Origin of the sequence: Streptomyces viridiviolaceus (assembly GCF_014650995.1) — a bacterium.
In the GTDB taxonomy this organism is placed as follows: domain Bacteria; phylum Actinomycetota; class Actinomycetes; order Streptomycetales; family Streptomycetaceae; genus Streptomyces; species Streptomyces viridiviolaceus.
In genome coordinates this window covers 1-57,671 of the sequence record NZ_BMWA01000008.1, presented here as the reverse complement: position 1 = coordinate 57,671, position 57,671 = coordinate 1, and the positions used below count along the sequence as shown (strand labels likewise).

Sequence of the window (57,671 nt, the reverse complement as noted above, 5' to 3'; positions counted from 1 at the left end):
CAGCGTCCGCGCCCGTCGGTGAGGACGACGTCCTCACCGGGCCGCAGCCGCTTCACGGAGACCGCGTGCCGCCCCTCCGGGCCGTCGAGGACGTACTGGCCGCCCGGGAGGTCGTCGAGGGAGTCCACCACGAACACCGGTGCCGTCATCGGCCCGCACCTCCCGTCGTGTAGCCCGACAACGCTGTCCCGGCGGCGGCGAGTTCGGCCACCAGCACCTCCACCAGCTGACCGGCGGGCAGTTCCCGGGCCATCCGGTGGCCCTGCCCCGCCCACAGCGCCAGGCCCTGTGCGTCGCCCGCCTTCGCCGCCGCCTTCCGCAGCGGCGCGGTGAGGTGGTGGACCTCCGGGTAGGCGGCGGGCGCGTACGGGCCGTGCTCGCGCAGGAAGCGGTTGACCAGGCCCCGGGCCGGGCGTCCGGAGAAGGCGCGGGTCAGTTCGGTCCGGACGAACAGGGGGTTGGTCAGCGCCTGCTTGTGCACCGCGTGCGCCCCGGACTCGGGGGTGGCGAGGAACGCGGTGCCGAGCTGGGCCGCGCTCGCGCCGGCCGCGAGCACCCCGGCGATCTGACCGCCGCGCATGATGCCGCCGGCGGCGACGACGGGCAGGCTCACCGCCTCGCGCACCTGGGCCACCAGCGTCAGCAGCCCGGTCCCGGCACCGTCCGTCTCCGGATCGTCCCGGTGTGTGCCCTGGTGTCCGCCGGCCTCCACGCCCTGCGCGATCACCGCGTCGGCACCGGACCGTTCGACGGCCCGGGCCTCCTCCGGAGTGGTGGCGGTGACCAGGACGAAGGTGCCGGCGCGGTGCAGGGAGTCGACGACCTCGCGGCTCGGGACGCCGAAGTGGAACGACACCACCGGCACGGGGTCGTCCAGCAGCAGCGCGAGCTTGGCCTCGTAGCCGTCGTCACGGCCGCAGTCGGGGTCGCCGAGCTCCGTCTCGTACCAGGCGGCCTCGCCGGCCAGCTGGTGGGCGTAGACGCCGACGGCGGCAGGGTCGGCCGTCTCCGGCTGCGGCATGAAGAGGTTGACGCCGAAGGGGCGGTTCGTCAGCCCCCTGAGCTGCTTGATCTCCTGGTACATCCCGTCCGCGGTCTTGTACCCGGCGGCCAGGAACCCCAGCCCGCCGGCCTCGCAGACGGCGGCGGCGAGCTGCGGCACGGAGACGCCGCCCGCCATGGGAGCCTGCACGATCGGCCTGGGGAAGAGATCGGTCAGCGCGGAGGACATGACGGCATGTTGTCACGTCCTCCGAACAAGTCCGAATCCGGGCTTCCGTCGGCATACGCCAGGAGCATCCGCTCCGCGACGGGCCCGTCAGCGACCGTCGAACGGGTCCCGGGGGGTGCCCACCGGTGCCCGTCACCGACCGTTGAACGCATCCTCCGGCGGCGAGGACAATGCCTGCCGCCCGGGGGCGCGCCCCCGGACACCCGGAAGACCCCGCGGCCGTCCCGCACCGGCAGGCCGACGCGAGGCACGGATCACCCGGTCACCGACCGTTGAACGCGTCCTTCAGCCGCGAGAACAGCCCCTGCTGCCCGGGCTGGAACTGGCCCTGCGGCCGTTCCTCGCCGCGCATCTTGGCCAGCTCCCGCAGCAGGCGTTCCTGCTCGGGGTCGAGCTTGGTGGGGGTCGTCACCTCGACGTGGACGATGAGGTCGCCCCGGCCGCCGCCGCGCAGGTGGGTGACGCCCCGGCCGTGCAGCGGGATCGACTGGCCCGACTGGGTGCCCGGGCGGATGTCGACCTCCTCCATGCCGTCGAGGGTCTCCAGCGGCACCTTGGTGCCGAGGGCCGCCGCCGTCATCGGGATGGTGACCGTGCAGTGCAGGTCGTCGCCGCGACGCTGGAAGGTCGGGTGCGGCAGCTCGTGGATCTCGACGTACAGGTCGCCGGCGGGGCCGCCGCCGGGGCCGACCTCGCCCTCGCCCGCGAGCTGGATCCGCGTGCCGTTGTCGACACCGGCCGGGATCTTCACGGTCAGCGTGCGGCGGGAGCGGATCCGGCCGTCGCCCGCGCACTCCGGGCACGGGGTCGGGACCACGGTGCCGAAGCCCTGGCACTGCGGGCAGGGGCGGGAGGTCATGACCTGACCCAGGAAGGACCGGGTGACCTGGGAGACCTCGCCGCGGCCGCGGCACATGTCACAGGTCTGGGCCGACGTGCCCGGGGCCGCGCCCTCGCCGTTGCAGGTGTTGCAGACGACCGCCGTGTCGACCTGGATGTCCTTGGTCGTGCCGAACGCGGCCTCGTCCAGCTCGACCTCGATGCGGATCATCGCGTCCTGGCCGCGGCGCGTGCGCGAGCGCGGCCCGCGCTGCGACGCCGTGCCGAAGAACGCGTCCATGATGTCCGAGAAGTTCCCGAAGCCGCCCGCGCCGAAGCCGCCCGCGCCGCCGCCGGCCTGGGACAGCGGGTCGCCGCCGAGGTCGTAGACCTGCTTCTTCTGCGGGTCCGACAGCACCTCGTAGGCGGCGTTGATCTCCTTGAACCGCTCCTGCGTCTTCGGATCGGGATTGACGTCCGGGTGCAGCTCGCGTGCGAGCCGCCGGAAAGCCTTCTTGATCTCGTCCTGGGACGCGTCGCGGCGCACGCCGAGTACGGCGTAGTAGTCCGTGGCCACCTACGACTCCGCCAGGATCTGTCCGACGTACCGTGCCACTGCGCGTACCGCTCCCATCGTTCCCGGGTAGTCCATGCGGGTCGGTCCGACCACGCCGAGCTTGGCAACCGCCTCGCCGCCCGAACCGTAGCCCACCGACACGACGGACGTGGAGTTGAGTCCTTCATGGGCGTTCTCATGACCGATACGGACGGTCACGCCCGGATCCTTCGCCTCGCCGAGCAGCTTGAGGAGCACGACCTGCTCCTCCAGCGCCTCCAGGACGGGCCGGATCGTGAGGGGGAAGTCGTGCCCGAAGCGGGTCAGATTGGCGGTGCCGCCGATCATCAGCCGCTCCTCGTTCTCCTCGACCAGCGTCTCCAGGAGAGTGGAGAGCACCGTCGAGACCGTACCGCGGTCCTCGGCCTCGAACGCCTCCGGCAGATCCTCCACCAGGCTCGGCACGTCCGTGAACCGGCGGCCCGCGACCCGGCTGTTGAGCCGCGCGCGCAGGTCCGCGAGGGACGCCTCGCCGAAGGGCGCCGGGCAGTCGACCATCCGCTGCTCGACCCGCCCGGTGTCCGTGATCAGCACGAGCATCAGGCGCGCGGGCGCCAGGGAGAGCAGCTCCACGTGCCGCACGGTCGAGCGGGTCAGCGAGGGGTACTGCACGACGGCGACCTGCCGGGTCAGCTGCGCGAGCAGCCGCACGGTCCGGGCCACCACGTCGTCGAGGTCGACGGCGCCCTCGAGGAAGTTCTGGATGGCGCGCCGCTCGGGCGCGGTCATCGGCTTGACGCCCGCCAGCTTGTCGACGAAGAGCCGGTAGCCCTTGTCGGTCGGGATGCGCCCCGCGCTGGTGTGCGGCTGGGCGATGAACCCCTCCTCCTCCAGGGCCGCCATGTCGTTGCGCACGGTGGCCGGGGAGACGCCGAGGTTGTGCCGCTCGGTGAGGGCCTTGGAGCCCACGGGCTCCTCGGTGCCGACGTAGTCCTGGACGATGGCGCGCAGCACTTGGAGCCTGCGTTCACTGAGCATCGCGCACACCTCCAGAAGTCGTCCGCCCGGTGTTCTCCCTGGCACTCTGCGTGTGCGAGTGCCAGACTTCCCCGGCCCAGTGTACGGCCGTGGGGTACGCACCGGGCAAGGCCGGGCCCGCGCTGCCGCGCCCGGGGGTGTCCCACCGTTAGCGTCGCCGTCATGACGGTGACTTGGGAAGACCTGGGATGGGAGAGGGTGGCGGCCGGAGTGGGACGGTGCCGGCTGCCGGTGTGGGACTGCACCGCGGGGCTGGTGGTGGGCGGCGGCGCGGCGCTGGTGATCGACGCCGGGTCGAGCCTCGGCGAGGGCGCGCGGTTGCGTACGCGGGCGCAGGAACTCGCCGGTCACCGTGTGACGCATCTCGCGCTCACCCACCCCCACTTCGACCACGTCCTCGGCGCGGGGGCCTTCGCCGGCGCCGAGGTGTTCGGCGCGGTGGGCGTGGACGCGGTGCTGACGCGGGGCCGGGAGGAGCTGCGGGCGGACGCGGTGGCCCATGGCCTGGACGCGCGCCGGGCGGAGGAGGCGGTGGACGCCCTGGCGCCCGTCCGTCACCAGGTGTGCGGCGAGTGGACGCTGGACCTGGGCGGCGGCCGGCAGGTCCTGCTGGCCAACGTGGGCCCCGGACACACCGGCCACGACCTGGCCGTGCTGGTGCCCGGCGAGCCGGAGGTCGTCTTCTGCGGCGACCTGGTCGAGGAGTCCGGTGAGCCGCAGGCGGGACCCGACGCCGTGCCGTCCCACTGGCCCGCCGCGCTCGACCGGCTGCTCGACCTGGGCGGCGAGGACGCGCTGTACGTGCCCGGTCACGGCGCGGTGGTGGACGCGGCGTTCGTCCGGGCGCAGCGCGACGCCCTGGCGGTCCGTTTCGGCGTGTCGCGCTGATCACCGCGTACCAAATCCTCGTATCGTCGTCAGAATGCGCCAGTACTCCGCCGACCTGACCCCTCCGTGGAAGAAGCCGCGGCCGGTGCCCGAGGTTCCGGCCGAGCCCGGCCTGGTGGTGGAGGAGCCCGGCACCGGTTTCTGCGGCGCGGTGATCGGCTGCGAGGCGGGCACGGTGACCCTGGAGGACCGCTTCGGCAAGCGCCGGGTGTTCCCGCTCCAGCCGCGCGGCTTCCTGCTGGAGGGCCGCGAGGTGACGCTCGTGAGGTCAGCCTCGGGCCCGGTACGGCCCGCCCGGACGGCGTCCGGTTCCGTCGCCGTCCCCGGCGCACGCGCGCGCGTGGCGCGGGCCGGCCGCATCTACGTCGAGGGCCGGCACGACGCCGAGCTGGTCGAGCGGGTCTGGGGCGACGACCTGCGCATCGAGGGCGTGGTGGTGGAGTACCTGGAGGGCGTGGACGACCTGCCGGCCGTCGTCGAGGAGTTCGGCCCCGGCCCGGACGCCCGCCTCGGCGTCCTGGTGGACCACCTGGTGCCGGGCACGAAGGAGTGGCGGATCGCCGAGTCGGTGACCAGCGAACACGCGCTGGTGGTGGGCCATCCCTTCATCGACATCTGGGAGGCGGTGAAACCGGCGTCGCTGGGCATCGCCGGCTGGCCTCGGGTGCCGCGCGGGCAGGACTGGAAGACGGGGGTGTGCCGGGCGCTGGGCTGGCCGGAGAACACGGGGGCCGCCTGGCAGCAGATCCTGTCGCGGGTGCGGTCGTACAAGGACCTGGAGCCGGCGTTGCTGGGCCGCGTGGAGGAACTGATCGACTTCGTGACGGCACCGGCGTAGCCCGCACCGGCCCGCGGGCATTCGTGCCTGCGTTGCCGCGCTGCGGTCGTGCCCGCGTAGCTGCGGGCAGTCGTGCCTCCCCCAGTGCTGAACGGCCTGGGATGTACCCCCAGGGGCGGCACGGCGGCACCCAGCAAGCGCCGGACCGCGCGCCCCCGGCTCAGCCCCGACGCCGGGCCAACGCCTCAGTCCACCAGGTCCCGCACCACCGCATCCGCCAGCAACCGCCCGCGCAGCGTCAGCACCGCACGCCCCTCCTCGTACGGGCCCTCCTGCAGCAGCCCGTCCGACAGCGCCCGCCGCGACGCCGCGAGCCCCTGCTCACGCAGCAGCGGCAAAGGAACCCCTTCCCGCAGTCGCAGCTCCAGCAGGATGCGCTCCACCCGCCGGTCCTCGTCCGTCAGGACCTCCCGTCCCGCGCCCGGCGACCGCCCCGCCGCCAGCGCAGACGCGTACGCGCCCGGGTGCTTCACGTTCCACCAGCGCACCCCGCCCACGTGGCTGTGGGCGCCGGGTCCCGCGCCCCACCAGTCGGCGCCGCGCCAGTACAGCTCGTTGTGCAGGCAGCGGCCGGCGTCCGAGGTGGCCCAGTTCGACACCTCGTACCAGTCGAAGCCCGCCGCGGACAGTGTCTCCTCGGCGATCAGGTACCGGTCGGCGTGGACGTCGTCGTCGGTCATCGGGACCTCGCCGCGCCGGATGCGCCGGGCCAGCTGGGTGCCCTCCTCCACGATCAGGGCGTAGGCGGAGACGTGGTCCGGTCCGGCGCCGATCGCGGCGTCCAGGGAGGCCCGCCAGTCGTCGTCGGACTCGCCGGGTGTGCCGTAGATCAGGTCGAGGTTGACGTGCTCGAAGCCGGCCGCGCGGGCCTCCGCCACGCAGGCCTCCGGGCGTCCCGGCGTGTGGGTGCGGTCCAGCACCTTCAGCACGTGCTGCTTGGCGCTCTGCATGCCGAAGGAGATCCGGTTGAAGCCGCCCTCCCGCAGGGTGGCGAGGTAGGCCGGGTCCACCGACTCGGGGTTGGCCTCCGTCGTCACCTCCGCGTCCGCCGCGAGGCCGAACTCGTCGCGGATCGCGCGCAGCATCCGCACGAGGTCGCCGGCGGCCAGCAGCGTGGGCGTACCGCCGCCGACGAAGACCGTGCGGACCTCGCGGGGGTCGTCGCCGAGCACCTTGCGGGCCAGGCGGATCTCGTCGGTCAGGGTCTCGGCGTAGTTGTCGCGGGAGGCGAGCACGCCGCCGGTGCCGCGCAGCTCGGTGGCGGTGTAGGTGTTGAAGTCGCAGTAGCCGCAGCGGGTCGCGCAGTACGGGACGTGCAGATAGAAGCCGAGGGGGCGGCCTGCGGCCCCGGCCAGCGCGGACGCGGGCAGGGCGCCGTCGGCGGGGACGGGTTCGCCGTCGGGGAGTGCGGAGGGCATGCGTTCCATTGTCCCGCACCCGCCTCGTACCCCCGGCCGTCACTCCGCCTGGAGCACCAGCAGCGCCAGATCGTCCTCCGGCGGGCGGGCGCCGAACTCGTGCACCAGCCGCCTGATGCGCTCGGCGATCAGCTCCGCGTCCAGCCCCGCGCACCCGGCGAGCGCCGCGGCCAGCCCGTCCCCGTCGTCGAACTGACGGGAGCCGGAGCGCCGCTCGGTGACGCCGTCCGTGACGCACAGCAGCGTGTCGCCGGACCGCATCTCGAACGTCTCGCTGGTGTACGTCGCGTCCTCGACGACCCCGAGCAGGGTCTGGGGCTGCGCGACCGTGCGGACCGTCCCGTCGGGCCCGAGGAGCAGCGGCAGCGGATGTCCGGCGGAGGCGAGGGTGCAGCGGACCGCGCCGTCGACCGGGACCAGCTCGCCGTACAGCAGGGACAGGAAGCGGGTCTGCGGTCCGTCACCGTGCGCGACGGCGCTGCCCCCGGCGGCCACCAGCGCGCGGGCGGCGGCGTCCGCGGCCTCGGTCGCGTCGTCCAGGAGGAGCTGGTTGAGGCGGTCGAGGACGTCCGGGACGCCGTACTCCTCGCGGGCCAGCAGCCGCAGCCAGGGCCGGGCGAGCCCGATGACGACGGCGGCCTCGGGACCCTTGCCCTGGACGTCGCCGACGGCGAAGCACCAGCGGCCGTCGCCGGCCGGGAAGAGGTCGTAGAAGTCGCCGCTCGGGCCGCCCTTGTCGCGCGGCTCGTGGACGAGGGCGCTGCGCACCCCGGGGATCTCGGCGACCGCGCCGGGCAGCAGGCCGCGCTGGAGGACGGCGCTGATGGTGGCCTGCCGGGCGTACTGGCGGGCGGCGCCGATGGCGAGCGCCACCCGGCGGCTGAGGTCCTCGACGAGACCGGTGATCTCGTCGGGGAAGCGGGCGCCGGACCGCCCGATGACCAGGGTGCCCAGCGGCCGGCCGCCCGCGACCAGACGGTAGGCGAGCGCCGAGCCGTGCGTCCCCCGCGGACCGAGCGCCCCGCCCGGCCAGGGGTGGTCGACGGGTCCGGAGTTCCACGGGTCGTGCGGGCGCGGCGGGTCCTTCTCCAGGGCGCGGCGCAGGTCCTCGATGCGGCTCTCACTGGCGTGCCAGACCCGGGCGAGCCGCGACCCCACCGCCGTGCCGGGGTCGTCGCTCCAGGCGCCGCGGCCAAGTGACTCGTCCTCCAGCCACACCGCGCACCAGTCGGCCAGGCGCGGCACGATCAGCTGCCCGGTGAGGGAGGCGACCAGGTCCTCGTCGAGCTGCCCGGCGAGCAGGTCGGAGGCCTCGGCGAGGAAGGAGAGGGCACCGCGGCCCAGCCACTCCCGGTCGCGGACGCCCCGCCAGTCGGACCAGTCCGGCCAGTCCCGCAGGTCCTCCGGTGCGTCCGGCCCGTCCGGCTCCTGGAGGCCCTCGGGGGCGGGCGGAACGGCCGGGCGGTCGTCCGGGGCAACCGCTGGCCCCGTGCGGTCCCCGGGGGCGGGCGGAACGGCCGGGCGGTTGTCCTGGGCAACCGGTGGGCCGAGGTGGTCCCCGGGGGCGGCCGGCACGGGCGAACCGTCCCCCTTGCCCTCCCGGCCCCGGCGGCGGCGCCCGCTGCGCCGGCCCCGCTCGGCCCGGGTGTCCCCGGGCGGTTCCGGGGCCAGGATCTCGGCGACCCGCAGGTCCCGCTCCAGGGCGCGCTCCTCGGCGTACGTCTCGATCTGCTCGGCGACCTCGCCGCCCTCGGCCGGCAACCGCGCCCAGACCGTCTTGGTGCCCGTGCGGTAGGTGATGCCCCAGGCCTCGGAGAGTGTGGCGACGAGCCGCAGCCCGCGCCCGTACTCGGGCGTCTCGTACGGCGTCTCCGAGTCGGCGCCGCGCGGTGCGCGCGACGGGTGGTGGTCGGCGACCTCGATGACGAGCGCGCCGGTCTCCTCCAGCCGGCAGACCACCTCGACCTCGGTGCCGGCGTGGACGACGGCGTTGGTGACCAGCTCGCTGACCGCCACCTGGGCGTCGTCGGTGAGGCGGTCGGTCAGGTGCTCGGTGCCGGGCAGTCCGAGGCCGGCCCAGTCGGCGACGGCCTCCCGCACCAGCGCGCGGGCGGCGCCCGGAGCGAGAGAGCTGCCGGGCAGCACCGCATGCGCCCGCGCGCACTCCCGCGCAGGCTCATCCGAGGCGTGCGCAGGCACCCCACTGGCACGGGAGACGGTCTCCCGTTGCGTCGGAATGGCCCCCATGGAAGCTCCCCGGGCAGTTCGTGCGCATACGCGCAGTCGTTTGCCGACAGAGTGACAGACCGACCGCGCCCATAAGCACGGAGTTACCGAAGTGGGCCGCGATGAGTGAGAACCGTGCTACACGGATGCCCGATGACGGACCGGAAGACGGACGGATCCGATCGCCCGGCCCGCGCGTCCGGCCCGCGCGTTCCGCTCGCCGCGAGGGCCGGTGCCCGGGCCGGCGGCCTCACGGGCGCGCCGGCGGGCCGGGCGCGTCCGAGCCCGGCCCGCCGGCGCTGTGCACGTGGGGTGAGGAACCGCGGTCGCCGACGGCGAGGGGCTCCTCCTGCCTGCGCCGGCTTCCTACGCCTCGCGCGTCCCCTCGTACATCTCGTCGATCAGGTGCTTGTACTCCCGCTCCACGACGGGCCGCTTCAGCTTCAGGCTCGGCGTGATCTCCCCGTGCTCGACGTCGAGGTCCCGCGGCAGCAGCCGGAACTTCTTGACCGTCTGCCAGCGCTGCAGGCCCTCGTTGAGCTGCTTGACGTAGCCGTCGATCAGCTCGACCGTCGCGGGTGCCGCGACGACCTCCGCGTACGGCTTGCCCTGCAGTCCGTTCTCCTTCGCCCACTCCAGGATGGCGGCCTCGTCCAGGGCGATGAGCGCGGTGCAGAAGTTCCGGTCGGCGCCGTGCACCAGGATGTTGGAGACGTACGGGCACACCGCCTTGAACTGGCCCTCGACCTCGGCCGGCGCGATGTACTTGCCGCCGGAGGTCTTGATGAGGTCCTTCTTGCGGTCGGTGATGCGCAGGTAGCCGTCGGGCGAGAGCTCGCCGATGTCGCCGGTGTGGAACCAGCCGTCCGGCTCCAGGACCTCGGCGGTCTTCTCGGGCAGCTTGTGGTAGCCCTGCATGATGCCGGGGCCGCGCAGCAGGATCTCGCCGTCGTCCGCGATGCGCACCTCGGTGCCGGGCAGCGGCTTGCCGACGGTGCCGGTGCGGTACGCCTCGCCGGGGTTCACGAAGGACGCGGCGGAGGACTCGGTGAGGCCGTAGCCCTCCAGGATGTGGATGCCGGCGCCGGCGAAGAAGTACCCGATCTCCGGCGCGAGGGCGGCCGAGCCGGACACGCACGCCCGCAGCTGTCCGCCGAACGCCTCGCGGATCTTCGCGTACACGAGGGCGTCGGCGACCTTGTGCTTGGTGGACAGCCCGAAGGGCGCGGTGCGCGTGCCGGTGCGCTTGAAGTTGTCCTGGGTGACCTTGGCGTACTCCCGGGCGACCTCCGCCGCCCACTGGAAGATCTTGTACTTGGCCGCGCCGCCGGCCCGGGCCTTGGCGGCGACGCCGTTGTAGACCTTCTCGAAGATGCGGGGTACGGCCGCCATGTAGGTCGGCTGGACGACCGGAAGGTTCTCGATGATCTTGTCGACGCGGCCGTCGACGGCGGTGACGTGACCGGCCTCGATCTGGCCGGAGGTCAGCACCTTGCCGAAGACGTGCGCGAGCGGCAGCCAGAGGTACTGCACGTCGTCGCCGGTGACGAGGCCGGTCGCGGCGATCGCCTTGGCCATGTACGACCAGTTGTCGTGCGGCAGGCGGACACCCTTGGGCCGGCCGGTGGTGCCGGAGGTGTAGATGAGGGTGGCGAGCTGGTCCTTGGTGATCGCACCGACCCGCTCCTTGATCAGCTGCGGGTCCTTCTCCAGACGGGCGGCGCCGCGGCTCTCGAGCTCCTGGAGGGTCAGCACCCAGTCCTCGCCGGTGTCGGCGCCGGTGGCGTCGATCACCACGACGTGGGTCAGGTCGGGCAGCTCGCCGCGCTTCTCCCTCGCCTTGGCCAGCTGGGCGGCGTCCTCCGCGATGAGCACCCTGCTCTCGGAGTCGGACAGGATGTACGCCGACTCGTCGGCGTTGGTCTGCGGATAGACCGTGGTCGTCGCCGCGCCGGCGCACATGATGCCGAGGTCGGCCAGGATCCACTCCATCCGGGTGGAGGAGGCCAGCGCCACCCGCTGCTCGGGCTGCACTCCGAGTTCGATCAGACCCGCCGCGATCGCGTAGACCCGCTCGGCGGCCTGCGCCCAGCTCAGCGACTTCCAGTCGTCCGGGCCCTCGCCGGAAGCCGGCGGCACGGGGTAGCGGTACGCCTCCGCGTCCGGCGTGGCCGCCACGCGCTCCAGGAAGAGTCCCGCCACGGAGGGCGGACGGTTCTCGATCAGTGTCTGTGTGTCGCTCACGACATCCTCCGGGCCCGCGACGGTGCGGCTGGCTCAGGTGCGGCTGGGTTCACTCTCGGGCGATTGTTTAACTCACGAGTAACTATCGAGCAGGCATCAGAGTAAAGGGCGACCGGCCTGCGCGTAAGACTCCGCGCCCTGTCACTTCCTACGAAGGGAGACCGGGTGCACACGAAGGGACCCGCCGCACTTTTGTACGACGGGCCCCTTGGTGTCCGCTTTGCCGCGTGTGGGCGGGACAGTGCGCGATTACTTCTTGCCCTTGCCCGAACCCGCGCTGTCATCACTGGAGAGAACGGCGATGAAGGCCTCCTGCGGAACCTCCACGGAACCCACCATCTTCATCCGCTTCTTGCCTTCCTTCTGCTTCTCCAGCAGCTTCCGCTTACGGGAGATGTCACCGCCGTAGCACTTGGCGAGGACGTCCTTGCGGATGGCGCGGATGGTCTCGCGGGCGATCACCCGGGAACCGATGGCGGCCTGGACCGGCACCTCGAAGGCCTGCCTCGGGATGAGCTCCTTCAGCTTGGCGACGAGCCGGACGCCGTACGCGTACGCCTGGTCCTTGTGGGTGATCGCCGAGAAGGCGTCCACCTTGTCGCCGTGCAGCAGGATGTCGACCTTGACCAGGCTGGAGGTCTGCTCGCCGGTGGGCTCGTAGTCCAGCGAGGCGTAGCCGCGGGTCTTGGACTTCAGCTGGTCGAAGAAGTCGAAGACGATCTCCGCGAGCGGGAGGGTGTAGCGGATCTCCACCCGGTCCTCGGAGAGGTAGTCCATGCCGAGCAGGGTGCCGCGCCGGGTCTGGCACAGCTCCATGATCGAGCCGATGAACTCGGTCGGCGCGAGGATCGTGGCGCGCACGACCGGCTCGTAGACCTCGTTGATCTTGCCCTCGGGGAACTCGCTCGGGTTGGTGACGGTGTGCTCGGAGCCGTCCTCCATGACCACGCGGTAGACCACGTTGGGCGCGGTGGCGATCAGGTCGAGCCCGAACTCACGCTCCAGCCGCTCACGGATCACGTCGAGGTGCAGCAGGCCGAGGAAGCCGACGCGGAAACCGAAGCCGAGGGCGGCGGAGGTCTCCGGCTCGTAGACCAGCGCGGCGTCGTTGAGCTGGAGCTTGTCCAGCGCCTCGCGCAGTTCGGGGTAGTCCGAGCCGTCCAGCGGATACAGCCCGGAGAACACCATGGGCTTGGGGTCCTTGTACCCGCCGAGCGCCTCCTCGGCGCCCTTCTGCTGGCTGGTGACGGTGTCACCGACCTTGGACTGGCGGACGTCCTTCACACCGGTGATGAGGTATCCCACCTCGCCGACGCCGAGACCGTCGGCGGGCAGCATCTCCGGCGAGTTGGTGCCGATCTCCAGCAGCTCGTGCGTGGCGCCGGTGGACATCATCCGGATGCGCTCGCGCTTGTTCAGCTGACCGTCGATGACACGGACGTACGTCACGACACCGCGGTAGGAGTCGTAGACCGAGTCGAAGATCATCGCGCGGGCGGGCGCGTCCTTGACGCCGACCGGGGCCGGGATCTCGGCGACGACCTTGTCGAGCAGGTCCTCGACGCCGAGGCCGGTCTTCGCGGAGACCTTGAGCACGTCGTCCGGCTCGCAGCCGACCAGGTTGGCCAGTTCCTCGGCGAACTTCTCGGGCTGCGCGGCCGGCAGGTCGATCTTGTTCAGCACGGGGATGATCGTGAGGTCGTTCTCCATCGCCAGGTAGAGGTTGGCGAGGGTCTGCGCCTCGATGCCCTGGGCGGCGTCGACGAGGAGGATGGTCCCCTCGCACGCGGCGAGCGACCGCGAGACCTCGTAGGTGAAGTCGACGTGCCCCGGGGTGTCGATCATGTTGAGGATGTGCGTGTTGCCCTTGTCGTGGGTGGGGGCCCACGGCAATCGCACCGCCTGGGACTTGATCGTGATGCCGCGCTCGCGCTCGATGTCCATGCGGTCGAGGTACTGGGCGCGCATCTGCCGCTGCTCGACCACACCGGTCAGCTGGAGCATCCGGTCGGCGAGCGTGGACTTGCCGTGGTCGATGTGCGCGATGATGCAGAAGTTGCGGATCAGAGCCGGGTCGGTACGGCTCGGCTCGGGCACATGGCTAGGGGTCGCGGGCACGCAGGGTCCTGATTCTTGAGGCGTCCGCAGTGTCTGCGGTCTCGGGTCGGATCGTCACGTAGCTTCCATGGTCCCACGGGCGGGGACCTGGGACGGGTTTGGGCCACTGAATGGGCCGCTGGTAGTGTGGGGGGCTGTGTCTCATGCCCTCTCAGCGCGAGGCACGTCTTCAAGAAATCATCGGTACGGGTCCCGTGCGGTCCTGTGCCAGAACCTGAAAAGGCTCATTCGTGGCGAACATCAAGTCCCAGATCAAGCGGATCAAGACCAACGAGAAGGCTCGGCTGCGCAACAAGGCCGTCAAGTCCTCCCTGAAGACCGCGATCCGCAAGGCTCGTGAGGCCGCTGCCGCGGGCGACGTCGAGAAGGCCACCGAGTACCAGCGCGCTGCCGCGCGTCAGCTCGACAAGGCCGTCTCCAAGGGCGTCATCCACAAGAACCAGGCCGCCAACAAGAAGTCGGCGCTGGCTCAGAAGGTCGCCGCCCTCAAGGGCTGAACCCTTTATCTGGTCTGACCGCCGGAAGGACCCAGGGCGGGCCCTCTCTCATCCGCTCCCGACCGGCACCCGAGGATCCGCGCGCGGCCTGCGTTCGCCACGCGGGCGCGGATCCAGCAGCTTCATCCGTGGGTCCCGCCGTCCCGCCCTTTCCCGGGGTCGGGCGGCGGGACCTTCGGCTTGTCGCGACCTGGTGCGCGGAACCGGCGGGGTGCGGTTCTCCTACGACCAGAAGCCGTTGCTCGCTTCCATGTCCTCCACGCACTCGTCGAGGTCCGTGACCTTGTCCCCGACGATCCGGAAGACGATGCATCCGGTCTGGTCCAGACGCATGCCGTTCCGCTCGGCGGTGAACCGGCTCACGCCGACCGCGTGACCCCGGCCGTCGACGGCGATGCTGCTCAGCTCGACGCGGAACGTGCCGTTCGTCTCCTCGGCGAGCCGCCCGTACATCGCGATGATCGCGTCCTGGCCCTTGTAGTCGCCCGACAGCGGATGACTGCCGGGCACATGGTGCGTGGCGTCCTTCGCCATCAGCTCCCGCAGGGCGTTCATGTCCCCGCGCGAGAAGGCCTCGTAGCCCTTGCGGACGAGCGCTGCGTGCGGGTGCTCGACCATGCCGATCGCCACCTTTCTGCCGTGTGGGCGATGTCGGCTGACACTTCCGATTCTCCTCCCCCGCACGGCCACGGCGAACGGCCCACCGGCCCCGCCAGGGGCACTCAGACGCCGTCCGGTCGCGCACGCACCGGACACCGTGGGCCCGCCGAACGGGCGGACGGCGGGAGTGCGCCGGACAGCCCCTGGCCCGCCCCTAGCCCCGTCCCCTCGACCGCGCTGCCCTGGCGATGGTCACGACCGCCTTCTCCAGGGCGTACTCGGGATCGTCGCCCCCGCCCTTCACTCCGGCGTCCGCCTCGGCGACCGCCCGCAGGGCCACGGAGACACCGTCGGGTGTCCAGCCGCGCATCTGCTGCCGCACGCGGTCGATCTTCCAGGGCGGCATGCCGAGCTCACGGGCGAGGTCGGCGGGACGGCCACCGCGCGCGGACGACAGCTTGCCGATCGCCCGCACGCCCTGCGCCAGCGCGCTGGTGATCATCACCGGCGCCACCCCGGTCGCCAACGACCAGCGCAGCGCCTCCAGCGCCTCCGCCGCCCGCCCCTCGACCGCCCGGTCGGCGACCGTGAAGCTGGATGCCTCGGCACGTCCCGTGTAGTACCGCCCGACGACCGCCTCGTCGATCGTCCCCTCGACGTCCGCGACCAGCTGGGACACCGCCGACGCCAGCTCCCGCAGGTCGCTGCCGATCGCGTCGACCAGTGCCTGGCACGCCTCCGGCGTGGCCGACCGCCCGGTGGTGCGGAACTCCGCCCGGACGAAGGCCAGCCGGTCGGCGGGCTTGGTCATCTTCGGGCAGGCCACCTCCCGCGCCCCCGCCTTGCGTGCGGCGTCCAGCAGGCCCTTGCCCTTGGCTCCGCCCGCGTGCAGGAGCACGAGGGTGATCTCCTCGGCGGGCGCTCCGACGTAGGCCTTCACGTCCTTGACCGTGTCGGCGGACAGGTCCTGCGCATTGCGTACGACCACGACTTTGCGCTCCGCGAAGAGCGACGGGCTGGTGAGCTCGGCGAGCGTGCCGGGCTGCAGCTGGTCCGGGGTGAGGTCGCGTACGTCCGTGTCGGCGTCGGCGGCCTTCGCGGCGGCCACCACTTCCTGCACGGCACGGTCGAGCAGGAGGTCCTCCTGGCCCACGGCGAGGGTCACCGGGGCGAGAGGGTCGTCGTTCGCAGTCTTCCTGGCCATCGCGACAAGCATCGCACGCGCCACTGACAACGCGTCCCGCCCGCGCGGAGCGCGCACGCGGCCGCACGGGGCGCTCCCCCGCCACCGCGGGCACGACGGCTACGGCTCCTCGCGCCAGCCGTCCCACTCCGCCGCGAACTCGTCCAGCTCGCCCGGGTCCAGCCGTTCTCCCTCGTCCCGCAGGACGACGAGCCACTGGGCGTCCTCGGCGTCGTCCTCGCCGGCCAGGGCGTCCCGGACGAGCCGCGGCTCCTCGTCGACGCCGAACCGCTCGCCCAGCGCCTGAGCCACCTCTTCCGCGGCCTCGCGGTCGGGCAGCACCAGCACATGTCTCACGTCACTCACGGGAGCCATTGTCGGACACCGCGCGGGAAGCGGACCGCCAGGTCAGCCCTTGGGCACGATCTGCACGTCGAGGCCGATCCGGATACTCGGTCCGACCACCGCGATACCGCGGGCCAGCATGGTCTGCCAGCTCACCGTGAAGTCGTCGCGGTGGAGTTCGGTGGTGGCCCGGCAGGCCGCCCGCACCTCGCCCTCCATGCCGTTGCCGAGTCCGAGGTACTCGGTGTCGAGCGTGACCGTGCGCGTCACACCGTGCAGCGACAGCGCCCCGGTGACGGCCCAGCGGTTGCCGCCGCGGTGCACGAACCGGTCGCTGTAGAACTCCAGGGTCGGGAATCGCTGCACGTCCAGGAAGTCCGCCGACCGCAGGTGGTCGTCGCGCATCCTCACGTTGGTGTCGATGGACGCCGCGTCGATCACCACGTGCATCGCGGACCGTTCCATCTCGTCGGCGATCCGCACCGCCCCCGCGAAGGAGTTGAAGCGGCCGTGGATCCGGGCCAGTCCGATGTGCCGCGCGGTGAAGGCGATCGAGGAGTGCGCCGGCTCGATCTCCCAGTCGCCCGGGGCGGGCAGCTCCGGCGGCTGGGCCACCTGCAAGGTCACGTCGCCGAGCGAGGCGAGCGAGTTCTCGGTGACGGTGGCCGCCGCCCGGTAGGGCGTGTACCCCTCGGCGGACACCGCGAGCCGGTACTCGCCCGCCGGCACCGTGGCCACGAAGGACCCGAAGGGGTCCGTCCCGCCGCCGACCACCTTGCGCCCCATGGTGTCGCTGATCGCGAACTCCGCGTTCCTCACCGGCTCGTTGACCGGATCGAGCACCCGGCAGCTCAGCACTCCCGCGTCCGGCGGCGTCTGCACCGCCGCCAGAGGACCCGTCCGTTGCATCCGCTTCGTTCGGCTTTCCAGCCAGCGGCCGATCATCTACGACACCCTCTGCCCGACGTGAGAACACCCATTACCGGTGATGCATTCGATCACCGTTGGGGCTTTCGAGGCAACACGGGCCCACATCACGGGAATCCGGCACATGTGCTGGGACTACGCATGAGTAGCACCCTGTGGCCCGAATTGACCGAACGCGTCGGGATTACGCACGGCCGGTGCACGGTCCAGGCCGATGCCGAAGCGGTCCCGGTACACCGCGAGCACCTCCTCGTCCGTCGCCAGCTCGCGCACCTCCCGCTCCCCGTCCACGGTCGTCAGCGTGAGTCTGCGGCCGCTGAGGGTGATCCGTCCTCCCTCATCGGTGAGGCGTGAACAGACCAGCGACTGCAGGAAGTGGGACCGGGGGGAGGTGCTGTGCCACCACGCCCCGGCCACGAAGTCGCCGAGCACCCGCGGGCGCAGCTCCACCCGGTACACGGGCTTCCCGTCGCGCAGTACGTCCAGGTCCGCGGCCCGTGCCGAGTCGTGTCCGCCGCGTACCCCGGCCGCGTCCGGACCCGCCTCGACGATCCGGAACGCGCCCCCGCGGTCCTCCTGCTCGCCCCGTTCCCCGAATGCCAGCGGCAGGTGGCTGTGCGCCCCGAAGCCCACGTCGGCCAGCCAGTCGCCCCCGTCCACCGTCCGCACCAGCAGCGCCATGTGGTCGTACGGGATGCCGAGCCGGCCCCCGTCGCCGTACACCCGGGCCGCGAGGAGCGTGACCTCGTAGCCCAGAGCCGTGAGCAACGCTCCGAAGGCGCCGTTGAGTTCGTAGCAGAACCCGCCCCGTCGCGCGCCCACCACCTTGTCCAGCAGCCGCGTCTCCTCCAGCACGATCTCCTCGCCCAGATGGACGGACAGGTTCTCGAACGGGACGGTCCGCAGATGGCGCAGGTGCAGCTCGCGCAGGACGTCGACGGTGGGCCACGCCGGGTACTCGGCTCCCAGACGGCGGAGATAGGCATCAACCTGTGCGGGTTTCATGGGCTCAGTCTCCCGCCACCCGCAGCTCCTCGCCCGTACCCGCGACCGCCAGGGCCCCGTCCCGGTCCGTCCGCAGCACCGCCGCGCCGTGGGCGTGCAGCGCCGCGAGCGTGCCGGGCGCGGGATGCCCGTACGGGTTGTCCTCGCCGCAGGAGATCAGCGCCAGCCGCGGAGCCGCCCTCCGCAGCAGTCCGGGGTCCTGGTGGGCGGAGCCGTGGTGGGCCACTTTGAGCACGTCCACCCCTGCCAGCTCCGCTGCCGCCGGGGATCTCGCCAGCTCCCGCTGGGCCGGTGGTTCGAGGTCCCCGAGCAGCAGCAGGCGCAGCCCGGCCGTGCGGACCAGCAGGGTGACGCTGGCGTCGTTGGCCCCTTCCCCGCCCGGCACCGGACCCGGCCACCGGCTCCGCGGCGGACCGGCCGGCGGCCACACCACCTGCCAGGACAGCGCACCGGCCCGCCGCTGTTCGCCGGCGAGGGCGTGCCGCACGGGGATGTGCCGTGCCGCCGCCAGGGCGCGCACCGACTCCGCCTGGTCCACCGGCTCCTGGAGCCCGGTCGTCTCGATCGCACCCACCGAACGTCCCCTCAGCACCCCCGGCAGTCCCGCCACGTGGTCGGCGTGGAAATGGGTCAGTACGACGAGGGGGACGCGGGTGATGCCGAGGTCGCGCAGACAGCGGTCGACGAGCGTCGGATCGGGTCCGGCGTCCACGACCACGCCCGTACCCGGGCCGGCCGCGAGCACCATGGCGTCGCCCTGCCCCACGTCACACATCACCAGCCGCCAGCCCGGCGGCGGCCACCCCGTGATCACCCTGGCCAGCGGCGGTGGCTGCACCACCGCGAGCGCCAGCAGCACCGCGTAGAGGCCGCACCACCAGGGGTGCCGCAGCAGCCGTCGGCCGACGAGCAGCACGCCCACCGTGACGAGGGCGAGCAGCGCGGCCCCGGTCCAGCTGCCCGGCCAGTCCACCCCCGCGCCGGGCAGCGCCGCCCCGGTGCGGGCGATCCCCGCGAGCCACTCGGCGGGCCAACTCGCGCACCAGGCGAACCCTTTGGCCACCGGCATCGCCACCGGCGCCGTGGCCAGCGCCCCGAAGCCCAGCACGGTCGCCGGCGCGACGGCGAACTCCGCGAGCAGGTTGCACGGCACCGCCACCAGGCTCACCCGGGCCGACAGCACGACGACCACCGGCGCGCACAGGGCCTGCGCGGCGGCAGCGGCGGCCAGTGCCTCGGCGAGCCGGGGCGGTACCCGGCGCCGGCGCAGCGCCGTGCTCCACCGGGGCGCGAGGGTGAGCAGGGCGCCGGTGGCCAGCACGGAGAGGAGGAAGCCGTAACTGCGGGCCAGCCGCGGGTCGTACAGCACCAGCAGCAGCACCGCCGTCGCCAGCGCCGGGATCAGGGATCTGCGCCGCCCGGTGGCGAGGGCGAGCAGGGCGACGGCCCCGCAGGCGGCGGCCCGCAGCACACTGGGGTCCGGTCGGCACACGACGACGAATCCCAGGGCGAGCGCCCCGCCGAGCAGCGCGGTCGTCCGCAGGGAGATGCCGAGGCGGGGCGCCAGTCCCCGGCGCTCGCTGTACTGGGCCAGCCCGGGCGGCCCGAGCAGCAGGGCCAGCAGGATCGTGAAGTTGGCCCCGGACACGGCCAGCGTGTGCGCCAGGTCGGTCTCCTTGAAGGCTTCGTCCAGCTCCGGCGTGATCCGCGAGGTGTCCCCGACGACCAGCCCCGGCAGCAGTGCCCGCGCGTCCGCGGACAGACCGCCGGTGGCCTCCCGCAGGCCGGCGCGCATGCGCCCCGCCAGCCGCTGCGGGCCCGACGGCCCGGCCACCACCTCCGGGGCGGCTCCGCCCCGCACGCGCAGCACGGCGGCGACCCGGTCCCCGTCCGCCAAGGAGGGCGCCGACCGCGCGGTGACGCGCAGCCGCGTGGTCGGCAGCAGCCCCAGCCACCGCGAGGCGCCCGGCCCGCCGCCGGCGACCCGCGAGGCGTCCGAGCCGCCCGCCGGGTGCCGCACCGCCGCCCCGGCACCCACGTCGACGATCAGCAGCGCCGGCGCGCGTGTCTCCACCGCCGTTCCGCCCACCCGCACCACTCGCCGTACGTCGGCTTCGACGAGCACCGCGGGCGGCGCGGCGCGGTCTCCCCGGACGCGGGGCCGGGCGAGGCGTGGGTCGGCGGTGACCTCCACCTCGGCGGTGAAGGTGGCGTACCGCCGCGCCAGTTCCGGCACGGGACCGCGGTGCAGGTCCGCCCCGTGCAGTGCGGCCGAGGCGGCGGACGCGGCGACGCAGAGCAGTACGGCGGCGGCCGACGCCCGGAGCCGTCCCTGTCTCGTGCCCCGACGCGCCGTCAGCAGTACGCCCGCCACCGCGAGACAGACGGCCACGGCACCGACGGCCCATCCGTGCGGCACGGCCGGCACGAGGGCCGCCGTCGCCCAGGCAGCGAGCGCGGGCGGCACGAGCCGCAGGTCCGCGGGTCCCTCCTGCCGGGGCCGGGCGGCACCGAGCCGATGCCCCGAGGCGGCGTGCACGGCCGCCCGTACACGGGGCGTCCGGCCGACGGGGCCGGTGGCGGCGGCGGTGGCGGTGGCGGTGGCATCGTGGGTCGCCGCCGGGGCGAGGGAGGCCGCGCGCCGGGGCGCGTCGGAAGGCTGCGTCATGGCCGTACGAGGTTCCGGAGTTCGGCGAAGCGGCGCTCGCCGATGCCGTTGACCTCGCGCAGCTCGTCCACCGAGCGGAAGCCGCCCTGCCGCGTGCGGTAGTCGATGATGTGCTGGGCCAGCACGGGGCCGACGCCCGGCAGCGTGTCGAGCTGGTCGGCGGTCGCCGTGTTGAGCGAGACGGGAGCCGCCGGGGCCGCCCCGACCGCCGCGCCGGCCGGCCCACCGGGGGCGGTGCCGACCGGGCCGGGGGCGGACGCCCCGACGATCACCTGCTCGCCGTCCACCAGGAAGCGGGCCCGGTTCAGCCCGTCGGTCTTCGTACCGGCGCGCACACCACCGGCCGCGCGCAGGGCGTCCGCGACCCGTGAACCGGCCGGCAGCCGGTGGATTCCGGGTTCGCGGACCTTGCCGGCGACGTCCACCACGATCTCGGCGCCGGCCGTGGCCTCGGGCGCGCCGGACGGCGTGCCCGGCCCGGTCCTCTCGTCCGCTGCGCCGGTGCGCTGCCCGTCCCCGCCGTACCGCGGCGCCGCCCGCACCACCTCGGGCGCGGCCACGGTCTGGGTCCGTCCGGTCCAGTAGTGCTGCACGGCGAGGACCGCGGCGACGGCGAGGAGCAGTGTGAGCGCGACCGCGCTGCGTCGTTCCAGCCCGCACCTCGTCTGCAACCACACCGGCATCCGCTCCCGCAGCGCCTGCCCGGCCCGCTCCCGCCAGGTCCCCGGCGAGCGGTCGAAGCCGTCGGGCACGGCGGCGGTCGACCCGGCGGCGTTCGCGGCCTGTGGAGTCTCACCGGCCGCCCCGGGTGGCCCTGCGGAGCCCTCCACGGCGCCCCCGAGCTCCCGGGTTCCCGGCGTTCCCCCGGGTGGACCCTTTCCCGACTCCCGCCACCGCCCGGCGTGTTCGCCACGGCCGGCGAAGAGCACCTCGGCGCGCCGGCGCAGTTCTTCGGCCGACGCGTGACGCTGCTGTGCCCGGCCGTGGGCACGGGGACGGGTCCGGCCGTGCCTGCGGGTACGGCCGTCGGAGGCCGGGCCACGGCCCGGGCCGCTGGTCGCGGTCGCTGTGCGTGAACGTGATCGAAGAACCATGCGCCGAGGATCCGGCACCTCGGCCCACTCGCGATGATCTTGGTCGTTTCCCGGGGACTACCGCCGGGTTGTGGACAACCTCGCCACTCCCACGGGTGACGTCCGTGCCCCTCTCACCTCACCGCGGCGAGACCACGGCCCCGAGCAGACCGGGCCCGGTGTGGGCCCCGATCACCGCGCCGACCTCGCTGACATGCAGGTCGGCCAGCCCGGGAACCCGCTCGCGCAGACGGTCGGCCAGGGCGGACGCCCGGTCGGGGGCGGCGAGATGGTGGACGGCGATGTCGACGGGGGCGTTGCCCGCCCGTTCGGCGACGATCTCCTCCAGGCGGGCGATCGCCTTGGATGCCGTCCGCACCTTCTCCAGGGGTTCGATCCTGCCGTCGTCCAGCTGGAGCAGCGGCTTGACCGCGAGCGCGGAACCGAGCAGTGCCTGTGCGGCCCCGATCCGTCCGCCGCGGCGCAGGTAGTCGAGGGTGTCGACGTAGAAGTAGGCGGATGTGCCCGCTGCCCGTTTCTCCGCGGCCGTGACGGCCTCGTCCGCCGTGCCGCCCGCCTCGGCCGTCCGGGCCGCGGCGAGCGCGCAGAAGCCGAGGGCCATCGCGATCATCCCGGTGTCCACGACGCGCACCGGCACCGGTGCCTCGCGCGCGGCGAGGACCGCCGCGTCGTAGGTGCCCGAGAGCTCGGCGGACAGGTGGAGGGAGACGATGCCGGCGGCCCCGGACCGGGCGATCTTGCGGTACGTCTCGGCGAAGAGTTCGGGGCTGGGCCGCGAGGTGGTGACCGGCCGTCGCTTCTGCAGCGCCTGGGCCAGGGACCGGGTCGAGATCTCGGTGCCCTCCTCCAGGGCGCGGTCGCCCAGGACCACGGTCAGGGGTACCGCGGTGATGCCGTGCCGCTCCATCGTCCGGGCCGGGAGGTAGGCCGTTGAATCGGTGACGATCGCGACATGGCGGGACATGAGCTGGAGGCTACCTGGCCTAGGGCCCATGCGGCAGCCCGGCCCCGGCGACCGGGCACGGCACGGCTTCCGCTCAGGTGGTGTTCTCCGGGCGGGCCTTCTTCTGCCAGGGGTACGCGGGGCGCGGGTCGGGCGGGGTGATGGCGGGCCGCGTCGGTTCCTGCGCGGGACCCGGCTCGGAGGTCCCGGGCCGGCTCCGCCGGGCGGCCCGGCCGTCGGCGGACGGTGCCTCGGGCCAGGGCGGCGGCGGCGCCGCGGCGGGCTCCGTCTCCGTCCAGTGCCGCAGGGCGCCCGCCTCGACGTCGATCTGTGCGCTCAGCGTGTCCAGGTCGTCGTCCGCGAAGCGGCGGGCGCGGTCACGGGCCGCCCAGCGCAGGGCGTCCGCCGAACCGGTGATCCGCTCGGTGCGCTCGCGCAGGGCGGGCAGCCGCTCGCCGAGCGTGGCCCGGTCGGGCTCGGACTCCAGCCGCCTGAGCTCGGCGTCCAGTTCGTGTCCGTGGGCGCTGAGCCGCTCGAAGAGGGCGAGGGACTCCTTGAGGGACTCGTCCTCGGCCACGCCCGCGTGCAGCGCGTCCTGCGTGGCACGCATCGAGGTGCGCAGCGTCAGCCGCAGCTGCGCGATCTCCCCCGCCGGGCCCGTCTGCACGAGGGACTTGGCGCGCAGGGTGTGGTCCTCGACCGTGCGGCGGGCCTGCGTGATGTGGCGGTCGGCGCTGCGCTTGGCGGCGCCGACGGCCTTCACCGTGGCGTAGGCGCCCAGCACGAGAGCGAGCACGAAGAGCAGGCCGAAGACTGCGATCACTGCTTCCACGAAGCTCCTCCTCGGACCGTCCGGTCTGCCTGCCACCAGGCCGCGGCACCCGCCGTGCCGCTCTTCCACGGTAAACGCAGCGGGCAGGCCCGGAGTTCCGACGAAACCCCGAACCTGCCCGTAGGGGACCACCCCGACCTCAGCGGCACCACCGCGCCGGCGTCACGCCGGGACGATGTTCACCAGCTTCGGCGCCCGCACGATGACCTTGCGGATCCCGGCCCCGCCCAGCGCGGCCACGACCTTCTCGTCGGCCAGCGCGACCTTCTCCAGCTCCTCCTCGGAGATGGACGGGGAGACCTCCAGCCGTGCCTTGACCTTGCCCTTGATCTGCACGACGCAGGTCACGGTCTCGTCCACGACGTAGGCCGGGTCGGCGACGGGGAAGTCCTGGTGCACGACCGAGTCGGTGTGGCCCAGCCTGCGCCACAGCTCCTCGGCGACGTGCGGGGCCAGCGGCGCGATCAGCAGGACCAGCGGCTCGGCGACCGAGCGCGGGATCGGCCCGCCCGACTTCGTCAGGTGGTTGTTCAGCTCGGTGACCTTGGCGATGGCGGTGTTGAACCGCATGCCCTCCAGGTCCTGGCGCACGCCGTCGATCGCCTTGTGCAGGGCGCGCAGGGTGTCCTCGTCGGGCGCGGCCTCCGACAGCGCCACCTCACCGCTGCTCTCGTCGACGACGTTGCGCCACAGGCGCTGCAGCAGGCGGAACTGGCCCACCACCGCACGCGTGTCCCACGGCCGGGAGACGTCCAGCGGGCCCATCGCCATCTCGTACAGGCGCAGCGTGTCGGCGCCGTACTCGGCGCAGATCTCGTCCGGGGTGACCGCGTTCTTCAGGGACTTGCCCATCTTGCCCAGCAGCCGGGAGACCTTCTCGCCCTGGTACCAGTAGGCGCCGTCGCGCTCCTCCACCTCGGCGGCCGGCACCGCGATGCCGCGGCTGTCCCGGTAGACGTAGGCCTGGATCATGCCCTGGTTGAACAGCTTGTGGAACGGCTCCGCCGAGGAGACGTGCCCCAGGTCGTACAGGACCTTGGACCAGAAGCGCGCGTACAGCAGGTGCAGCACGGCGTGCTCGGCGCCGCCGACGTACAGGTCGACGCCGCCGTGCGGCCGGCCCTCGCGCGGGCCCATCCAGTACTGCTCGATCTCCGGGTCGACCAGCTTCTCGGAGTTGTGCGGGTCCAGGTAGCGCAGCTCGTACCAGCAGGAGCCGGCCCAGTTGGGCATGGTGTTGGTCTCGCGCCGGTACTTCTTCGGGCCGTCGCCCAGGTCCAGGGTGACGTTGACCCAGTCCTCGTTGCGCGACAGCGGCGTCTCGGGCTGGGTGTCGGCGTCGTCCGGGTCGAAGGTGCGCGGGGAGTAGTCCTCGACCTCGGGCAGCTCCAGCGGCAGCATCGACTCGGGCAGGGCGTGGGCGATGCCGTCCTCGTCGTAGACGATCGGGAAGGGCTCGCCCCAGTAGCGCTGGCGGCTGAACAGCCAGTCGCGCAGGCGGAAGTTGACGGTGCCCTCGCCGGTGCCGGTGCGCTCCAGCCACTCGGTGATGCGCGCCTTGGCCTCGACGACGCCCAGGCCGTCCAGGGAGACGCCCTCACCCGAGGAGTTGATGATCTTCGCGTCGTAGGACGCGAAGGCCTCCTCCCACGTCGAGGTGTCGGTGCCACGGCCGTCGGTCGGCTCGACCACGCAGGTGATCGGCAGCTCGAAGGCGCGCGCGAACTCGAAGTCGCGCGTGTCGTGCGCCGGCACGGCCATGATCGCGCCGGTGCCGTAGCCCATCAGGACGTAGTCGGCGATGAAGACCGGGATCCGCTCGCCGTTGACCGGGTTGGTCGCGTACGTGCCGATGAAGACGCCGGTCTTGTCCTTGGCCTCGGCCTGCCGTTCGACGTCGGACTTGGACGCGGCCTGCGCCCGGTAGGCGGCGACGGCGTCGGCCGGGGTGGCGTGGCCGCCGGTCCACACCTCGTGGGTGCCCTCGGGCCAGGCGGCCGGGGTGAACTTCTCGACCAGCGGGTGCTCGGGCGCCAGCACCATGTAGGTCGCGCCGAACAGGGTGTCGGGACGGGTGGTGAAGACGGTGATGCGCTCGCCGTCGATCGGGAAGTCGACGCGGGCACCCTCGGAGCGGCCGATCCAGTTGCGCTGCTGCAGCTTGATGGCCTCGGGCCAGTCCAGCTCGTCCAGGTCCTCCAGCAGCCGGTCGGCGTAGGCGGTGATGCGCATGTTCCACTGGCGCAGCTTGGCCTTGAAGACGGGGAAGTTGCCGCGCTCGGAGCGGCCGTCGGCGGTGACCTCCTCGTTGGCCAGCACGGTGCCCAGGCCGGGGCACCAGTTGACGGGCGCGTCGGAGGCGTAGGCCAGGCGGAACTCGCCCAGGACGTCGGCGCGCTCGGCGGCGTTCAGCTCGTTCCAGCCGCGTCCGGGGTGGCCCGGGATCGCCCGCTCACCGGCTGCGAACTGGGCGATCAGCTCGGAGATCGGGCGGGCCTTCCTCGCCTCCTGGTCGTACCAGGAGTTGAAGATCTGCAGGAAGATCCACTGGGTCCACTTGTAGTACTCCGGGTCGATCGTGGCGAACGACCGGCGCTTGTCGTGGCCCAGGCCCAGCCGGCGCAGCTGGGCCTTCATGTTCTCCATGTTGGCCTCGGTGGACACGCGCGGGTGCGTGCCGGTCTGCACGGCGTACTGCTCGGCGGGCAGGCCGAAGGCGTCGAAGCCCAGGGTGTGCAGGACGTTGTGGCCGGTCATCCGCTGGAACCGGGCGAAGACGTCGGTGGCGATGTACCCCAGGGGGTGACCGACGTGCAGGCCGGCACCGGACGGGTACGGGAACATGTCCATGATGAACTTCTTGGGCCTGGCGGCCAGCTCCGGGTCGCCCGCCAGGTCACCCTTCGGGTTCGGTGCGGCGTACGTGCCCTCGGCGTCCCAGAAGTCCTGCCAGCGTGCCTCGATCTCGGCGGCCATGGCGGCCGTGTAGCGGTGCGGCGCGGCAACCTCGGAAGTCGCCGCGGGGTTCGTCTCGCTCATGATCCTCAAAGCTCCATCGATCGTCTCTGCCAGCGGCTGCGACATTCAAGAAATGAAAAATCCCCTCGCACAGGAGGGGACGCCGCGCCGATTCCGACCACGAATCACCGGTGGTCGGCACTGATCAGCGCGGCTCGCTAAGCAGAAGGCGTACGGCACGCATGGCGTCAGGGTACCGCAGACCTCTCGCGGGCTGCGACGGGCTTCCGGCCCGCCCGAACCTGAACCAAGGTCAAAGGTTACTCCGCGTAACAGTAGCTATGGGACATCACAACAACCGCATTGTCGTTTGATAACAACGCAATAACTCAAACCTCGTACCCGCGGGTATGGCGCCACTTAGAGTGCGGCACCGGGACCGCTTTCCCGAAACCGCTCGGAGTCGCCCCCATGAACCCTCCTCTGGAACCACCCCGCAGTACCCGCCCGCTCCCTCCCCGCCCCGCGACGTGGGGAGGCAGGCCGTGACGACGGACAGCACGGCGGACGACTCGTTCGCGGAGTTCCTCGACTTCGGTGCCGGCGTCCTCGCACTCGTCTGCCTCAGCTGCTCGGTGATCTGGGGACTCGTCGCCCAGGACCGGATCCTCCTCGACGCCCGCCGGCGGATCCTGGCCCAGGCGGTGCACCGGGTCACCGCGGTCGCCTCGATCGTCTTCCTGCTGGTGCACATCGGGGTCAAGCTGGCCCTGGAGCACACCACGTGGGTCGCCGCGGTGATCCCCTTCGGACTCCTGGCCACGGACGACGAGGCGTTCGGCGGCAGGGCCGTCCTCATCGGCCTCGGCACACTGGCCGGGCTGCTCATGCTCTTCGTGGGCGTCACCGGCGTCCTGCGCAACCGCTTCGCGTCCCCGGCACCGGTCGCCGCCCGCTGGCGGGCCATGCACATGCTGGCCTACCCGGCGTGGTGCGCGGCGCTCCTGCACGGCCTCTACGCGGGTCGCGCGGCCAAGCCGGTGTTCACGCTCCTGTACGGCCTGTCCGTGCTCGGTGTCATGGCGGCCCTGGCCCTGCGCGCCGCGCCCCGGCCGGTCAAGCGCCGGGTCGCCGACACCGTCACCGGGCTGTTCGGGAACGCCGGGACGCCCGCCCGCGAGGAACGCCGGGAGAGCAGGGCCGAGGCGGCGGGGTCCGCACTGCCCGGCTACGAGGGCCGACGGGGCCCCCGGCCCGGCACACCGTCCCCGTCCGCACCGCTGTACGAGCCCGCGGAGCGCCTCGCGCCCCAGGAGCCCCCGAGCGGCTTCTCCGCGGCCTACCGGGCCGTCTCCGGCTCCCCGCGCGCGCGGCGGCGGCCGTCCGCGGCCGAGCCGACCGCGCCGATGCAGCTGCCGCCGGACATGCGCCCGACCGAGGCGATGCCCCTCGTGGACGGCGGCAGCGGCACCTCGGGCAGCTGGCCGATCCCGTCCCCGCCGCCGGTCGGCGAGGCACCCCCCTCGGCCTACGACCCGCTCAACGACACCGGCTACACCGTCCCGGCCTACGGCGCCCCGGGCGTCCCCGGCCACGGCGGGAGTGATGTGTACGACACCGGTGAGACGAACCCCCTCCTCGGCACGTACATCCCGAACGACACGTACAACAGCGGTCCCGCCACTGAACCAGCCCCCGGTGCGTCGTACGACTCGTCCTACGACTTCGACGCACCGGGTTCGGGCGAACCTTGGAACACGCCTTCCGGAGGCCACAAGTGAACGAGGCCCTGCCCGACGTCCCCGAAGTCCGCGTGGTCGGTCTTCCTCAGCTCACGTCGGGTTTCGACCTTGTCGAAAGACTGGATCTGCCCATGCACCTGAAGGTGCACGGGCCGCTCGAACCGATGGGCGGCGAGCAGCTCGCGCAGCTCGCCGAACGCATCAACCTCAGGGGCCGCGGCGGCGCGGGCTTCCCCTTCCACAAGAAGCTGCGCTCGGTCGCCGAATCGGCGATCAAGCGCGGTGTACGGCCGGTCGTCGTCGTCAACGGCAGCGAGGACGAGCCGGCCTGCCGCAAGGACACGGTGCTGATCAACCGTGCTCCGCACCTCATCCTGGACGGCGCGCTGCTGTGTGCCGAGGCGCTGGGCGCCCGCACCCTCGTGGTCGGCGTCACCCGTGAGTCCACGCAGCGCTCCATGGAGGCCGCCCTCGCCGAGCGGGGCCTGAGCAACGGGCGCCGATCGGCCCTCCGCGCGCGCGTGCAGCGCAATCCGGTGCGGATGGTCACCGGCGCCGCGGCCTCGCTGATCCGCTCCATCGACGGCGGCCCGGCGATCCCGCCCGGCCGCAAGATCAGCGCGTCGAAGAGCGGCGTGGGCGGCGCGCCGACGCTGCTGTCCAACGCCGAGACGTTCGCCCAACTGGCCATCGCCGCCCGCATCGGTCCCGAGCGCTACGGCAACACCGGCCTGTACGACGAACCGGGCACCGTCATGCTGACCGTCTCCGGCGCCGTGGCCCGCCCGATGGTGATCGAGGTCCCCACGGGCGTCCCGCTGCGCTACGTCCTCCAGCTCGCCGGCGCCCCGCCGGTGCCCCAGGGCGTGCTGACGGGCGGGTACCACGGCAAGTGGATCGACGCCGCGACGGTCGACGAGGCGATCGTCTCCCGCAACTCCCTGCAGCAGGTCGGCGGTTCGCTCGGCGCGGGAGCGGTCCTGCCGATCAGTCAGGACACCTGCCCGCTGGGCGAGTCGCTGCGCGTGGCCCAGTGGCTCGCGGAGGAGAGCGCGGGCCAGTGCGGCCCCTGCTACCTCGGTCTGCCGGCCGCCGCGCGCGGCCTGGAGGACATCCTGAACGGCGGCGGGCCGGCCGCCCTGGAGGCGCTCAAGCAGGTCGCGGGCAACGTCAAGCGGCGCGGCGCGTGCTCCCACCCGGACGGTTCGGCGATGTTCCTGGAGTCGACCGTCAAGGCGTTCACGGACGACCTCGCGGCCCATGTCCTCGGCAACGGCTGCGGGCGGCCCGTGCAGGGCGTGCTGCCGCTCTTCGAGGGGGGCAGGGCCCCTACGGGCGTCCCCGGCGGCGGCTCCGAGGAGAACGGGCCCAGCCGCCAGAAGATCTACGTCGACTGGACGCTGTGCCGCGGCCACGGGCTGTGCGCGGACATCCTGCCGGAGGTCTTCCAGCTCGGCGCGGACGGTTTCCCGACCGTGGCGCAGGCCGACGTACCGCGCTTCGCGGAGGCCAAGGCCGTGCGCGCGGTGCGCCGCTGTCCGGCGCTCGCCCTGCGCATCGAGGAGGACACACGCGCGCAGGCCCCGTCCTCGCGCACGAACCTGCCGGTCCTCTCCCAGGGCCGCGGACGGCGCGCACTGGGCCGCTGAGATCCGCCGCGTACGAACAAACCCCCCGGATCACCGATCCGGGGGGTTTCCCTGTGGAGCTAAGGAGAATTGAACTCCTGACCTCCTGCATGCCATGCAGGCGCTCTACCAACTGAGCTATAGCCCCTTGCCTTGCTCCGCCCGGTTTCCCCGGCGGCGACGCCAACATTACACGGTCGACCCGGCCCAACACCAAATCGTTTCCGTTCTGTCCGATTTGGCGGCAAATGTACTTCGACTAGGCGGTCACGAACGAGTAGAACCGCTTGAGCGTGCAGTGCTCCTCGAGCAGCCGGCCGTAGATCGGCTCACCCTCGAGTTCCCGATACGTCTCGATCGGGTCGCCCTTTATGATCAGCGCCCGCGCGCACTCCTCGCACCAGTACTGGTAGTCCGGGTTGACCGGCTCCATGTCGCGGACGATCGGAGTGCCACTGCCGCACCAGTCGCACTTTCGCCTGTGTGCACCCATCGATCAGCTCCAGCTGTGGCCGCAGGCCGTGCACACGTAGGAGATTCCGCCGTTGTCGCCCAGGACTTGGGCGACGTGCCCGGATCCGCAGGAAGGGCAGCTGAGGCGGGTGACCGTGCCCCGTGTCACCGTCGCCCCGCGGAGGTGGTCGACCTCCTCGAGCCTGCTCGCAGGCATCGCTACTCCCTCCCGTCGGGCCGCGCCCCCTTCCGGCCGTTTGATTCTGCCACGGACGGACCAATACGGTCAGCGACGCCTCAGTACCAGTCCGGACACGGAGCCTCACAGAGGTATACGCCCGGCGGGCGCCGACCGCTCAAGCGGGCACGACGAAAAAATCCCGCCCCCTGTGGGGACGGGATTCGTTCGTGAACCTGTGGAGCTAAGGAGAATTGAACTCCTGACCTCCTGCATGCCATGCAGGCGCTCTACCAACTGAGCTATAGCCCCTTGTGCCACGCGGCGGAGCCGCATGGTGTTTCGCCCCGCTCGGCGGGGCGAACAAGAAGAACTTTAGCCTGTGACCTGCCGGAAAGTGAAATCCGGGGTTCACGCGCCGGGTGACGGCCGGCCGGGCCGCTCAGTCGTCGTCGCCGAGCACCGGCTCCGGCAGCGTGCCGGCGTTGTGCTCCAGCAGCCGCCAGCCGCGGGCGCCCTCGCCGAGGACCGACCAGCAGCAGTTGGTCAGGCCGCCGAGGCTCTCCCAGTTGTGCGGGTCGAGACCGAGGAGGCGGCCGATGGTGGTGCGGATCGTGCCGCCGTGGCTGACCACGACGAGCGTGCCGTCCTCGGGGAGCTTCTCGGCGTGCCGGAGCACCACGGGAGCGGCGCGGTCGGCGACCTCGGTCTCCAGCTCGCCGCCGCCGCGGCGGACCGGCTCACCGCGCTTCCACGCCGTGTACTCCGCGCCGTGCCGGGCGATGATCTCCTCGTGCGTCAGCCCCTGCCAGACGCCCGCGTAGGTCTCCCGCAGCCCCTCCTCCAGGGTCACCTCGAGGTTGGTGAGCTCGGCGAGCTCGGCGGCCGTGTGCGCGGCCCGTTTGAGGTCGGAGGCGACGATGGCGTCCGGCCTCAGGTTGACCAGCAGCCGGGCGGCCCGGCGGGCCTGGGCGACGCCGGTCTCGGTGAGTTCGACGTCCGTGGAGCCCTGGAAGCGGCGCTCCACGTTCCAGGAGGTCTGGCCGTGCCGCCAGAGGATGATGCGGCGGCCGCGGCCGGCCTTCTGTGCCGTCACCTCACCCGTGGCGCTCATCGCCAGTCCCCGTCGGGCTCCGTCGCCTCCTCGGCGGCCTTCAGCCTGGCGTGCTCCTCGGCCTTGCCGCGGGTCGCCTTGGCGTCGGCGGGCAGCTCCAGCTCGGGGCAGTCCTTCCACAGCCGCTCCAGGGCGTAGAAGACGCGCTCCTCGCTGTGCTGGACGTGCACGACGATGTCGACGTAGTCGAGCAGGACCCAGCGGGCCTCGCGGTCGCCCTCGCGGCGCACCGGCTTGGCGCCGAGTTCCTTGTTCAGCCGCTCCTCGATCTCGTCGACGATCGACTTGACCTGGCGGTCGTTGGGCGCGGAGGCCAGCAGGAAGGCGTCCGTGATCGACAGCACGTCGCTGACGTCGTAGGCGATGATGTCGTGCGCGAGCTTGTCGGCGGCCGCCTGCGCGGCGGTGTTGATGAGTTCCAGAGAGCGGTCGGTCGCGGTCACTGCGTGGCTTTCGGTCGGCGGTCGATTGACCTCAAGGGTCTCACGACCGCCGACGGCACCTCACGTGTTGAACGACCTCGCCTCCTACGACGCCGGTTCGTAGTCCTGGCCGAGGACCACCGCGACGTCGGCGTTCGCGGAGACCTTGCCCTGGGCGACGGAGCCGTCCGGCAGGCCCAGGGTCTTGGCGACCTCGGTGGCGTGCTCCTTGTCCGCGGCGTCCGCGTAGAACACCTTCGACGTGGGCTGGGCGGCGGAGGCGGTGCCGCCCTCCAGGAAGGTGAAGCCGCCGTTGAGGAGGACGACGCGGGCCTTCGCGGCGCGGTCCTTCACGCCGGTCGCGTTCTGGACGGAGACACTGACGGCCGCGTCCTTGTCGGGGCTCTTCGCGGTGCCGCCGAGGATGTCCTTGACCACGCTGTCGCTGGTCTCGGCGCTCAGCGAGCCGTCGTCCTGGACCGGCAGCAGGGCCGTTTCGAAGTCGCCGCCCTTGGCGCGGTCGGCGAGCCCGGCGAGGAAGGAGCCGAGGTCCTTGTCGGTCAGCGGCGGGTCGAGGATCAGCCCCAGGGTCTGGATCGTGGTCGTCGCGGCCTGCGGGTCCGAGGACAGCTTGCGCAGCACGCCCTGCATGACCTGCCCGAACCGCTCCAGCTGGGCGTCGGCGGATTCGCCGGAGCCCTGGTGGGTGGCGTAGGCGACGGCCATCTTGCCGCTGAGGGTCTGGTTCTCGCCCTTGCGGACGAGGGGCGCGGCTCCCTTGCTCTTGGCCGCCGGGTCGGGGACGTCCGCGTCGGTGTCGACCTCGATGTTGCCGACGAGGTCGACGAGGATCTGGAGGTAGGGGGTGTCCAGCCGCCAGGTGCCCTCGATGTCGGTGCCGAGGACGGAGTCGAGCGCGGTGCGGGTCGCGTCGGGGCCGGCGTCGTCGACCGACTTGGCGAGCGTGGTGGTGGTGCCGTCGTCGCCGGTCAGGCCGAGTGAGTTGGGCAGCAGCACGGCGGTGCCCTGCTTGGTGGTGGTGTTGTCGACGAGCAGCACCGTGGAGGTGCCGCCCTGCTTGGTGTCGTGCAGGTGGACGGCGATCACGTCGCGCTTCTGGGCCGCAGCGGCCGTCGTACCGCCCGCGCCGGAGTCCGAGGACGACAGACCGGGCAGCTTCCCCGCGTACCAGAGGTAGCCGACGCCGCCGACCGCGACCAGGGCCAGGACGACGACCAGGGCGATGACACGGCTGCGGGCCCGCCGCCGGGCCTCCTCACGGCGCTCGGTGCGGTTCTCGGTGAACTTGAGCCAGTCGATGACGTCCTCGGAGTCGTCCGTCGGCTCCTCGACGAAGGCGAACTGCTCGGTCCGGTAGTCCGGGGCGCCGGGATCCGCGGACGCCTCGGGGCCCGGTTCCTCCGGCGGACCGGCCTGCTGCGGGATGTAGGCGGTCTGCTCGGCGACCCGGGACTGCCGCCCGCTCGTCGCGGCCTGCCCGTACGGGTCGTACGCCGGCTGCCCGGCCCGGCCGCCCTGGGGGGTGCCGTAGCCGTCGTACGGGTCGTGGGCGGGCGTGGGCGGCTGCTGACCGGTGTCGTGGCCGCCCTGGGTGCCGTAGGCGTCGTAGGAGCCGTACTGCGGCGCGGCCTGCTGTCCGCCGGCGGCGTAGGGGTCGTAGCCGTAGCCCTGCTGCGCGTACGGGTCGTACTGCTGCTGCCCGCCGGGCTGGGCCGGGGCCTGGCGGTACACCGGCCGGCCGTACTCGTCGTAGCCGACGAGCTCGTACTGGTCGCCGCCGTAGCCCGCGTCGTATCGGTCGTTCACCGGTGCCCCTCTCGGCTCACTCGCCGCGGTACAGCTGGCGCTTGTCGATGTAGCGCACGACTCCGTCGGGCACCAGATACCAGACGGGATCTCCCTTGGCGACTCTCGCGCGGCAGTCGGTGGAGGAGATGGCCAGGGCGGGCACCTCGACGAGCGAGACACCGCCCTTGGGCAGCCCTGCGTCGGTCAGGTGGTGGCCCGGCCGGGTGACGCCGATGAAGTGGGCGAGGGAGAACAGTTCCTCGCTGTCGCGCCAGGTGAGGATCTGGGCGAGGGCGTCGGCTCCGGTGATGAAGAACAGGTCCGTGTCCGGGTTGAGGGCGCGCAGGTCGCGCAGCGTGTCCACGGTGTAGGTGGGGCCGCCGCGGTCGATGTCGATGCGGCTCACCGAGAACTGCGGGTTCTCGACGGTCGCGACGACGGTCATCAGGTAGCGGTCCTCGGCCGCGGAGACCGCGCGGTGGCTCTTCTGCCAGGGCTGTCCGGTGGGGACGAACACCACCTCGTCGAGGTGGAACTGCGCGGCGACCTCACTGGCCGCGACGAGGTGCCCGTGGTGGATCGGGTCGAAGGTGCCGCCCATGACGCCGAGGCGGCGCTTGCCCGATCGCGACGGGCCGTTGCCGGGGCCCGTGGCGCGACGGGGCTCGGGGCGGTGCCGCGCGCCGCTCGCCGTGTCCTGCGCCGGACCGGTAGGCATGTCCTGCTCTCCCATGCGTGCAGACCCTACCGGCCCGGTCCGAGCGGCCCGGCCGCCAGGGCCTTCGGCCCCGGATCCGCCCCTGCTCAGCGGTCGCGATTGAAGCGGGTGGTGATCCACAGCAGAAGCATCAGGGCGACGAACGCTCCGCCACCGGTGAGGTAGGGGCTCAGGCTCTCGTGGTTGCCGCCGTGCTCCTCGCCCTCGGCGGCGAGGGTGACCAACTGGGCAGCAGCGCTGTGGAAGCTCATCTTCGGCAGGACCTATCAGGTGTGGGCGGGATAAAGACGTCGGCTCATCGTATGCGGGCGCCCCGCGGGCGATCACGCCGACTCCGCCGTTGGGGACGGGCCGGGGAACCTTCGGATCGTCTCAGTCGTCCTTCCGCTTGTAGCCCCGGAGCAGGAACCACGCGGTCAGAGCACAGCCCACCAGCATCACGATCAGGACGACCCGGAAGAGATTCCCCGGGCCTTGCTGCTCGGCGGCAGTCGCGGCCTCGGCGAGCCAGGCGGCGCGGGGGGTGTACTCCATGGCGTGGTCTCCTTCGCTGTACTGCCCGTCCACGGTAACTCCGCCTAGGCTGGGCCCTGCTTCGGGGGCACAAAGGACCGCACACGGTCCGCAGAGGGCCACACACACGCGCATGGGGGAAGACATGTCCGACGGCCACCAGCACAACGGGCACGAGAGCGTGCCGAGCAGGCAGCGCAGGCGCTTCCCCGGGATCTCCTCACGCGCGTACGAGCACCCGGCCGACCGCAGCGCCCTCGTGGCACTGCGCAGGCTGAGCGGCTTCGACACGGTCTTCAAGGCCCTCAGCGGTCTGCTGCCCGAGCGGAGCCTGAGGCTGCTGTTCCTGTCCGACTCGGTGCGCGTCTCGGACCGGCAGTTCGCCCACCTCAACGACATGCTGCGGGACGCCTGCTACATCCTGGACCTGGAGAAGGTCCCGCCGATGTACGTGAACCAGGACCCGACGCCGAACGCGATGTGCATCGGCCTGGACGAGCCGATCATCGTCGTCACCACGGGGCTCGTCGAGCTGCTCGACGAGGAGGAGATGCGGGCGGTCATCGGGCACGAGGTCGGCCACGCGCTGTCCGGGCACGCCGTGTACCGGACCATACTGCTGTTCCTGACCAGCCTCGCCGTCCGGGTCGCCTGGATCCCGCTGGGCAACTTGGCGATCATGGCGATCGTGACCGCGCTGCGGGAGTGGTTCCGCAAGTCGGAGCTGTCCGCCGACCGCGCGGGACTGCTGGTCGGCCAGGACCTCCAGGCGTCCATGCGGGGGCTGATGAAGATCGCGGGCGGCAACCACCTGCACGAGATGAACGTCGACGCGTTCCTGGAACAGGCCGACGAGTACGAGGCCGGGGGCGACCTGCGCGACTCCGTGCTGAAGATCCTCAACGTGCTGCCCCGCTCCCACCCCTTCACGACCGTGCGGGCCGCCGAGCTGAAGAAGTGGGCCGCCTCGCGCGACCACCAGCGGATCATGGACGGCCACTACCCGCGGCGCGACGAGGACAGGGACACCTCGGTCAGGGACTCCTTCCGGGAGTCCGCGTCCAGCTACGCCACGCAGGTGCGCACCTCCAAGGACCCGCTGATGAAGCTGGTGAACGACATCGCGGGCGGGGCCGGGGACCTGGGCGAGCGGATGCGGCGGGGCTTCGGCGGCTTCACGGCCTCCCAGCCGAGGCCGCCCAAGGACTCGGACGGCCCGGAGAGGACCGAGGGCCCGACCGGCCCGGACAGCCCGGACGACCGCCCGCCGCACGACGGGGCCTGACGGCCGACCGGCCGGACGCGTCCGCAAGACCACCGGCCGGCTCACCGCGTCCCCGGGCAAGCCGCACGCCGCCCCGACCGCGTACCCGCCCGGTCGGCCGTGATCACGACCCCCCACGCCGAGCCCACCGAACGCCGCCCGCAAGACCCGCAGGCCGGTTGGGGGCGCCCCGCCCCCGGTGCGCCGCACTCCGCCCCGGCCGCATACCCACCCGGTCGCCCATGGCCACGACCCCCCACGCCGAGCCCACCGAACGCCGCCCGCAAGGCCCGCAGGCCGACCGGACCGGCACCGGTGGCAGCGCACGCGGGCCGGTTGGGGGCCGCTGCAGTGGCCGGCTGGCCGGCGGGGGCGACTGCGTCCCGCCGCGCCGCCGTCGGCCGAGCGCCGGGCTTCGGCGGTGGGCGTCGGAGCGGCGGCAGTGGCCCATGCGGGCGGCAGCCGCTGGACCGCAGTCGCGGACCGAGCGCCCGGCTTCGGCAGGCGTCGACGCAGCGACGGTGACCCGTGCGCAGGGCGGCAGCCGCTGGACGCGTCGCAGCAGCGACGTTGATCGTGCGCGGGCCGGCGGATGCCGGACACCAGTCGCGGACCGAGCGCCCGGCTTCGACAGGCGTCGACGCAGCGACGGTGGCCCGTGCGCAGGGCGGCAGCCGCTGGACGCGTCGCAGCAGCGACGTTGATCGTGCGCGGGCCGGCGGATGCCGGACACCAGTCGCGGACCGAGCGCCCGGCTTCGACAGGTGTCGACGCAGCGACGGTGACCCGTGCGCAGGGCGGCAGCCGCTGGACGCGTCGCAGCAGCGACGTTGATCGTGCGCAGGCCGGCGGATGCCGGACTGCAGTCGAAGACCGCGCGGTGGGCGTCGGAGCCGTCGTGGTGGCCCGTGTGCGGGGCGGTGGGTGCCAGGCGGCGGTCGGGGTGGCTTCGGTCCGGCGAGGGTTCGTCAGACCTTCGGCTGGGCGCCCGGGGCCAGGGCGCCGCACAGGGCCGTGGCGCTGTCCGTGGTGTAGGGGTCGGTGCCCGCGGGGCCGCCCGCCTTGGCCGTCTGGCCCGCGAGCAGCGGGCGCAGGTGGTTCGCCGAGTCCTCGGCGCAGGACAGCGGGCCGGCCTGGACGTAGGAGACGACCAGCTCGGCCTGGTGCATGCGCAGGTCGTCCCGGTCGAAGCGGAAGTGCAGCTCGCGCCGGACGGTGAAGAGCGACGCCTCGGCCCGGTCGTCGCCGGTGGGCCGCAGGGGGTAGACGAGGGTGTGGTCGGCGGTGACCTCGAGGGTGGACGCGTCGCTCTCCGCGGCCCGCAGACTGCCCTGGACCTTGATCTCGTCGTCGGCCAGCTCGGCCCGGGACGGGTCGAAACGCACCAGCCACCCGGTGGGTGCGTGCCGGCCGTCGGCGGCGGGGCGCTCGAAGCTCTCGTCGAACTGGTCGAGCTGGTCCGGGTCCAGCAGCACGCGTACGGAGCGGATCTCCCCGCCGGCCAGCACCTCCGGGTCGAGCGCCGAGCGCACGATGTAGTTCTTGGCGGTGGTCAGGGCGTTGAGCACCTGCTCGTCCGAGAAGTGCGCGGTGCGCCGGGCGGCCGGCAGCGGCACGCCCTCGGCGCCGGAGCGGAAGTGCGCGGCGGGGCTGTGCGCGTACAGGTGCTCGGCGTCGGCGGCACCCGGAACCGCGCCCTGGGGGGCGAGCGGGATCACGGTCATCCGCACGGGCTCGGTCGGCTGCCGCGCGGCGGGGCTGTGCTGCGGGTTCCGGGCGCCCATGTAGATCGCGGTGCCGAAGGCGACGACGATCAGGACGATCAGGATCAGCGCCTGCCGGGACAGGCTTCCGCGCAGCGGCGGGCGGCGGCGTACGGCGGGCGTGTGGTCGGCCATGCGTTCCCGGGCGGAGTACTCCTGGAGGCGGGCAGCGCGAACGAACGACTCGTCGAAGACGACGGATCGGTACTCGTCCTCTCCGCCTCCGGGGGCGCCCTCGGGTGTCCCCTCAGGCGGGTCGCCAGGCCCTCCCATACCTTCAGGGTAGGTCTGCGGGCACCCCGGTAAACGCCCTGGTACACGACAAGTTCGGACAGGTTCTCACTGCCGCGGGGCAGGTCAGGGACTGCGCGGTATCACCGGGACGGCCGGTTGGGAGTAGTCGGCGGAGGCCGAGGGGGTGACCCCTCCGCCCTGCTCCGGGCCGGTCGAGGCGGGCGGCGGGACCTGCTCGGGACTGCCCTCCGAGGAGGCTCCCCGGTAGACCGCCGTGAAGGCCAGCGCGACCATGCCGATGCCCATCACGAGGGCGAGCATCCAGGCGACGGGCCGGTGCCAGCGGACCTGCTTGCCGTAGCTCGCGGGAGCGCCGTACGGGCGGTCGAGGGGGTCGACGTCGTCGTCCAAGTCGTCGAGGTCCCCGTCGTCGGGGTCTCGGCCGAAGTCGCCGTACCCGTCGTCGTAGCGCTCGCGTCTGCCGTGGGCGCGGCGGGCCGCCTCGGCCTCCGATGCCTCGGCCCTGGCCTGCGCCGCGGCCAGCAGGCGTTCGACGGCGGACGGTTCGTGCACCGCTGCCGCCTGTACGAACGCCTCGTCGAAGACCACGGAGGCGAACTCTTCGTCCGACACCCCGCGGTCGTGGTCGTCGTCGGGCTCCCAGCCGTCAGGGAACGGCATACCCCCCACGTCCTCCGGCACGGATCCAGAGTAGACCTGGGGGGTCAATTTGGGCAGACGGTATGGAAATTCATCCCGTGGGCGAGATGCCCCGACCGGGTTACGGACGCACCCGGAGGCGCCTGCCACCCGCGTGCGGTCAGTGCCGTACGTGCCCGTCGCCGGTGACGATGTACTTGGTGCTGGTCAGCTCCGGCAGTCCCATCGGGCCCCGGGCGTGCAGCTTCTGGGTGGAGATGCCGATCTCGGCGCCGAAGCCGAACTGGCCCCCGTCGGTGAACCGGGTGGAGGCGTTCACCGCAACCGTGGTGGAGTCGACCAGCTGGGTGAAGCGGCGGGCGGCCTGCTGCGAGGTCGTCACGATGGCCTCGGTGTGGCCGGAGGTCCACAGCCGGATGTGCTCGACGGCCTTGTCGAGGGAGTCGACGACGGCGGCGGCGATGTCGTACGACAGGTACTCCGTCTCCCAGTCCTCCGGCGTGGCCTCGACGACGGTCGCCTCGGAGTCCTTGGCGTACGCCATCACGCGCTCGTCTGCGTGCACGGTGACCCCGGCCCGGGCGAGGGCGTCCAGGGCGCGGGGCAGGAAGTCGGCGGCGATGTCCTGGTGGACCAGGAGCGTCTCGGCGGCGTTGCAGACGCTCACGCGCTGTGCCTTGGAGTTGACCAGGATCTCGACCGCCATGTCGAGGTCGGCCTGCGCGTCCACGTAGACGTGGCAGTTGCCGGTGCCGGTCTCGATGACCGGGACGGTGGACTCCTGGACGACCGTGTTGATCAGGGAGGCGCCGCCGCGCGGGATGAGCACGTCGACCAGGTCGCGGGCCCGCATCAGCTCGCGCACGCTCTCACGGCTCTCGCCGGGCACCAGCTGTACGGCGTCGGCGGGCAGCCCGGCCCCGCCCACGGCGTCACGGATCACCCGGACGAGGGCGGTGTTCGACTGGTACGCCGAGGACGAGCCGCGCAGCAGCACCGCGTTGCCGGACTTCAGGCACAGGGCGGCGGCGTCGACCGTGACGTTGGGCCGGCCCTCGTAGATGATGCCGACCACGCCGAGCGGCACCCTGACCTGGCGCAGGTCGATGCCGTTGGGGAGGGTGGAGCCGCGGACGACCTCGCCGACCGGGTCGGGCAGCGCGACGACGTCCCGTACGTCGGAGGCGATGGCGCGGATCCGCTCGGGGGTGAGGGTCAGCCGGTCGATGATGGCCTCGGACGTCCCGGCGGCGCGGGCCTTGGCCACGTCCTGGGCGTTGGCCTCGACGATCTCGCTGGTACGGACCTCCAGGGCGTCCGCGACGGCGAGCAGCGCGTCGTCCTTCGCGGCCCGCGGCAGCGGCGCGAGGTCGGCCGCGGCGGCCTTGGCCCGGTAGGCGGCCCGGGTGACCGGGGACATCGAGTCGTACGGCGAGAGCGTGGTCATGGGGGAAGCGTAGTGCGCCGGTGAGGGACGTTCACCGGTCGTCCCACGAGCCGAGACACGCCGCGAGACCGGCTCAGAACGGGTGAACTCCGACAGGGGTCGCGGGCGCCGGGCCGTATCCCGCGGCGATGCGCTGGTGGTAGGTCGCGCGGTCGATGACCTCCAGGCCGACGATCTCCCAGGGCGGCAGTCCCGCGGTCTGCCGGTGCTCGCCCCACAGGCGCAGGGCGACGGCGGCGGCGTCGTGCAGGTCGCGGGCCTCCTCCCAGTACCGGATCTCCGCGTGGTCGTCGGCGTATCTGCTGGTCAGCAGGAAGGGGTGGTCGTGGGCGAGCTGTTCCAGGGCGCGCCGCACCTCGGTGAGCGGGGCCCGGGTGCCGGAGACGCTGAGGGTGACGTGCCACAGGCGCGGGGTGTGCGCGGGTTCCTCGCCGCGGAACCGGTCTCCGGCCGCGACGCTCGTCAGGGTCCGCTCGTCACCGGCCGCCCGAGGGCCCGTGCCACCGCGCGGCCCGGCACCGCCCCGCGATCCGGTACCGCGGGAGCCGGCACCACCGCGGGACGCGGGCGTCCCAGGGCGCACTCCGCTCACGACGGCCTCCTTCACGCACGCGGATCGACCCGGTGGTCGGCCGGGCTTGGCTCTCAGGAAAGTTGAGCAGGCCTCGGAAGATCGCGGGGCGGTTTTGCGGAACGTGCACCACCGATTCGGGGACGATTCAACCTATTACGGGTGCAGGATCACCAGATCGTCCCTGTGTACGACCTCGCGTTCGTACGCCGGTCCGAGGTCGCGCGCCAGTTCCCGGGTGGAGCGGCCGATGAGCCGGGGGATCTCCTTGGCGTCGAAGCTGACGAGCCCCCGGGCCACCGCGCGGCCCCGCCCGTCCCGCAGCTCCACGGGGTCGCCCGCGCTGAACTCGCCCTCGACGCCGGCGATCCCGGCCGGCAGCAGCGACTTGCGGCCCTCCACGACCGCGCGCACCGCCCCGTCGTCGAGCGTGATCGCCCCCTGCGGGGTGGACGCGTGCTGGAGCCACAGCAGCCGGTCCGCCGAGCGCTTGCCGGTGGGGTGGAAGTAGGTGCCCGTGTCCCCGCCCGCCAGGGCGTCGGCCGCGTGGACCGCGCTGGTCAGCACCACGGGGATGCCGGCGGCGGCGGCGATCCGGGCCGCCTCGACCTTGGTGACCATGCCACCGGTGCCGACGCCCGCCTTGCCGGCGCTGCCGATCTCGATGCCCGCCAGGTCCGACGGGCCCCGCACCTGCGCTATCCGCGAGGTGCCCGGCTTGCTCGGGTCGCCGTCGTACACGCCGTCCACGTCGGACAGCAGCACCAGCAGGTCGGCGCGGACCAGGTGGGCGACGAGGGCGGCGAGCCGGTCGTTGTCGCCGAAGCGGATCTCGTCGGTGGCGACGGTGTCGTTCTCGTTGACCACCGGCAGGGCGCCCATCGCGAGCAGCTTGTCGAGGGTGCGGGAGGCGTTGCGGTGGTGGGAGCGGCGGCTCATGTCGTCGGACGTCAGGAGCACCTGTCCGACCCGGACGCCGTAGCGGGCGAAGGAGGCGGTGTAGCGGGCGACCAGCAGTCCCTGGCCGACGCTGGCGGCGGCCTGCTGGCGCGCCAGGTCCTTGGGGCGGCGGCGCAGACCCAGCGGGGCGAGTCCGGCGGCGATGGCACCGGAGGAGACGAGGACGATCTCCCGCTCTCCGCCGCCCACCCGTCTCCCGCCACCACCCTCAACCGAGGCCCTGCGGGCCGCCCCCTCGTTCCGCTCCTTCGCCAGCACGTCCACGAGCGCGTCCACACGGTCGGCGTCCAGACCCCCCGACGCCGTGGTCAGCGACGAGGAACCGACCTTGACCACGATCCTGTGGGCCTCGCCCACGGCCTGCCTTGCCCCTGCCACTGTGCCGCCTGTCCTCTCGCGTCGCCACGCGCCGGTCCGAACCCTCGTCAGGCAATCTACGCGAACGGGATCGTGGGCCGCGCCACGGTCCAGGCTGCGGACAACCCGGCCATAGCACGTCGACGCCGCGGCGGTCCGCACGACACCCGCGTGTCGTCGGCAGGCCGGCGCGCGTTGACCCGGATGTCCGATGCGCGACGAGCCTGGAGCGACCGCAGTGCCCGTACCCCTGCCCCGCCGCCTCCCCCGCCGGCAGACCGCCGTGAAGCTGCTCGTCCTGGGCGTGCCGGCGGCCGCCTTCCTCGCGCAGGCCGTGGGCGCGCTGCTGCCGCACCTGCCGCTGCTGCTCGCCGCGACCGCCGGTTCGCTGGCCGCCGAGGGGGTGCTGTACCGGTGGCAGCGCGACGTGCTGTCGCTGTTCGCCAAGTCGCACGCGGACGTCACGGTGCGGCACGTGCTGCGGGACCTGCTGCTCGTGGTGGGTCTGCTGCGGCTCGGCGAGCAGGACCGGGAGACGGTCTACGCCCCGCTCGTCGCCGGTCTGCTCGCCTTCTACGGGCTGCACTGCGCCATCCAGGGGGTCTCCGTCCTGGTCCACCGCACCCGGACCCTGCCCGTGGTGACCCGGAACATCGACGCCTCGGCGCTGCGGCTGTCACCGGCGCCGCCCGCGCTGCTGCGCCGTCCCGGGCACCGGCTGCCGGTCTTCGGCCTGCCGTCGACGGCCGGGCTGCTGGCCACGGCGGCCACCGACGCGCCCGTGTACGGCGCGGCCGGTCTCGCGCTGTCCCTCGCGGTGGCGCTGGCCGGCCTCGGGGCGCTGCTGGTGAGGCTGCTGCCGGGGCGCCGGCCGGCGGGCGAGCAGGAGGTGCTCGACTGGTTCGAGGCGTGGCTGGCGGAGTACCGGCCCACCGTCGGCCTGTACTTCTCCGGCGGCGCCTCCTCGGCGTACCAGGCGAACATGTGGCTGGAGCCGCTCGCGAAGCTGGACGGACGTCCGCTGATCGTGCTGCGCGAGCGGCTCATGGTGCAGCGGATCGCCGCGACCGACATCCCCGTCGTGTGCCTGCCGAAGGTGTCCACGCTGATGCGCCTGGAGCACTCCACGCTGCAGGTCCTCCTCCATCCCTCGAACTCCGGCAAGACCTCCCAGGTGCTGCGCATCCCCACGATCAAGCACACGTTCGTCAACCACGGGGAGAGCGACAAGCTGTCCTCGTGCAATCCGTACGTGAAGGCGTACGACGAGGTGTGGGTGGCCGGTCCCGCGGCGCGCGAGCGGTACGCGCTGGCCGAGGTCGGCGTCGAGGACAAGGACGTCGTGGAGATCGGCCGCCCCCAGCTGGACGCGGTGCGGCCGTACGCGGGGCCGCCCTCCGGTCCGTACACGACGGTCCTGTACGCGCCGACCTGGGAGGGCTGGGACGGCAACCCCGGCAACTCCTCGGTGGCCGCGGCCGGCGAGAACCTCGTGCGGGCGCTGCTCGCCGACCCGGGCGTACGGCTGCTGTACAAGCCGCATCCGCTGACGGGATCGGTGGATCCGCGGGCCCGCGCCGCCGATCTGCGCATCCGTGAGCTGCTGCGGGCGGCGAACCGGGAGCGGACGGGCCCGCGGCCGGAGGCGGCGACGGCGGCGGAACGGGAACGCCTGGCGGCGGAGTTGGGGCGGCTCACCGCCGGCGGCTCGCGGCCCGCCGCCGACCAGATGGAGCGGATGCTGCGGCAGTCGCAGCCCCAACCGGGTCGGGCCGCGGCGGTGGCGCGGGCCACGGCCGCCTGGGAGGAGGCCTACTGGGCCTCGCTGCCCCCGTGGGAGCACCAGGTCGTCACGGACGCCCGGCCCACGCTCTATTCCTGCTTCAACCGGTCCGACCTGCTGATCAGCGACGTGTCGAGCGTGATCAGCGACTTCCTGGCGAGCGGCAAGCCGTACGCGGTGGCGAACACCAGCGGGCTCGCGGAGGACGTGTTCCGCAGGTCCTTCCCCACGGTGGCGGCGGCGACCGTGCTGACGCCGGACGCGACCGGGGTGCCACGGCTGCTGGAGACGGTCCGGCACCCCGAGCGGGACGAACTGGCCGGGGAGCGCGCCGCGTTGGCGCTGCGGCTGCTGGGTCCCGCCGAGCCGCCGTCCCAGGAGCGTTTCGCCGGGGCCGTACGGGCGCTGTGCGCGGCGGCCGGGGAGCACCGGGTGCGGATGGCGCGGCGGCTCGCCGACGAGCCCACCGCACCGTGGCAGACGGAGCTTCCCGCGCCGCGGCACGAGCCCGCGCCGCTGACCACCGCCGCCCCTCCGGAGGGCCCCGGCCTCCGTTAGCGACGCCGGCGGCACGCGGCGCGGCAACCGGGGCCCGGGGCGCTGGGAGTGCCGTACGTCAGCTCGGGCGCACGGGGCGCCGGCACGTCACCACGGGCACGTCACCGCCGGGGCGGCAGCCGCCGGTCGGCTCAGCCGCGTCGGTGGCACCAGCCCTGCCAGGCGGACTCGATCATGTCGTCCAGGCCGTGGCGGGCCGACCAGCCGAGTTCCTCGCGGGCGCGGTCGGCGGAGGCGACGACCCGGGCCGGGTCGCCGGGCCTGCGCTCCGTCACCCGGGGGGCCACGTCCTCCTGGCCGGTGGTCTTGAGGATGCGGTCCACCATCTCCCGGACGGAACTGCCCTCGCCGCGTCCGATGTTGAGGGTGAGCGCCGTTCCGGCCGGGGCGTCCGTCAGCCGACGGGCCGCCGCGAGGTGGGCGGAGGCGATGTCCATGACGTGGATGTAGTCGCGTACGCAGGTGCCGTCCGGCGTGTCGTAGTCGGCGCCGAAGATCCGCGGGGCGTCCCCGGCCTCCAGCCGCTCGAAGACCATGGGGATGAGGTTGAACACACCGGAATCGGCCAGTTCGGGTCCCGTCGCACCGGCGACGTTGAAGTAGCGCAGGGACGCGGCGCGGAGGCCGTGGGCCCGGGCGGCGGCGTTGATCAGCCATTCGCCGATCAGCTTGCTCTCGCCGTAGGGGCTCATCGGCGCGCAGGGGGTCTCCTCCGTGACGAGGTCCACGTCCGGCATCCCGTAGACGGCGGCGGACGAGGAGAAGACGAGCCGGTCCACCCCGGCCGCCGTCATGGCCTCCAGGAGGGTCTGCAGGCCCGTGACGTTCTCCCGGTAGTAGCGCAGGGGCTGCTCCACCGACTCCCCCACCTGTTTCTTGGCCGCGATGTGCACCACACCTGTCACAGCATGGTCACGAATGGCGCGCTCCAGGGCGACCGGGTCCAGGACGCTGCCGACGACCAGCGGCACACCGGCGGGCACCCGGTCGGCGCTGCCGGTGGACAGGTCGTCGTACACGACCACGTGCTCACCACCCTCCACCAGGGCGCGCACCACATGCGCACCGATGTACCCGGCTCCGCCCGTGACCAGCCAGCTCATCCTCATGCCTCCCAGGACTTCGTCTCTGGGTGCAGACTCGTTCGTGGGCTGCCGAAAATCGAGTCGGGCAGATGGGGCGCAAGCCGATAAAGGGGACAGGGGGCAGTGAATGTGAGGAAGTTCGCCGTTTCCGGCGAAGCGAAAGATTCAGGCCCCCGGTACCGGCCAATTCCGGTGGTGGCGAGCCACAGACTGTCCGACTACCGTGCCCGCGGAAACTTCACGTGAATCCTTTACGCTGATCCGGCGGCGCGCTCCCGGCCCACCGGCGCCCGGAGCGCGTTCCGGTCCCAGCCCGCGGTCCCGTGGTCAGTTCTCGGAACAGGTTGTAAGGATGCCCAAACTCTCTCTCGTCGTTCCCGTGTACAAGGTGCAGGGCTATCTGCCCGAATGCCTTGACTCCGTGCTCGGGCAGGACTACACGGACTTCGAGATCATCGCCGTCGACGACTGTTCGCCGGACGGGTCAGGGGCCATTCTCGACGAGTACGCGGAACGGGACACGCGGATTCGTGTGATTCACCTCACGGAAAACGTGGGTCTGGGGCGCGCGCGGAACGCCGGACTGGAAAAGGCCGAGGGCGATTACGTCCTGTTTCTGGACAGTGACGACACGTTGTCCGACGGCGCGCTCACGGCGATAGCCGACCGAATCGAAGCCACCGGTAATCCCGAGATACTCATCTACGACTACGCCCGCACCTACTGGGACGGCAGGATCCGCCCCAACCTGCGGGCGGACCTGCTCAAGAGCGACGGCGGCCCGGAGACCTTCTCCCTCGCCGACCGCCCGAAGCTGCTGGACCTGCTTCAGATCGTCTGGAACAAGGCGTACCGGCGCGACTTCGTCGCCCGGACCGGGCTCACCTTCCCGCCCGGGTACTACGAGGACGCCCCCTGGACCTTCTGCTCCCTGATCAGCGCCGAGCGGATCGCCCTGCTGGACCGCGTCTGCGTGCACTACCGGCAGCGCCGTGAGGGCGGCAACATCCTCAAGACGGTCAGCCGCAAACACTTCGACGTCTTCGACCAGTACCGGCGCGTCTTCGACTACCTCGACGCGCACGAGGAACTCGCCGAGTGGCGCGGCCCCTTGTTCCGCAAGATGGTCGACCACTACCTGACCATCCTGGAGCGTCCGGGCCGGCTGCCGCAGGACGCCCGGGCGGAGTTCTTCCACCGCGCCTCGGCCGACTACCGCGCCCGCCTGCCCAAGGGCTTCACGCGGCCGGCCGGCGGACGCGGCCACAAGTACGGGATGCTGGAGCGCGACGCGTACGCGACCATGATGAGCGCCCTGACCGCGGTGAAGTTCCGCCAGACGGCGAGGAGCCGCGCCCGTACCGCGATCAACCGCTCCAAGCGCAGCGCGATGGGCGTCTTCTACCAGTCCCAGCTGAGGCTGCCGCTGGACGAGAACCTGGCGCTGTTCTCCGCCTACTGGAGCCGCAGCGTCTCCTGCAACCCCGCCGCCATCGACGCCGAACTGGCCCGTCTCGCCCCGCACGTGCGCCGGGTGTGGGCCATCCGGGCGGACGCCGTGGACCAGGTGCCCGAGGGCGTGGACTACGTCCGCGTGGGTTCGCGCGAGTACTGGGCGGCCCTGGCACGCGCCAAGTACCTGGTGAACAACGTGAACTTCGCGGACGCCGTGGTGAAGCGCGAGGGCCAGATCCATGTGCAGACCCACCACGGCACGCCGCTGAAGACCATGGGCCTGGACCAGCAGAAGTACCCGGCCTCCACGGACATGGACTTCGTCAAGCTGCTGGAGCGGTGCGACCGCTGGGACTTCAGCATCAGCTCCAACCGCTTCTCCACCGTGATCTGGGAGCGGGTCTACCCCTGCTCCTACACCACGCTGGAGACCGGCTACCCGCGCAACGACGTCCTCGTCGGCGCGGGCGCCGAGGACGTCCGCCGGGCACGTGCCGCGCTGGGACTGGCCGACGGCACCAAGGCGTTCCTGTACATGCCGACCCACCGCGAGTACCAGCCGGGCTTCACGCCGCCCCTGGACCTCGCCCGGCTCGCCCGCGAACTGGGACCCGACGTGACCGTCCTGGTGCGCGGCCACTACTTCTACGGCAGCTCCCCGCACGTCGCGGAACTGCGCCGCACCGGCCGGATCGTCGACGTCTCCGGACACCCCCGGGTGGAGGAGCTGTACCTCGCCGCGGACGCCCTGATCACGGACTACTCCTCGGCGATGTTCGACTACGCCGTCCTGGACCGTCCGATCATCAGCTTCGCCCCCGACTGGGACGTGTACTCCGCCGTGCGGGGCACCTACTTCAACCTGCTCCAGGAGTCGCCCGGCGCGGTGGCGACCACGCAGGCGGAGCTGCTCCGGCTCCTCGTGTCGGGCGAGTACGACAGCCCGGAGACGACCGAGCGCCGGGACGCCTTCCGCCGGCGTTTCTGCGAATTCGACGACGGACACGCAGCCGAACGCGTCGTGCGACGCGTCTTCCTGGGTGAACAGACGCCGCTGCCCGTCGTCCCGTTCGACGAACGGCCCCACGCCCCGACTCCCGCCCAGGCGCTCGAACTGGTCGAGCGGGCCTGACCTTGATAGGAGATCACCAAGCCATGGCCCCTCGGCTCAGTGTCATCGTCCCCATCTACGACGTGGAGCGTTATCTCCCCGCCTGTCTGGACTCGCTGGCGGCGCAGACGTTCCGCGACTTCGAGGTACTGATGGTGGACGACGGTTCGCCGGACGGCTCCGCCGCCATCGCCGAGGAGTACGCCTCCCGCGACCCGCGTTTCAAGCTCATCCGCAAGGAGAACGGCGGCCTGGGTGCCGCCCGCAACACCGGCATGGCCCACCTGGCGCCGGAGTCCGAGTTCCTGACCTTCGTCGACAGCGACGACCTCATACCCCCGGACGCCTACCGGCTGATGGTCGGCAGCCTCGACGAGAGCGGCTCCGACTTCGCCACCGGCAACGTCTTCCACCTCAGGGGAGAGAAGACCTGGCAGGTGCCGCTGATGCGGATGCTGGCCGGCGAGGCCCGGGTGGGAACCCACATCTCCCGCTACGCCAAGCTCGTCGCCGACCGCATCGCGTGCAACAAGGTCTTCCGCCGCACCTTCTGGGAGAAGCACGGCTTCGCCTTCCCCGAGGGCCGGCTGTACGAGGACACCCCGGTCACCATGCGGGCCCACTACCTCGCCGACAGCGTCGACGTCATCTCGGAGCCCTGCTACTTCTGGCGGCTGCGCGAGGGCGAGTCCGCCCCGTCCATCACCCAGCGCCGCACCGACCCGGCGGGTGTGCGCGACCGCGTCACCTCCGTGATGGAGATCAGCGCCTTCCTCGCCGAGCAGCCCGGTGAGACCTACGCCCGGCTCAAGCGCGAGTACGACACCCGCGTCCTCAGGGACGACCTGCGGCTGTTCCTCAACGTGGTGCCCGACGGCGACGAGGAGTACCGGGCGGAGTTCCTGCGCTCGGCCAACCGCTTCCTCGACAGCATCGACCCCAAGCTCGTCATGGACCTCCCGGCCGAACTGCGCGTGCAGTGGCTGCTGGTGCGCAAGCACCAGATGGAGGAGCTGATCGCCCTGCTGGCCGGCCAGCGCCGCCGGGAGACGCCCGAGGTCAGCGGCCTGGTCCGCAAGTACGCCTCCTTCCCCTCCCTGGAAGGTGCCGATCTGCACCTGCCCAAGGAGGCCCTGCGCATCGACCAGCACCTGCGCATGCGCGCGCCGCTGCAGGAGGTGAAGTGGGTCGGCGGCAAGCTCGTGCTGTCCGGCAACGCCTGGATCGACAAGATCGACCTGCCGTCGCGCAAGGCGTCGGTCAAGGTGCTGCAGCTGCGCAAGGACCGCTCCCGCCGGCGCGTTCTGCTCCCCGCCCGCAACATGCTGCGCCCCGAGGTCACCACCGACTCCGGCCAGGACCGCTACAACTACGACTGGGCCGGCTGGGAGGTCACCATCGACCCCGCCCGGTTCCGCAAGGGCGGCGAATGGCAGGAGGCGCTGTGGCACGTGGGCCTCGGCATCTTCTCCTCCGGTCTGGTGCGGCGCACCGCCGTCCACTCCAGCGGCGGCGCGGCCTGCAACTTCCCGCCCTACCACTGGCTGAGCCCGGACTTCCGGCTGCTGCCTTCCATCGAGCGCGGCGCCCTGAAGCTGCGCATCGAGAAGGTCCGCGCCCTGATCACCGGCCGTGCCCTGGAGGGCGACCGGATCAAGGTCACCGGCGAGATCCGCGAGCCCCTGGCCTCCGACGAGCAGGTGGTGCTGCGGGCCAAGAACCAGAAGGGCGCGGAGACGCTGGAGTACCCCGTCTCCGTGTCGCGCGACGGCTCAGGCCAGGCGTTCTCGGTCGAGGTGCCGGTGGCCGACGTGGCGCTGGTCCTCCGCGAGGGCGTGGACGCCGAGGCCCAGCCGGAGAAGCGGACCTGGTCCACGGTGCTGGTCGCCACCGACCGCGAGGGCAAGGAGCGCCGCTTCGGCACGGTGATGCAGGAGGGACTGGCCGACGCCGAGTTCCCGCTGCCCGCGTCGCTGGGTGACCAGGCGCACCGGTGCCAGCTTGCCGTGGTGGCGGGTCACACCGGCTTCCTGAAGTTCTCCGGCCGTACCCGTCGTGCCGTGATCGACGGTGCGACCGTGCGCGACGGCCGGATCGTGCTCACCGCGCACGCCGATCCGCGACTGGCCGGCGCCCGCTTCCTGCTCAAGCCGCGCAACCGCTACGAGGAGCGCTTCGTCGAGACCCGCTGGTTCGACGGCGGCCGCTTCGAGGTCTCCTTCGACCCCTCGAAGCTCGGTGGCAACGGCACCGTGCCGCTGCGCGCCGGCCGCTGGAACCTCTTCCTGCGGCCCGAGGAGGCGGACGCAGCCGACGTGCCCTTCGTCGTCGACCGGCTGGCCGCGGACTCCTTCCCGGTCCAGGCCGAACTCGGCGGCCGCCGCTACTGGCTGGAGAACCGCTGGGGCGACTTCCCGCAGCTCAACGCCCGTTCCGAGCTGAGCGACCTGGAGCGCGGCCCGTTCCGTCAGCGGCAGCTGCGCCGTGAGGTGTACGAGCCGCTCTTCCAGCAGCCGCTGAAGGACCAGGTCTTCTACCTGAGCTACAACGGCAAGCAGTTCTCGGACAGCCCGCGCGCGATGTACGAGGAGCTGGTGCGCCGCGGCTCGGACCTGAAGCACCTGTGGGCGGTCCGCGACGGCCAGGTCGCGCTGCCCGAGGGCGTCGAGCGGGTCCGCATGTGGGGCCGTGAGTGGTACGAGGCCCTGGCCTCCAGCCGCTACATCGTCACCAACGCCCACCTCCCCGACTGGATCGAGCGCCGCCCCGGCCAGGTCATCGTGCAGACCTGGCACGGCACGATGCTGAAGAAGATCGGGCACGACATCGACACGCTCCACTTCGACCGGCGCTACCAGGAGAAGCTGGCGCTGGAGGCCAAGCAGTGGAGCCTGTTGGTGTCCTCCAACCGCTTCAGCACGCCGATCCTGAAGCGGGCGTTCTCCTACGACGGTGAGATCCAGGAGGCGGGCTACCCGCGCAACGACTACCTGTACTCGCCCGACCGGGACAAGATCGCCGAGCGGGTGAAGAAGCAGCTGGGCCTGCCCGAGGGCAAGAAGGTCGTCCTGTACGCGCCGACCTGGCGGGACGACCAGTCCCACAGCGCCGGCCAGTACCTGTTCGACCTGCGCATCGACCTGGAAGACGCCCAGCGCCGCCTGGGCGACGACCACGTGCTGCTGATCCGCCGCCACTCCAACGTGGTGGACGCGGTGCCCGGCGCGGGCAACGGGTTCGTGTGGGACGTCTCGGAGTACCCGGACATCGCGGACCTGTACCTGGCGGCGGACATCATGATCACGGACTACTCGTCGGTGATGTTCGACTACGCGCACCTGAAGCGGCCGATGCTGTTCTTCACGTACGACCTGGAGCACTACCGGGACACGCTGCGCGGGTTCTACTTCGACTTCGAGCAGGACTCCCCCGGCCCGCTGATCAACAACTCCAAGGAGCTGGTCGACGCCCTCCGGGACATCGACCGGGTCCAGAGCGAGTACCAGGAGCGCTTCGACCGCTTCCACCACCTGTTCTGCGACCTGGACGACGGTCACGCCTCCCAGCGGGTCGTCGACCGGATGCTGGAGCAGGCGCGGGAGATCTGACCGACGCCGGCACGACGAGGGCGGGGCCCGGAGGAGATGTTCCTCCGGGCCCCGCCCTCGTCGTGTGGTGGGATCCGGGTCAGAGCCGCACGGTCTTCACCGCGAACTGGCTCAGCGCCGTGAAGTAGGGCCGCAGTTCCGTACGGACGCGCGCGGGCGGCCGGGGCGCGGGCGTCTGGCCCAGCGCCTTGCGGGACTTGCGCACCACCCGGGTCAGCACGGTGGGCGACGGTCCCGCGGGACCGCTGATGACCGGGCGCGGGAAGGTGAAGACGTTGATCGGCTCCAGCACGTCGGTGGCCAGTTTGGCCAGCGGCACCCGGGGCGCACCGGACGCGGGACGCACGAAGAAGTCCCAGATGACTTCCTTCTCGTCGGCGTCGCCGTGCTCCCGCACCAGGGCCGGGCAGTCGATGTCCGTCTCCACCCAGCCGTCGCCGGCGACCCGCAGCGGGAAGGACAGCACCCGCTCCTTGTTCCGGCGGTGCACGGCCTCCACGACCGCGCCGTCGGCGGGCTCGGCCCCCCACAGTTCGGCCCGCAGGGCGATGACCCGCTGGTCCACCCGGACCGGCCCCACCTCGGCGTGGACGTCGCGCCGGGCACTGCGCAGCCGCAGGCCGCCGTCCTCGTGCCGGTGCGGCAGCAGCAGCGCCAGGGACGGCCCCTGGGGACGCGGCAGCTCGACGGCGAGCAGGTCCCGGGTGTCGCAGCCGTAGCCGTCGGTGCCGAGCGCCACCTCCATGCCCGTGTGGGTCGCCAGGGACAGCTCCCAGGTGCCGTGCGGCACACCGGCGTCCCAGGGCACCAGGGCGTCGCCCGCCGGGGAGAAGGCGAAACGGAACTCGTCGCCGCCGGAGCCCGCCTTGCGCAGCACCAGGTCGGTCGGTCCGGCACCGGCCGGCAGCGGGCCCACGGCGACGTGGACCGAGCCCTCGCGGTCCACCCGGGCCGTGGCGTGCCGGGGCAGTTCCTTGCGGGCGAAGGCCTCTTCGAGGATGGCCTCGAAGCGCTCGCGGCTCGCCCTCTCGTGGAACCGCTCGGCGTTGCGTACGGCGGCGGCGGCCATCTTCAGGCGCAGTTCGTCGTCCTGGACGAGCCGCCGGATCGCGTCGGCCATGGCGTCGACGTCGCCGCGCGGGACGATCAGGCCGTCCTCGCCGTCGGTGAGGATGTTGCGCGGCCCGTGGTCGGCGTCGGTGGCGACGACGGGCAGCCCGGCGGCCATCGCCTCGACGACGACGTTGCCGAACGCCTCCCGCTTGGAGGGCAGGACGAAGATCGAGCCCTTGCCGAACTCCGGGGTGACCGGGGAGGTCTGCCCCATCAGCAGGATGCTGTTCGACAGCCCCAGTTCCTCGATGCGGGCCCGCAGCTTGTTCTTCTCGGCGCCGTGGCCGTAGATGCGCAGGGTCCAGTCCGGGGCGACGGCGTGGACCTTGGCGAACGCCTCGATCAGGAGGGCGTGGTTCTTGTTGTCGGTCAGGTGGCCCGCGGACACCACGACCTTGTTGGTACCGGTGGACCGGATCGGGGACGCGGGAACGCAGTTGGGCATCACCGCGAGGCGGTTGCGCACCGCCGGCACCTGCCCCGCGATGCTGGCGACCTCCTCCGGGGTGAGCGCCGTCAGGGCGTCCAGGAACCGGTAGGCGGGGAAGAGGCGCTCCTTGATGTCCTTGGCGTAGATGGACGGCATGGAGTGCTCCTGGGTGACCTTCAGGTAGTCACCGCGCGCCTGCGCCAGCATGATCGTGTTGCGCGGGCTGGAGCTGACCACCACGTCGGCGTCGGTGGTGTCGAGGTACTCCAGCAGCCGGAGTTCCGCGAGCCGGCTCACCACCGGCGTCTTGGCACCGACGTTGAGCGGGTAGATCAGCGGGAACTTGTCGGACAGCGGGTCGTCCACGTCGGAGACCGGGGAGTGCGGCCGCATGTCGCTCAGCACCCGCACCGACACCCGCGGGTCCAGCGGGAAGTACGACTCGTCGCGCACCTTGCGCAGCGCCACGATCTCGACCTCGTGCCGCTCGGCCAGCGCCCCGGCCAGGTTCTGCGTCGCGCTGACCACGCCCCCCATGTGGCACAGGTCGCGGACGAGGAATGCAATCTTCAACTCAGCGGCTTCTCTCTGCTACGGGAAACGGCTGGTCGTTCCGCCCCCACCCCTGGCCGACCGTACGCGGCCACATCCTTCCCACAAAGTACACACACTCGTTCGGCCGGAGGTCACGGACTCGACACACCTCCGCAACCCTGCGGGCAGCCCTCGCCGGCCGGCCCGCGGGTGCGGTCGTACTGGTAGACGGGAAAAGACCTAGAAGGGTTCGAAGTCGTCGAACTCGCGCTGTACCTCGTCCCGTTCGGCCTGCCGGTCCCGGCGTCGCTGGGCGGCGGGGCGCGGGGCCTCGAAGCGGTGGTCCTCGCCGCGGCGGCCGAGCATCTCGGCGCCGGCCGTCATCGACGGCTCCCAGTCGAAGACGACCGCGTTCTCCTCGGGGCCGATGGCGACGCCGTCGCCGCCGCGGGCGCCCGCCTTCACCAGTTCCTCCTCGACACCGAGGCGGCCCAGCCGGTCGGCCAGGTAGCCGACGGCCTCGTCGTTGTTGAAGTCGGTCTGACGCACCCAGCGTTCGGGCTTCTCGCCGCGCACCCGGAACAGGCCGTCCTCCTCGCGGGTGACGGTGAAGCCGGCGTCGTCGACGGCCTTGGGCCGGATGACGATGCGCGTGGCCTCTTCCTTCGGCCGGGCCGCGCGCGCCTTGGCCACCAGCTCGGCCAGCGCGAACGACAGCTCCTTGAGCCCGAGATGGGCGACCGCGGACACCTCGAAGACCCGGTAGCCGCGGGCCTCCAGGTCCGGCCGGACCATGTCGGCGAGGTCCTTGCCGTCGGGCACGTCGATCTTGTTCATGACGACGATGCGGGGCCGGTTGTCGAGGCCGCCGTACTCGCGCAGCTCCGCCTCGATGACGTCCAGGTCGGAGAGCGGGTCGCGGTCGGACTCCAGCGTCGCCGTGTCGAGGACGTGCACCAGCACGCTGCACCGCTCCACGTGCCGCAGGAACTCCAGGCCGAGCCCCCTGCCCTGGCTGGCGCCGGGGATGAGTCCGGGGACGTCCGCGACGGTGTAGACGGTCGAACCGGCCGTCACCACGCCCAGGTTCGGCACGAGGGTCGTGAAGGGGTAGTCGGCGATCTTCGGCTTCGCCGCGCTCAGCACGGAGATGAGCGACGACTTGCCGGCGCTCGGGTAGCCGACGAGCGCCACGTCGGCGACGGTCTTCAGCTCCAGGACGATGTCCTGGAGGTCCCCGGGCTCGCCGAGCAGCGCGAAGCCGGGCGCCTTGCGGCGGGCGGAGGCCAGCGCCGCGTTGCCGAGGCCGCCCCGGCCGCCCTGCGCGGCCACGTAGGAGGTGCCGTGCCCGACCAGGTCGGCGAGGACGTTGCCGGCCTTGTCGAGGACCACGGTGCCGTCGGGGACGGGCAGGATGAGGTCCTGGCCGTCCTTGCCGGAGCGGTTGCCGCCCTCGCCGGGCTTGCCGTTGGTGGCCTTGCGGTGCGGGGAGTGGTGGTAGTCCAGCAGGGTGGTCACGGACTGGTCGACGGTGAGGATCACGTCGCCGCCACGGCCGCCGTTGCCGCCGTCGGGGCCGCCCAGCGGCTTGAACTTCTCACGGTGGACGGAGGCACAGCCGTGGCCTCCGTTACCCGCGGCGACATGCAGTTCGACGCGGTCCACGAAGGTGGTCATGGTTCAGTGCCTCCAGAAAGTACGAAAATGTCTTAGCTGTAACACGTCAAAGGCGGACCCTCTTCCCCGAACGGGAAGTGAGGTCCGCCTCGACGAATCGCTCTACGGAAGCCCTGGTCTAAGAGACTCAGGCGACCGGAACGATGTTCACGACCTTGCGGCCACGGCTGGTGCCGAACTGCACCGAACCGGCCTGCAGCGCGAACAGGGTGTCGTCGCCGCCACGGCCGACGCCCGCGCCCGGGTGGAAGTGAGTGCCGCGCTGGCGGACCAGGATCTCACCCGCGTTCACGACCTGACCGCCGAAGCGCTTCACGCCGAGCCGCTGGGCGTTGGAGTCGCGACCGTTCCGAGTGGACGATGCGCCCTTCTTGTGTGCCATCTGTTCTCAGTCCCTTACTTCGCAGCCGTGGGGATCTCAGTGACCTTGATCGCCGTGTACTGCTGGCGGTGGCCCTGACGACGACGGTAGCCGGTCTTGTTCTTGTAGCGCAGAATGTCGATCTTCTGGCCCTTGTGGTGGTCCACGACCTCGGCCTGGACCTTGATGCCGGCCAGCACCCACGGGTCGCTGGTCACGGAGTCGCCGTCGACAACGAGCAGGGTCGAGAGCTCGACCGTGTCGCCGACCTTGGCGGTGGAAATCTTGTCAACCTCGACGATGTCGCCGACAGCAACCTTGTGCTGACGACCACCGCTGCGCACGATCGCGTACACGCGGAACTCACTCTCTCGCTCGGGAACGGCACCCCCGCAGTCCAGCCGCCCGGCGACAGACGCGAGCGGCCTCTCCCGGTCACTCGCGCGCCCGGAAGGAAGAGGTTTACGGGGATGTGGCGGGTCAGTCGACACGCCGACGGTCAAGGTTACGGGGCCCGCCCCACAAGGGTCAAACCGGGCCCGCGGTCACCGGAGCCCCGGCTCAGCCGCCGACCGACGCGGCGTACTCGGCGTACGCCTCCTCGATGCGCGTCGGCGACAGGTCGAGGTGCTCCAGGATCGTGTACCGGCCGGGCCGGGTCCGCGGGGCGAACTCCACGGCCCGTACGAATTCGTCGTCGCCGAACCCGATCTCCTGCGCCACCACCGGCAGCCCGTGCCGGCGCAGTGTCTCGGCCATCAGCCGGGAGCCCTCGTGGTCGCCCCTCAGATGCGTCGCGAAGGCCGCCCCGATGCCCACCTGTTCGCCGTGGCTGGCGGCGCGCCCCGGGTAGAGCAGGTCGAGCGCGTGACTGATCTCGTGGCAGGCGCCGGAGGAGGGCCGCGTGTGCCCGGCGATCGACATCGCTATGCCCGACAGCACCAGTCCCTCGGCCAGCACGGTCAGGAACGCGTCGTCGCCGCAGCCGCCCGGGTGGCGCAGCACGGCCTCGCCGGCCTGGCGGGCCATCGCGGCCGCGAGACCGTCGACCTTCTCGCCGTTGACCCGGTGGGCCAGCTCCCAGTCCGCGACCGCGGAGATGTTGGAGACGGCGTCGCCGATCCCGGAGCGCACGAAACGGATCGGCGCCTCGCGTATCACCGCGAGGTCGACGAGGAGCGCGATGGGCGTCGGCACGCCGTACGATCCCCGGCCCGCGTCGTTGTCCAGGATCGACACCGGCGAACAGATGCCGTCGTGGGAGAGGTTGGTGGCCACGGCGACCATGGGCAGTCCGACGCGTGCCGCCGCGAACTTGGCGCAGTCGATGACCTTGCCGCCGCCGAGGCCGACGATCGCGTCGTACCGGCCGCCCTTGACGGCGTCGGCCAGCCGCACGGCGTCGTCGATCGTTCCGCCGTCGACCTCGAACCAGTCGGCGCCCGGCAGGGACGCCGACAGCCGCTCGCGCAGGCGGGCCCCCGAACCGCCGCTGACGGCGACGGCGAGCCTGCCCGACTGGGAGATCCGCTGATCCGCGAGGACGCTCGCCAGGTCGTCGAGGGCACCCGGGCGGATGTCGACGACGACCGGCGACGGAATGAGCCTCGTCAGTACCGGCACGCGATCTCCCGGCCCTTGGCGAGGTCGTCGTGGTTGTCGATCTCGACCCACTTGACGTCACCGATCGGCGCC

At 72.2% G+C, this 57,671-nt stretch carries 46 protein-coding genes, 2 tRNA genes and 1 pseudogene (1 of these 49 running past the window's edge); 9 read left to right on the top strand and 40 right to left on the bottom strand.

The features are described from left to right. The 4 genes from IE260_RS12775 to hrcA all read right to left on the bottom strand — a co-directional run. Positions 1-149: the start of a 16S rRNA (uracil(1498)-N(3))-methyltransferase gene (locus IE260_RS12775; protein ID WP_189871091.1), read on the bottom strand. It extends 595 nt beyond the left edge of the window; only the first 149 of its 744 coding nucleotides appear in the window; it begins with the start codon at positions 147-149; its stop codon lies beyond the left edge, outside the window. Further along, positions 146-1,231, bottom strand: coding sequence for a nitronate monooxygenase (locus IE260_RS12770; protein WP_189871089.1), 1,086 nt, complete (start codon positions 1,229-1,231; stop codon positions 146-148). The genes IE260_RS12775 and IE260_RS12770 overlap by 4 nt, the downstream gene beginning before the upstream one ends. A gap of 262 nt (positions 1,232-1,493) precedes the next feature. Further along, positions 1,494-2,627: a molecular chaperone DnaJ gene (gene dnaJ / locus IE260_RS12765; RefSeq protein ID WP_189871088.1), complete on the bottom strand. Its 1,134-nt coding sequence runs from the start codon at positions 2,625-2,627 to the stop codon at positions 1,494-1,496. Further along, complete coding sequence (gene hrcA, locus IE260_RS12760) at positions 2,628-3,644, bottom strand: heat-inducible transcriptional repressor HrcA (RefSeq protein ID WP_189871086.1); 1,017 nt, start codon at positions 3,642-3,644, stop codon at positions 2,628-2,630. A gap of 162 nt (positions 3,645-3,806) precedes the next feature. On the opposite strand from hrcA, the gene IE260_RS12755 reads away from it, so the two are divergent. Both IE260_RS12755 and IE260_RS12750 read left to right on the top strand, forming a co-directional pair. Beyond that, positions 3,807-4,532 carry an MBL fold metallo-hydrolase gene (locus tag IE260_RS12755; protein WP_189871083.1) on the top strand — a complete coding sequence of 242 codons (726 nt, stop codon included), beginning with the start codon at positions 3,807-3,809 and terminating at the stop codon, positions 4,530-4,532. A 34-nt stretch (positions 4,533-4,566) separates the two neighbouring features. Then, entirely contained in the window at positions 4,567-5,370 is an 804-nt protein-coding gene (locus IE260_RS12750) for a DUF3097 domain-containing protein (RefSeq protein WP_189871081.1), read from the top strand. Between the two features lie 185 nt (positions 5,371-5,555). On the opposite strand, the gene hemW is transcribed toward IE260_RS12750, so the two are convergent. The 4 genes from hemW to lepA form a co-directional block, all read right to left on the bottom strand. Then, positions 5,556-6,788: a radical SAM family heme chaperone HemW gene (gene hemW, locus IE260_RS12745; protein ID WP_189871079.1), complete on the bottom strand. Its 1,233-nt coding sequence runs from the start codon at positions 6,786-6,788 to the stop codon at positions 5,556-5,558. A gap of 39 nt (positions 6,789-6,827) precedes the next feature. Continuing rightward, complete coding sequence (locus IE260_RS12740) at positions 6,828-9,035, bottom strand: SpoIIE family protein phosphatase (protein ID WP_189871077.1); 2,208 nt, start codon at positions 9,033-9,035, stop codon at positions 6,828-6,830. A 345-nt stretch (positions 9,036-9,380) separates the two neighbouring features. Next, positions 9,381-11,258 (bottom strand): AMP-dependent synthetase/ligase, encoded by a 1,878-nt coding sequence (locus IE260_RS12735; protein ID WP_189871075.1) that lies wholly within the window; start codon positions 11,256-11,258, stop codon positions 9,381-9,383. Between the two features lie 249 nt (positions 11,259-11,507). Beyond that, the gene (gene lepA / locus IE260_RS12730; RefSeq protein WP_189871073.1) at positions 11,508-13,376 is read right to left on the bottom strand and encodes a translation elongation factor 4; all 1,869 of its coding nucleotides are present in this window, start codon (positions 13,374-13,376) and stop codon (positions 11,508-11,510) included. A gap of 230 nt (positions 13,377-13,606) precedes the next feature. Here lepA and rpsT point away from each other — a divergent pair, with 230 nt between their 5' ends. Beyond that, entirely contained in the window at positions 13,607-13,873 is a 267-nt protein-coding gene (rpsT, locus tag IE260_RS12725; protein ID WP_010042013.1) for a 30S ribosomal protein S20, read from the top strand. A gap of 222 nt (positions 13,874-14,095) precedes the next feature. Here rpsT and IE260_RS12720 read toward each other — a convergent pair whose 3' ends face one another. From IE260_RS12720 to leuS, 10 genes are all read right to left on the bottom strand, one after another. Continuing rightward, on the bottom strand, positions 14,096-14,491 hold the full coding sequence (locus tag IE260_RS12720) for a nuclear transport factor 2 family protein (RefSeq protein ID WP_189871071.1): 396 nt from the start codon (positions 14,489-14,491) through the stop codon (positions 14,096-14,098). 196 nt (positions 14,492-14,687) lie between these two features. Beyond that, on the bottom strand, positions 14,688-15,677 hold the full coding sequence (gene holA, locus IE260_RS12715) for a DNA polymerase III subunit delta (protein WP_189871069.1): 990 nt from the start codon (positions 15,675-15,677) through the stop codon (positions 14,688-14,690). 99 nt (positions 15,678-15,776) lie between these two features. Next, complete coding sequence (locus tag IE260_RS12710) at positions 15,777-16,031, bottom strand: hypothetical protein (protein ID WP_189871067.1); 255 nt, start codon at positions 16,029-16,031, stop codon at positions 15,777-15,779. Positions 16,032-16,064: 33 nt separating this feature from the next. Continuing rightward, entirely contained in the window at positions 16,065-16,946 is an 882-nt protein-coding gene (locus IE260_RS12705; RefSeq protein ID WP_189871065.1) for a YceI family protein, read from the bottom strand. Positions 16,947-17,063: 117 nt separating this feature from the next. Then, positions 17,064-17,933 (bottom strand): arylamine N-acetyltransferase family protein, encoded by an 870-nt coding sequence (locus IE260_RS12700; RefSeq protein ID WP_189871063.1) that lies wholly within the window; start codon positions 17,931-17,933, stop codon positions 17,064-17,066. 4 nt (positions 17,934-17,937) lie between these two features. Continuing rightward, positions 17,938-20,601 carry a ComEC/Rec2 family competence protein gene (locus tag IE260_RS12695; RefSeq protein ID WP_189871061.1) on the bottom strand — a complete coding sequence of 888 codons (2,664 nt, stop codon included), beginning with the start codon at positions 20,599-20,601 and terminating at the stop codon, positions 17,938-17,940. Next, entirely contained in the window at positions 20,598-21,695 is a 1,098-nt protein-coding gene (locus tag IE260_RS12690; RefSeq protein WP_189871058.1) for a ComEA family DNA-binding protein, read from the bottom strand. Before IE260_RS12690 ends, IE260_RS12695 begins: the two co-directional genes overlap by 4 nt. Before the next feature lie 118 nt (positions 21,696-21,813). Beyond that, positions 21,814-22,659 (bottom strand): DegV family protein, encoded by an 846-nt coding sequence (locus IE260_RS12685; protein ID WP_189871056.1) that lies wholly within the window; start codon positions 22,657-22,659, stop codon positions 21,814-21,816. Between the two features lie 73 nt (positions 22,660-22,732). Beyond that, on the bottom strand, positions 22,733-23,470 hold the full coding sequence (locus tag IE260_RS12680; protein ID WP_189871055.1) for a hypothetical protein: 738 nt from the start codon (positions 23,468-23,470) through the stop codon (positions 22,733-22,735). Positions 23,471-23,632: 162 nt separating this feature from the next. Continuing rightward, the gene (gene leuS, locus IE260_RS12675) at positions 23,633-26,509 is read right to left on the bottom strand and encodes a leucine--tRNA ligase (protein WP_189871053.1); all 2,877 of its coding nucleotides are present in this window, start codon (positions 26,507-26,509) and stop codon (positions 23,633-23,635) included. Positions 26,510-26,973: 464 nt separating this feature from the next. Between leuS and IE260_RS12670 the strand changes: the two genes are divergently transcribed. Then, positions 26,974-28,209, top strand: coding sequence for a ferric reductase-like transmembrane domain-containing protein (locus IE260_RS12670; RefSeq protein WP_189871051.1), 1,236 nt, complete (start codon positions 26,974-26,976; stop codon positions 28,207-28,209). Continuing rightward, entirely contained in the window at positions 28,206-29,819 is a 1,614-nt protein-coding gene (locus tag IE260_RS12665) for an NADH-quinone oxidoreductase subunit NuoF family protein (RefSeq protein ID WP_189871049.1), read from the top strand. The genes IE260_RS12670 and IE260_RS12665 overlap by 4 nt, the downstream gene beginning before the upstream one ends. Before the next feature lie 54 nt (positions 29,820-29,873). On the opposite strand, the gene IE260_RS12660 is transcribed toward IE260_RS12665, so the two are convergent. The 10 genes from IE260_RS12660 to IE260_RS12615 form a co-directional block, all read right to left on the bottom strand. Further along, positions 29,874-29,946 (bottom strand) — tRNA-Ala (locus IE260_RS12660). A gap of 111 nt (positions 29,947-30,057) precedes the next feature. After that, positions 30,058-30,291 carry a hypothetical protein gene (locus IE260_RS12655; protein ID WP_003976229.1) on the bottom strand — a complete coding sequence of 78 codons (234 nt, stop codon included), beginning with the start codon at positions 30,289-30,291 and terminating at the stop codon, positions 30,058-30,060. Positions 30,292-30,294: 3 nt separating this feature from the next. Continuing rightward, positions 30,295-30,468 carry a hypothetical protein gene (locus IE260_RS12650; protein WP_189871047.1) on the bottom strand — a complete coding sequence of 58 codons (174 nt, stop codon included), beginning with the start codon at positions 30,466-30,468 and terminating at the stop codon, positions 30,295-30,297. Positions 30,469-30,668: 200 nt separating this feature from the next. Next, a tRNA-Ala gene (locus tag IE260_RS12645) sits at positions 30,669-30,741 on the bottom strand. A 130-nt stretch (positions 30,742-30,871) separates the two neighbouring features. Continuing rightward, on the bottom strand, positions 30,872-31,543 hold the full coding sequence (locus tag IE260_RS12640) for a histidine phosphatase family protein (RefSeq protein WP_189871045.1): 672 nt from the start codon (positions 31,541-31,543) through the stop codon (positions 30,872-30,874). Continuing rightward, positions 31,540-31,986, bottom strand: coding sequence for a ribosome silencing factor (gene rsfS / locus IE260_RS12635; RefSeq protein WP_189871043.1), 447 nt, complete (start codon positions 31,984-31,986; stop codon positions 31,540-31,542). Before rsfS ends, IE260_RS12640 begins: the two co-directional genes overlap by 4 nt. Positions 31,987-32,070: 84 nt before the next feature. Further along, complete coding sequence (locus IE260_RS12630; RefSeq protein WP_189871041.1) at positions 32,071-33,792, bottom strand: LCP family protein; 1,722 nt, start codon at positions 33,790-33,792, stop codon at positions 32,071-32,073. A 16-nt stretch (positions 33,793-33,808) separates the two neighbouring features. Next, complete coding sequence (gene nadD, locus IE260_RS12625) at positions 33,809-34,507, bottom strand: nicotinate-nucleotide adenylyltransferase (protein ID WP_189871039.1); 699 nt, start codon at positions 34,505-34,507, stop codon at positions 33,809-33,811. Positions 34,508-34,578: 71 nt separating this feature from the next. Then, positions 34,579-34,743, bottom strand: a complete 165-nt coding sequence (locus IE260_RS12620; protein ID WP_189871037.1) for a hypothetical protein — start codon at positions 34,741-34,743, stop codon at positions 34,579-34,581. A gap of 121 nt (positions 34,744-34,864) precedes the next feature. Further along, on the bottom strand, positions 34,865-35,026 hold the full coding sequence (locus IE260_RS12615; RefSeq protein WP_189871035.1) for a hypothetical protein: 162 nt from the start codon (positions 35,024-35,026) through the stop codon (positions 34,865-34,867). Between the two features lie 124 nt (positions 35,027-35,150). On the opposite strand from IE260_RS12615, the gene IE260_RS12610 reads away from it, so the two are divergent. Next, entirely contained in the window at positions 35,151-36,290 is a 1,140-nt protein-coding gene (locus IE260_RS12610) for a M48 family metallopeptidase (protein WP_189871549.1), read from the top strand. Between the two features lie 947 nt (positions 36,291-37,237). Here the strand turns inward: IE260_RS12610 and IE260_RS12605 are convergent. The 5 genes from IE260_RS12605 to proB form a co-directional block, all read right to left on the bottom strand. Beyond that, positions 37,238-38,305, bottom strand: a complete 1,068-nt coding sequence (locus tag IE260_RS12605) for an SCO2583 family membrane protein (RefSeq protein WP_189871033.1) — start codon at positions 38,303-38,305, stop codon at positions 37,238-37,240. 84 nt (positions 38,306-38,389) lie between these two features. After that, positions 38,390-38,968, bottom strand: coding sequence for an SCO2584 family spore wall biosynthesis protein (locus IE260_RS12600; RefSeq protein ID WP_229880717.1), 579 nt, complete (start codon positions 38,966-38,968; stop codon positions 38,390-38,392). 118 nt (positions 38,969-39,086) lie between these two features. Then, complete coding sequence (locus IE260_RS12595) at positions 39,087-40,373, bottom strand: glutamate-5-semialdehyde dehydrogenase (protein ID WP_189871029.1); 1,287 nt, start codon at positions 40,371-40,373, stop codon at positions 39,087-39,089. A 73-nt stretch (positions 40,374-40,446) separates the two neighbouring features. After that, on the bottom strand, positions 40,447-40,956 hold the full coding sequence (locus IE260_RS12590; RefSeq protein ID WP_189871547.1) for a DUF8830 family protein: 510 nt from the start codon (positions 40,954-40,956) through the stop codon (positions 40,447-40,449). Between the two features lie 144 nt (positions 40,957-41,100). Beyond that, positions 41,101-42,282 (bottom strand): glutamate 5-kinase, encoded by a 1,182-nt coding sequence (gene proB, locus IE260_RS12585; RefSeq protein ID WP_189871027.1) that lies wholly within the window; start codon positions 42,280-42,282, stop codon positions 41,101-41,103. Positions 42,283-42,472: 190 nt separating this feature from the next. Here proB and IE260_RS12580 point away from each other — a divergent pair, with 190 nt between their 5' ends. Next, positions 42,473-44,602: a hypothetical protein gene (locus tag IE260_RS12580; RefSeq protein WP_229880715.1), complete on the top strand. Its 2,130-nt coding sequence runs from the start codon at positions 42,473-42,475 to the stop codon at positions 44,600-44,602. A 131-nt stretch (positions 44,603-44,733) separates the two neighbouring features. On the opposite strand, the gene galE is transcribed toward IE260_RS12580, so the two are convergent. After that, the gene (gene galE / locus IE260_RS12575) at positions 44,734-45,705 is read right to left on the bottom strand and encodes a UDP-glucose 4-epimerase GalE (RefSeq protein WP_189871025.1); all 972 of its coding nucleotides are present in this window, start codon (positions 45,703-45,705) and stop codon (positions 44,734-44,736) included. Between the two features lie 334 nt (positions 45,706-46,039). Here galE and IE260_RS12570 point away from each other — a divergent pair, with 334 nt between their 5' ends. Together IE260_RS12570 and IE260_RS12565 are read left to right on the top strand one after the other, a co-directional pair. Next, positions 46,040-48,274: a bifunctional glycosyltransferase/CDP-glycerol:glycerophosphate glycerophosphotransferase gene (locus IE260_RS12570; RefSeq protein WP_189871023.1), complete on the top strand. Its 2,235-nt coding sequence runs from the start codon at positions 46,040-46,042 to the stop codon at positions 48,272-48,274. Between the two features lie 23 nt (positions 48,275-48,297). Further along, positions 48,298-51,861, top strand: a complete 3,564-nt coding sequence (locus IE260_RS12565; protein WP_189871021.1) for a bifunctional glycosyltransferase/CDP-glycerol:glycerophosphate glycerophosphotransferase — start codon at positions 48,298-48,300, stop codon at positions 51,859-51,861. 79 nt (positions 51,862-51,940) lie between these two features. On the opposite strand, the gene IE260_RS12560 is transcribed toward IE260_RS12565, so the two are convergent. From IE260_RS12560 to IE260_RS12535, 6 genes and pseudogenes are all read right to left on the bottom strand, one after another. Next, positions 51,941-53,977, bottom strand: a complete 2,037-nt coding sequence (locus tag IE260_RS12560) for a glycosyltransferase family 4 protein (RefSeq protein ID WP_229880713.1) — start codon at positions 53,975-53,977, stop codon at positions 51,941-51,943. 201 nt (positions 53,978-54,178) lie between these two features. Next, a complete protein-coding gene (obgE, locus tag IE260_RS12555; RefSeq protein ID WP_189871019.1) occupies positions 54,179-55,615 on the bottom strand; it encodes a GTPase ObgE in 1,437 nt (478 codons plus the stop codon). Between the two features lie 127 nt (positions 55,616-55,742). Continuing rightward, a complete protein-coding gene (rpmA, locus tag IE260_RS12550) occupies positions 55,743-55,997 on the bottom strand; it encodes a 50S ribosomal protein L27 (protein WP_006132816.1) in 255 nt (84 codons plus the stop codon). A 14-nt stretch (positions 55,998-56,011) separates the two neighbouring features. Beyond that, positions 56,012-56,332 carry a 50S ribosomal protein L21 gene (gene rplU / locus IE260_RS12545; protein ID WP_004001309.1) on the bottom strand — a complete coding sequence of 107 codons (321 nt, stop codon included), beginning with the start codon at positions 56,330-56,332 and terminating at the stop codon, positions 56,012-56,014. A gap of 205 nt (positions 56,333-56,537) precedes the next feature. Continuing rightward, the gene (locus IE260_RS12540) at positions 56,538-57,599 is read right to left on the bottom strand and encodes an iron-containing alcohol dehydrogenase family protein (protein WP_189871017.1); all 1,062 of its coding nucleotides are present in this window, start codon (positions 57,597-57,599) and stop codon (positions 56,538-56,540) included. Further along, positions 57,587-57,671, bottom strand: a pseudogene (locus IE260_RS12535) (phosphocholine cytidylyltransferase family protein); the annotation flags it as partial. The gene IE260_RS12540 and the pseudogene IE260_RS12535, both read right to left, overlap by 13 nt.

Excerpts from the sequence above, each read along its gene's own strand:
- obgE (WP_189871019.1), bottom strand. The coding sequence starts at position 55,615 with ATGACCACCTTCGTGGACCGCGTCGAACTGCATGTCGCCGCGGGTAAC.
- IE260_RS12570 (WP_189871023.1), top strand. The coding sequence starts at position 46,040 with ATGCCCAAACTCTCTCTCGTCGTTCCCGTGTACAAGGTGCAGGGCTAT.
- IE260_RS12595 (WP_189871029.1), bottom strand. The coding sequence starts at position 40,373 with ATGACCACGCTCTCGCCGTACGACTCGATGTCCCCGGTCACCCGGGCC.
- IE260_RS12690 (WP_189871058.1), bottom strand. The coding sequence starts at position 21,695 with ATGGTTCTTCGATCACGTTCACGCACAGCGACCGCGACCAGCGGCCCG.
- leuS (WP_189871053.1), bottom strand. The coding sequence starts at position 26,509 with ATGAGCGAGACGAACCCCGCGGCGACTTCCGAGGTTGCCGCGCCGCAC.
- galE (WP_189871025.1), bottom strand. The coding sequence starts at position 45,705 with ATGAGCTGGCTGGTCACGGGCGGAGCCGGGTACATCGGTGCGCATGTG.
- rpmA (WP_006132816.1), bottom strand. The coding sequence starts at position 55,997 with ATGGCACACAAGAAGGGCGCATCGTCCACTCGGAACGGTCGCGACTCC.
- IE260_RS12605 (WP_189871033.1), bottom strand. The coding sequence starts at position 38,305 with ATGGGAGGGCCTGGCGACCCGCCTGAGGGGACACCCGAGGGCGCCCCC.
- IE260_RS12640 (WP_189871045.1), bottom strand. The coding sequence starts at position 31,543 with ATGAGCGCCACGGGTGAGGTGACGGCACAGAAGGCCGGCCGCGGCCGC.
- IE260_RS12720 (WP_189871071.1), bottom strand. The coding sequence starts at position 14,491 with ATGGTCGAGCACCCGCACGCAGCGCTCGTCCGCAAGGGCTACGAGGCC.
- IE260_RS12620 (WP_189871037.1), bottom strand. The coding sequence starts at position 34,743 with ATGAGCTTCCACAGCGCTGCTGCCCAGTTGGTCACCCTCGCCGCCGAG.
- holA (WP_189871069.1), bottom strand. The coding sequence starts at position 15,677 with ATGGCCAGGAAGACTGCGAACGACGACCCTCTCGCCCCGGTGACCCTC.
- IE260_RS12685 (WP_189871056.1), bottom strand. The coding sequence starts at position 22,659 with ATGTCCCGCCATGTCGCGATCGTCACCGATTCAACGGCCTACCTCCCG.
- IE260_RS12705 (WP_189871065.1), bottom strand. The coding sequence starts at position 16,946 with ATGATCGGCCGCTGGCTGGAAAGCCGAACGAAGCGGATGCAACGGACG.
- IE260_RS12655 (WP_003976229.1), bottom strand. The coding sequence starts at position 30,291 with ATGGGTGCACACAGGCGAAAGTGCGACTGGTGCGGCAGTGGCACTCCG.
- IE260_RS12615 (WP_189871035.1), bottom strand. The coding sequence starts at position 35,026 with ATGGAGTACACCCCCCGCGCCGCCTGGCTCGCCGAGGCCGCGACTGCC.
- hemW (WP_189871079.1), bottom strand. The coding sequence starts at position 6,788 with ATGCCCTCCGCACTCCCCGACGGCGAACCCGTCCCCGCCGACGGCGCC.
- IE260_RS12770 (WP_189871089.1), bottom strand. The coding sequence starts at position 1,231 with ATGTCCTCCGCGCTGACCGATCTCTTCCCCAGGCCGATCGTGCAGGCT.
- IE260_RS12610 (WP_189871549.1), top strand. The coding sequence starts at position 35,151 with ATGTCCGACGGCCACCAGCACAACGGGCACGAGAGCGTGCCGAGCAGG.
- IE260_RS12750 (WP_189871081.1), top strand. The coding sequence starts at position 4,567 with ATGCGCCAGTACTCCGCCGACCTGACCCCTCCGTGGAAGAAGCCGCGG.
- IE260_RS12650 (WP_189871047.1), bottom strand. The coding sequence starts at position 30,468 with ATGCCTGCGAGCAGGCTCGAGGAGGTCGACCACCTCCGCGGGGCGACG.
- IE260_RS12695 (WP_189871061.1), bottom strand. The coding sequence starts at position 20,601 with ATGACGCAGCCTTCCGACGCGCCCCGGCGCGCGGCCTCCCTCGCCCCG.
- IE260_RS12740 (WP_189871077.1), bottom strand. The coding sequence starts at position 9,035 with ATGGGGGCCATTCCGACGCAACGGGAGACCGTCTCCCGTGCCAGTGGG.
- IE260_RS12710 (WP_189871067.1), bottom strand. The coding sequence starts at position 16,031 with ATGGCTCCCGTGAGTGACGTGAGACATGTGCTGGTGCTGCCCGACCGC.
- hrcA (WP_189871086.1), bottom strand. The coding sequence starts at position 3,644 with ATGCTCAGTGAACGCAGGCTCCAAGTGCTGCGCGCCATCGTCCAGGAC.
- IE260_RS12700 (WP_189871063.1), bottom strand. The coding sequence starts at position 17,933 with ATGAAACCCGCACAGGTTGATGCCTATCTCCGCCGTCTGGGAGCCGAG.
- IE260_RS12755 (WP_189871083.1), top strand. The coding sequence starts at position 3,807 with ATGACGGTGACTTGGGAAGACCTGGGATGGGAGAGGGTGGCGGCCGGA.
- nadD (WP_189871039.1), bottom strand. The coding sequence starts at position 34,507 with ATGGGAGAGCAGGACATGCCTACCGGTCCGGCGCAGGACACGGCGAGC.
- IE260_RS12580 (WP_229880715.1), top strand. The coding sequence starts at position 42,473 with ATGCGCGACGAGCCTGGAGCGACCGCAGTGCCCGTACCCCTGCCCCGC.
- IE260_RS12565 (WP_189871021.1), top strand. The coding sequence starts at position 48,298 with ATGGCCCCTCGGCTCAGTGTCATCGTCCCCATCTACGACGTGGAGCGT.